The organism is Neorhizobium sp. IRS_2294 (assembly GCF_050500145.1).
GTDB lineage: Bacteria > Pseudomonadota > Alphaproteobacteria > Rhizobiales > Rhizobiaceae > Neorhizobium > Neorhizobium soli.
This window is the reverse complement of record NZ_CP191440.1, coordinates 809,309-866,979: the sequence shown is the minus strand read 5'-3', so window position 1 is coordinate 866,979 and position 57,671 is coordinate 809,309. Positions and strand designations below refer to the sequence as shown.

Below are 57,671 nucleotides of genomic sequence, written 5' to 3'. Positions count from 1 at the left end.
CCTCCGTCCTCCGATAGTTGTCCGGAAGTACCTGCCGTCCAATCGGCGGTTCGGCACGCGAAGTGCATTCTGTGCGCTGACAGAGCTGGCACGCAATGCCGATAGGCGTCGGCTTATGTGTCTGAGGATGCTCGGACGCGTAGACAAGCCGGTCTGCATATCGAGCCTCACAGACGATCGCGATCGCTCGGTCGACGCTCGGAAAGCCGTGGCTGCCACCGCCCGAGTGCACGGTTCGAGCTATCGAGAAGAACCTTTGGCCATCAGGCAGCTCCATCCATTGTGTCACGACCCGCCTTGGAGAGGTAAATACCTGATGGACCGTCCACAACGGACAGCCGCCGCCGTGTCGTGCAAAGGGAAAGGCGCCGCTGTTCAGTCTCTTGGAGACGTTTCCGGCAACGTCGACCTTAATGAAGAAGAAGGGAACTCTCTCGTGTCCGGGCTTCTGGAGCGTCGTGAGCCGGTGCGCAGTCTGCTCGAAGCTCGTCCCGAAGAAACGGGCTAATGAGTCTATATCGTATCGGCGAGCCTCCACAGCTTTGGCAAAGGCAGCATACGGCATGAGGATTGCCCCCGCGCAATAGGCAGCGATGGCTCGATGAGCAAGCCGCTCCGAATTCTGCGATTCGAAATTCCCTTCGGCAACGGTGCTTGCAATCTCGTTCTCAAACTCAAGGTAGGCGAGCTGCTGCGCCATCTGGAAATTCTGGCTTGAATGATCCAGAGCTTCGTTGAGCAGCAGTTCTTTGCGATGCCAGTCAAGTCGCCGGAGGGATCCTGACATCACCTCTGTGGGAAGCCTTCGGACTTTAAACCCGTGCTCGTTCTGGAGGAAGGCTGGCAAACCGCCGCCTTGGCTTACCCGGCCCGCCAGCTTTTCCGACAGCGTGTCCAAAATCGGGAAGAAGTTCTTTCGGGCGGCTAGAAAGCTTCTGACGGCGGCGATGGAATCCCCTTCAAACGGGCGTCCGTCGTTTGTCGTGTGTTGGCGCCGGTCGGCTAAAGCGAACTGCTCCTCTTTGTATGCCGTGTAAAGTCGCAGCAGCGCTTCAGCAAACCCGGGAAAGCTGTGTGCGATATCCGCGATATCGACCGCATTCAAATCGATGTCAGTGAAGATCGCGTCTCGTGCTGCAAGCCGTAACTGCGCGACAAGATCCTGGCCTGAGTCAGCGGTAAATTCGCTAAAATCGATCTTATACGCCTTGGCGAGGCGCAGCAGTATTTCAGCTGTCACCGGGCGCTGATTGCGTTCCATCAGCGCGACATAGGATGGCGAGATGTCGAGGTCGCTCGCCATCTCTACCTGCTTCAGGCCCAAGTCCCGGCGAAGTCTTCGCAAGCGCGGCCCAAGGTAAACACGATTATCCATACAAGCATTACAGCATTACGAAGAACTTCTGTAAAGTTTGACAGCTTGACTTCAGTGTGGCTCGCCATGGCCTTACCGACTGTTATCGTCCCATGGACAGAAACATTGGAGGGTCTCATGTCGTATCAAAAACTACTCGAAGAAGCCGAGCACCTGATAGGTGGGAATGAATGCTGGACTGGAATGACACCCGAGGCCGTTGCGAGGATGAGGCTTCAGAACCGGTTCAAGACCGGCCTCGACATCGCCAAATACACCGCCAAGGTCATGCGGCGAGACATGGACGCGTATGATAACGACCCGTCCAAGTACACGCAGTCGCTCGGGTGCTGGCATGGGTTCATCGGTCAGCAGAAGATCATATCGATCAAAAAGCATTTTAAAAGCACGGAGCGGCGCTACCTTTACCTCTCCGGCTGGATGGTCGCCGCATTGCGCTCGGAATTCGGGCCTCTGCCAGACCAGTCGATGCACGAGAAGACGACCGTACCGGCATTGATCAACGAGCTTTACACGTTCCTGCGGCAAGCCGATGCTCGTGAACTTGGTGACCTATTCCGGCAAATCGACAAAGCCCGGGAGGCAGGCGATGCTGTCAAGGAACGGCAGCTTACCTCCGCGATCGATGATTTCCAAACGCACGTCGTCCCGGTCATAGCCGATATTGATGCCGGGTTCGGCAATGCCGAAGCGACCTACCTGCTCGCCAAGAAAATGATCGAGGCAGGGGCCTGCGCTCTTCAGATCGAAAACCAGGTCTCCGACGAGAAGCAGTGTGGCCATCAGGATGGTAAAGTTACCGTCCCTCATGAAGACTTTGTCGCGAAGATCCGTGCGTTGCGCTACGCCTTTCTCGAGATGGGAGTGGACGACGGCGTCATCGTGGCTCGCACGGATTCACTGGGTGCGGGGTTGACCAAACAGATCGCCTTTTCGGTCTCCGAAGGCGATATCGGCGACCAGTACAATTCGTTTCTGGATTGCGAAGAGGTCGGCGCGGGCCAGCGATCGAACGGTGACGTCCTGCTGACCCGTGGCGACAAGGTTCTTCGTCCGAAGCGCCTCCGCTCGAACCTCTACCAGTTCCGACCCGGCACGGGTGCCGATCGTTGCGTGCTCGATTGCATCAATGCGCTTCAGAACGGCGCGGACCTTCTCTGGATCGAGACCGAGAAACCGCACATCGAGCAGATCGCCGGGATGGTCGACCGCATCCGCGATGTCGTTCCGAACGCGAAGCTCGTCTATAACAACTCGCCTTCCTTCAACTGGACGCTGAACTTTCGGCAGCAGGTCTTTGACGCGTGGGTCGAGCAGGGTAGGGACGTTTCGGAGTATGACCGTGCGAAGCTCATGAGCGTCGACTACGACGGTACGGAACTCGGCAAAGAAGCTGATGAGCGCATCCGGACATTTCAGCGTGACGCGGCAAAGCGAGCAGGCATCTTCCATCATCTGATCACGCTGCCGACCTACCACACTGCGGCGCTTTCGACCGACAATCTTGCGAAGGATTACTTCGGCGATCAGGGAATGCTTGGCTACGTCGCCGGCGTTCAGCGGCAGGAAATTCGCCAGGGGATCGCAGCGGTGAAGCACCAGAATATGGCCGGTTCGGATCTGGGCGACGATCACAAGGAATATTTTGGTGGCGATGCGGCGCTGAAGGCGGCTGGAGAGCACAATACGATGAACCAGTTTGCAGCTTGAGCTGCAGGATCATACGCCTCGAAGGAGCGATGCTCCCTCGAGGTACACCTTCAACGGAGGAGCTGAAATGTCGACAAATACTGAGACCAAGACGTCACAACCCGAACGATCGAGAGCCGTCTTCTCAAACCAGGACTTCGAACTCATCCGGGTCGCGATCAGTCACTATTTGCAGGAAATCAAGGAGCAGCCGGAGGCGGTAAAATACTCGAACCTGTACCACCGGCTCGGTCGCGTTGTTTGAACCCTCAAAGCAGTACCGGTGATAGAGACCATCGGTGCTGCGCTCAATGCTGGTGCTTGGGGGCCGATTGCTGTGGAGCTGTAGGAATGCAACCAAAATGTCCTAACTCTTTTCCGATACCTATGTCTCTAAGGAGTTTCAGCGATAGGAAATCATACCTTTTTGTCCCAAAAGTCACTGCAAAATGACCCAAACTTAAAAGCATACTTGAATCAAAGGAGTGAGGGATCTCAAACCAAGCAAGTGACGTCTCGGAAAATATGGAACTGAGACGCGCTGTGTCGCAGGAAAGCCTGTAGTCACCTCTGGTCTACAGGCGCCGAGCGTCCTTAGAGAATCTGTTGTCGCGGCTTGGGAGCATCGTTGGGCATACTCGGCGCAAGCTGGTGGATATCACCCACAACGGTTCAGCACCGATGGCCGAGGACGGCGTCGAACAGATCAGAGACTGTGTCGCATCGAGGCCGAACTGCGCGCCCTTCATCCGCAGGCTCGTCTTGATGGACTGCAGGAGCGATCAGCGCTCCTGGTCGCCGACATGCATACCTGGCTTGTGAAGCACCGCGCACGGGTATCAACCAAGCCCCCTCGGCGAGGCTATGGCCCACATCGCCAAATACTGGGATTGACTGAAGCTAGCCCTGACGAACGGCGGCATCGAGATCTACAACAATAGCGTCGAACGAACCATCCGGCCGATTGCTCTCAATAGAAAGAATGCGCTTTTTGCCGGACATGATGCCGGGGCGGAGAACTGGGCGACCATCGCCTCGCTCATCGAGACCTGCGAGCCCAATGCCGTCGATCCGCTGGCTTATCTGACCGCCACGCTCACTGCCATCGTCAACGGCCACAAGCAGAGCCGTATTGATAAGTTGCTGCCATGAGGCTAGAGGGATCAGTCATGCGCTTCGAAGACTTCAGTCGGCACTTAGCCGGCGTTGGGTCACAATGTGCGGCTCCTATGGTGCGATGACAGCGGGCGGAGCCGGGGCGATGACGACATACTGAAAGGCGTAGATTATCGCTTTTTCGGTAATGGCGTGCGTCGCCCAGTCGACGACTAGAGTCTTCCGCTCAAATCGCTCCATCCGATGAGCGGCGTATCCAAGCCGCTATCATGCTGGATTGGGCGGCAGAACCCATCGTCGGTGAAGCCTACTGCCGGGTCGACAAAAGATGCGAGATCATTTCTGGTTAAGGATCAGGCGTCAAAGCGGATGTTACCTGGCGTCGCCGGGGACAGTCGAGTCTGCAGATTTGACTATTCAGTGAATAGCCCCGAGATTTGTAGACGCCTTCTTTCCTAATTTTGAGGCATGAAGATCACCATGAGCAAATCGAATTTCAGTGAAGAGTTTAAGCGCGACGCAGTGTGTCAGATCACGGAACGGGTCTATCCGGTTGCGGAGGTTTCGCAGCGGCAGGGTGTGAGCCCGCACTCGCTTTATGAGTGGAAGAAGAAGTTCTCCTTAGTGTGTGCCAACCAGGGTAACGACCAGTCCGAAGAGATCAGGCAGCTTAAAAAAGAACTGGCGCGGGTCACGGAAGAGCGCGACATATTAAAAAAAGTGACCGCGTATTTCGCCAGGGATGTACCCCTCTCGACGATGTAAACATCGTCTGCCGGGCAATGAGTGAAGTACGCGTTCGTTGCCCAGCATCAACAGCGGTTCTGGGTGCGAATGATGTGTCGCCTGTTCCGCATCCATCCCAGCGGGTTTTATGCCTGGCTTCGGGTTCCCTTGAGCTGAGGACAAGCGGCAGATCAATCTGCTCCAGACGGCTTGGGAAGAGAGCGGCAAGGTCTACGGGTATCGCAAGCTTCATGACGACCTGCTCGATCACGGCGAGACATGCTGCCCCAACCGGGTTGCGCGTCTGACGCGGATTGCCGGGATAAAGGCTCAGATCGGCTACAAGCGCCGTCCCGGAGTTTATGGCGGCAGGCCTTCCATTGTCATCGACAACACTCTGGACCGTCAATTCGACGTTGCTGGTCCGGACAAGGCGTGGGTCACGGACATCACCTACATCCGGACCAACGAAGGCTTCACCTATCTCGCGGTGGTGATCGATCTCTATTCCCGCCCTGTTATCGGCTGGTCGATGCAGAGCCGTCAGACAACGGATGTCGTGCTGCAGGCGTTGCTGATGGCTGTCTGGAGGCGAAAGCCAAAGGAAAAGGTTCTGGTGCATTCGGATCAGGGATCACAATTCACCAGTATGGACTGGGCAGCGTTCCTGAAGCACCACAATCTGGTTCATTCGATGAGCCGACGGGGCAACTGCCATGACAATGCCGTCGCTGAGAGCTTCTTCAATCTGTTGAAGCGGGAGCGGATACGCCGAAAGGTCTATCGCTCAAGAGACGAAGCCAAGCAGGACGTGTTCGACTATATCGAGATGTTCTACAACCCGAAGCGCAAACATGTCAGAAACGGGATGCTGTCGCCCGTCGAGTTCGAAAAGCAGCAGAAAACGTAACCGGAGGGTGTCTACGAAACTCGGGGCTATTCATTCGAATGTGCTATACGAATGGATAGTAGCAACGGACGATGTTTGTGCCGCATGCTCCGCGACTTCATTGATACGGGGCATGCGTTTATCGCCTTGGTGATCAGCTCGTGCGGTAGCGTGCTAACCAGTGGGCGTAGGGTGCCGGCAGAGTTGCCCAAGCAGGATCTTCCACGCCGAGCGTTTTTGCTGCGGCATAAGGCCAATGCGGATTGGCAAGCAGCGGCCGGGCAAGCATCACGAGATCCGTCTTGCCGCTCTGGACGAGTGCATCGGCCTGCTCGGGATCGCTGATGAACCAACTCGTCGCCGTCGGAAGACCGGTTTCGCTATGGACGCGCGCGGCTGTCTCGGCCAGGAAATTTGGACCCCATGGGATCTGCGCCGTCGGTGTGGAGAACCCGACGCTGACATCGATGGCATCGAGACCCGCATCCTTGAAGCGGCTGACCAGAGCAATCGATTCCTTGAGCGTTTCTTCGTCGCGTCCGTCAAACTCGATGACGCCGAAACGGGCTGTCAGCGGTCGGTCCTCGGGCCAGACTTTTCGGACCGCTGCGAGTGTCTCCAGTAGGAAGCGGCCGCGGTTTTCTGCGCTTCCGCCATATTCGTCTTCTCTCTGGTTGGAATGGATGGAGAAGAAGCTCTGCGCGAGATAGCCGTGCGCAAAGTGAAGCATCAGCCATTCAAATCCAGCGTCGCGTGCGCGTTCGGCGGCGTCAACAAAATCCTGCTGTACGCGCAGTATGTCTGCCTTCGTCATCTCGGTCGGAACCTTACCGAGGTCCCCACCAAAGGCGATTGCCGACGGCGCTATCGTCTCCCAACCACGTGCGTCTCCATCGACAATATGGTCATCACCTTCCCAAGGACGATTTGCACTGGCCTTACGGCCCGCATGGGCAATCTGGATACCCGGCGTAGCCCCGGCAGCTTTGATGGCCTGAACTATCGGGCGAAGTGCATCTGCCTGCGCGTCGTTCCAGATTCCAAGGTCGCCAGGGGTGATGCGTCCTTCTTTCGAAACAGCGGTCGCCTCGAGGACAACCAGTCCTGCGCCACCGCGCGCCAGGCCGGCATAGTGAGGAAGGTGCCAATCGGAAACCACGCCATCCGTCGCCATATATTGACACATGGGCGAGGCCGCGATGCGATTGCGCAGAGTGATGCCCTTAAGGCTGAAAGGATCAAAAAGCTTTGGCATTGATGTTCTCCAGTGGAATTTCGGGCTGGTCTATCGCTTCGTTAGTTCGAATACAATAGAACAATAGCAATATGGTTGGTTTGATGCTAGAGGACGTCCTATGAGAGTCATGAAACATCCGGCCATGCATGAGATCAGCATCGAACAAGTGTTCTACGCGCTGAGTGATCCGGTGCGTCTTGAGATCGTGCAGAAACTTTGCCGCACGGAAGAAGCCAGCTGCAGTGCGCTCGATGGCGGCAGACCCAAGTCGAGCGTATCTCACCACTTTCGGGTGTTACGGGAAGCAGGCCTTGTCTGGACGCGCAATGAAGGGGTGTCGCATATGAATGCGCTTCGGCGACGTGAGCTCGACGAACGGTTTCCAGGGCTGCTCGCTGTCGTCGAGGCAGCGATTTTCGCCAGGGCAGGGGCGAACGCTGCATAAAGTCATGAGGCGATCGAACATACACCGAGCGCGGGTGGACCGGTCTAGCTAATCAGACGCGCAGCTCGTCCCGTTCGTCTGGTCGCGCTGTTGTAATAGCTGGATGCCTGCTGGACAGATCGATGCCGCGACTGCTCCATAGCTTCAGGCAGCGGAATGCCGCGATTGGCGGCTTCCGTCAGATATCCTGATCGCAGCCCGTGTGCCGAAAACTCCCCAGGCTCGAGCCCGGCCATTTCAGCCCGCTGCTTGACGATCGCATTGACCGCGCTGGGCTCGAGCGGCCGCTTGGAGAGATTGCCCCAGCGATCGACTTTTCGGAATATGCTACCCTTGTCGATCCTGGCTGCCGCAAGCCAGGCATTCAGGGCATTGACGGGTCGGCCGGTGAGATAAACGACCTCGTCATGCTCGGCGCCAGATGTCTTCGTGCGGCCGAGATGGATCGAAAGCGAGGGGAGGGGAGAGCCTTCTGGAACGTCGATCAATGGCTCGACCGTCAACTGTTCGACGCGCATGGCGGCAATCTCGCTGCGGCGCCGACCGCCCGAGGCGAAAGCGACCATCAGGATTGCCCGATCACGGATGTCTCGCAAGCTCTCGGTGCTACAGGTTGCCAGCATCTTGCCAAGAATATCGCCGGTGACAGCCTTGTTGCTCTTTCGACGACGTTGTCGCGGAGTCGCCCGCACAGCGAGCCGTATCGCGGACTTTAGGGCAGGGGAGGCGAAGACGCCTGGAGTTGCATTGACGCCCCGCTGTCTAGCCAAATGGGGCTCTGGAGATGACAACCAGCGGGTAGAAATAACTAGTGCCGAGGCGTTCGAGTTTGTAAATCGCCAGCAGGGTCAGTCTCTATATGAAAAATCCTCTCGTTCCGCGGTGAGGTTCACGTTGTAGAACCGATCGCGTCTGACCTTATCGCCCCACTTTGCCAGCATGAAAGCCGCTTCGGCGCGATAGCGCTCTGCCTTTTCTGATGATGTATCGAGGCCACGGCTGATGCTTTCAAGATGAATGAGCGTAGCGTGAGGAGTGTAGAGATTGCGGTAGCCAGCCGCGTCGAGTTTAAGGCACAGGTCGACGTCGTTGAAAGCCACTTTCAAGTTGTTCTCATCCATGCCGCCTACCTGGCAATACTTCGCTTTTTCGACCATCAAGCAGGCCGCGGTGACGGCGGACAGCGATTGGGTCGCCGCAATCCGTCCCATGTAGCCTGGATCATCGCCACCGCGAAACTTGTGGGGATGCGCGGCCACCAGACCGATACCACAGATGATGCCCGCATGCTGGATGTGTCCAGTGTCGTAGAGAAGCTTGGCTCCGACAGCGCCGATTTCAGGACGGCTGGCTTGAGAAACCATTTCTCGAAGCCAGCCGCCATCAGTCACAATGATATCGTTATTGATCAGGGCGAGCATGCTGCCCTGTGCGTTTTCGACGGCGCTGTTGTTGAGTCTGGAGAAATTGAATGGCCCCGGCGCCGCTAGGATGCGAATGTTGTGTCTGCTGCGCAGAGTATCAAAGTAAGCAAGGGTCTCTTGTTCCACACTGCCATTGTCCACGATGACGATCTCGAAAGCGGGATAGTCGGTGTGGTCCAAAATGGAGTCGATGCAGGCTCGCAGCAAATCGGCGTAGTCGCGCGTGGGAATAATCAACGTCACCAGCGGCGCAGGATCGGGAACTGGCCAGATGACCCGGCAAAGGTTTCCAGGCAGGGTTGAAGTGTTTGCTCGTCGGCCCTGCCTACGGAGACTGTCCTCAACCGCCTGACGCCGGGCCTCCGTCATTGGATAGGGCAGCAAGGGACTGCCACTCGTCTTTGCTGGACTTCCTCGGTGGTAGAGCACACGCGGAATATGCGTGATCTCGTCCGGGGACAGCACTTCGGCCGCTCGCAGCACGAGCTCTTGCGTATCGAGGTTCGCGAGGTTGCCGAAAGAAGGGCAGCAACTTTGTGCAAGACCGGTCTCGAACGCAACCGCTCGTCCCACGTAGTTCGTTGCGTAGAAATAATCCGGATCCCAGTCCGGCTTGAAAAGCGGAGAATGCCGACGCTGGTTCTCGATTGCGTCTTCATCGCTGTAGATTAGCTTCGACATGGGCTTGGCGATATGGTGCTCGACAAGCTTATAGAGCGCGCTTGGGGCCAGTATGTCTCCTGCCGACAGGAAAATTACAAAGCGCCCGTCGCAAGCATTGAGTAGGGACTGCGCGGTCTTATCCTCTTCGGCAAAGGTAGTGATAAACCTTGTGTCGTTCTCTTGAAGGCTCGTGATCGCATCCTTTCTATTTTGCGGAACATCTCGAGCCAAAACGACATGCAGTTGCCAGTTCTCGTAGATCTGGCGCTTCAGCGATCTGAGTGTCTCTTCTCCGCGCTCGGCCGTCTCTGAACTGATTGAAACGACGGCCGAGATCATCGGGCGTGTTCGCCAGCGATCGACCGCCCGCCTGAACCGCGCGAGGTCCTCATCGCTTACGGTATCGTGCTTGGCGATCCAGGTTTCGTAGGCGTCGCGTCCGGGATAAGACAGTATTTTTGCCAGATCGTGGGCGAACCGGTTTGAGGAGCGGTGTGTCCTGAGGTCCGTCAAAGCAGCGCGCGCCGCATCACGGTCTATCCTGCGAGCATGCCTAAAGCTGCTTGCCATACCAATCTGTCGAAGCGAGAATGCGTTGACAACAAAGCTTCCTTCGGTGCTCGCTGGATCGAGACGAAGGCGTAACACCGCGTCTTCAAGCAAGCCGACTGCACGAAACTTTCCATTGCCCTGGGGTCGCAGGTTGAATGTAGAAAATCTCGACCATTCCGCACGATGTTCGACGTACAGAACCGGGGTAAAAACCATCGCCGTTCCCGACACCTCAAGCTCGATCGAAAACCAGCCGGGACGAAGTTGCTCACCTTCCACGATGACCGAAAACTGCGGTTCTTTCGTTGTCGCGACGAACTTGTTTTCGCGGATGACGAGGTGAGCCTTCGGATTGAGGCGAGCCTGCAAGGACCGTTCCTTCGCGAGCCTCAGTATCTCAACCATGGACAAACCGAACGGCGTGGCTTCGCCATCCCGTTGGCCGTTGCGCTCATTGATCTCCGCAATCCGGATCTCCTCACGGCCTTGCAGCCTGGAAAAACCAGCAAGGCACGTAGCGGTCTCCATGCCCTCATTCCGTGTACCGAGGTTAGTCGGCGCATTCGGTCCTGCCTGCATTAGAGAAACGCGCAGGCCAGCGATCTCCTGCTCGACAGGTGGTGACAGCGGCAGGGCGCTTAGGGCTTCAAAGGTAGCAAGTGCGTTGGCCAACTGACCTAGGCGCTTGAAAAGATGAGCAAGGTGGAGGCGGGCATCGGGGTAAGTTCCGTCGCAGTGGATGGCGAACTCGTAGGCTCGGATCGCCGCCTCGAACAGCTCTGCCTCCTTTAGCATGTGCGCGTACTGGACCCAGCCTTCCGCCGATGGTGTGCCGTGTTCGAGTGCTTCGCCATAGAGCGTGGCCGCAGCCAGCCATTGTCTATTGTCACGCAAACGATCGGCACGAGCAGTCATTTCCGTAAGTGCAGCCTGGTGCAAACTCATTAACGTCATCCATCCCAGAACATTGCATGCCAATCGGAGGTCGACACAACATCGCAATTTGGTTGAGTCAATTCAACAGTTTCGGTTGTCGTAATCTCGGTTGCCCATCCCACTGACGGCGGTGAGGCCATCGTTTATCAGCACGGCACTACAGCTACGTCAGAGCTGGCTCGGTTTGTCTGAACAGTTTCGGGCGTTTCGCTAAGTGGATTTCCACCTCGATTATGCCGCCACCATCATTGGTGCCAGCGCGTTGAAGTAGGCCTGATCCGGCGTCCTCCGGTCAAGGGATGAATGTGGGCGTCGGCTATTGTAAAAGGTCAGATAGCGGCGGATGCCAGCGCGGGCCTCGGACACTGTTTTATAGGCGTGGAGGTAGACTTCCTCGTATTTGATCGAACGCCAGAGCCGCTCGACGAAGACGTTGTCCCGCCACGCACCCTTGCCATCCATCGAGATGGCAATCTCAGCCTTTTTCAGCACCGCCGTGAAGTCGACGGAGGTAAACTGCGAGCCCTGATCGGTGTTGAAGATGTCCGGCTTTCCGTAGCGGGCAAGCGCTTCCTCGACCGCTTCGATACAGAAGGCTGCTTCCATCGTGATCGACAGCCGCCACGACAAAACCCTCCGACTGAACCAGTCGACGACCGCGCAAAGATAGACGAAGCCCCGCGCCATGGGGATGTAGGTCAGGTCCATCGCCCAGACCTGGTTGGGGCGGGTGACCGCCAGCTTGCGGAGGAGATACGGATAGATTTTGTGACCGGGAGCCGGTTTCGAAGTGTTCGGGCGACGGTAGATCGCCTCGATGCCCATCTTCTTCATCAGCGTGGCGACGTGCAGCCGCCCAGTCTCCAGCCCTTCTCCCCTCAAGAGCCCTTGCAACATCCGACTTCCGGCAAATGGGTAGTCGAGATGCAACTCGTCGATCCGGCGCATCAGAGCCAGATCGCCGTCAGACACCGGACGCGGCGAATAATAGACGCTGCCACGGCTGAAGCCGAGAAGCTTCGCCTGGCGCACGACGGATAGCTTATGCTCGCGGTCGATCATTTCTTTCCGCTCAGCAATCCCGCCTTGCCGAGCGCTCCGGCTAAAAAATCATTCTCCAGCGTCAGCTCCCCGATCTTGGCGTGCAGCGTTTTGACATCGACGGTTGGACCCGCCGGTTCCGCCTTCGCTTCATCGCCGAAAACGCCTGTCGCTCCCTCAAGGAGCTGGTCTTTCCACTGCTTGATCTGGTTGGCGTGCACGTCGAACTGCTGGGACAGTTCCACCAGCGTCTGCTCGCCTCGAATGGCGGCGAGCGCCACTTTTGCCTTGAAAGCCGGGCTATGGTTCCGGCGCGGTCGTCTCGTCATGGTATCTCCTGTTCCTGGCATCTAAGCCGAAGTCAGGCAGAAATTCCACTTATCCCCGCTGTGCAGATTTCCCGAGCCACCTCTTATTGTGCTACAACAGTAGTCAATGAATTCAAGCGTGAGATGCGCAATAACAACGCCCATAAAGCACCCGCTGCGGTACCTCTACATTCTGTAAAGAGCATACAAGCTACGTTAGGCGCCAGCCGTGAGCGGAGGCATCGCTTCCAATTGTACCGCACGTTAGTTTGAGTCATGGATGCTTGTACACGAGCACCTTCGAGAGTGTACGCGTCCACCGAAAGGCTTGAAGACGAAATTCCTCCTTAGGGATGTTAGATACTCAGGTGGTAGCCTCGAACATAGGTTCAGCTACGGTTGACTTCCTCGCGCATAATTTTGGCGATATCGCTGGCCGTCTCATCCTTCATCTGCGCCGACGGCATCGCAATCGAGATCGCAGCAATTGCTCCCAAGTCAGGCCTTTCGATCAGACAAGCAACGCCAGCCGCTTCTGGATAGGTAAGACTTATGTCGTAGCTAAAGCCCTGCCGTTGGACGTTTTCTACCATGGCAGTGACACTCTGTGAATCCGTCCCCCGCTCCACATATCGGCCGGCATTGTGTTCAATCACCGTATTGCGAGTTGCCTCATCAAGTGCGGACAAAATGCAGAGACTACCAGGTCCTACACCGAGCGGGATACGACCTCCAACGCCTCCTGAAAGAGTACGAATGATGGCATTGCCCTCATGCATGTCGATGCATAAAGCTTCGAAACCCGCGCGGGTCATAAGGTAAGTAGAATGACCTGTGCGGGCGGCGACAGCCATAACGACGGGACGAAAGCGCGCGACCAGATCGTTTACTGTGCTTGGTTTGTTTGCCAGCCCGTATATTGCCGGTCCCAAGCGATAATGCCCGCGTTTCGCAGTCGTCTCTACAAAGCCGCGGATTGAGAGGGCGACGAGTGCCCGACGGGTTGCCGACTTGGCGTCACCCAGTTGAGCGGCGATCGTTTGAAGGGCCAATCCTTCCGTGCCGGCATTGCCGAGATGTACGAGTATCTCGCCAGCCCGCTCGACATTACTGGAACCTTCGCTCGCCATGTCTATCTCCTGTGTCCGCACTCAATGCCGGCTATATTCGCGCAATTACTGATACCAAGGTAGGCCGCTTCTCAAAGGCGTCCCACCGACAAGAATATTCCGATATTCGGAACAGATAAATATTGCAATACCAATTATTGGCTTTCTAATTGACGTGATCTCTGTCTCGAATAAGCTTCCTGCAGGCAATTGCAAGAAGGGAAACGCAATGGCGGACGTGGTTGTCATAGGAGCAGGCATCAGCGGTGCAAGCACTGCTTACGAACTAGCAGTACAAGGCCACGACGTGGTTCTAGTCGACCGCTATGGCCCGGCTGCGATGGCGTCGGGCTGGACCATGGCGGGTGTCCGGCAGTCAGGTCGTCATCCGGCGGAGTTGCCACTCGCTCGAGCAGCGGTGGATATGTGGGCCAGCCTTCATGAGCGTTTGGACGGCGAAACTCATTATCGGCGCGGCGGCAACCTTCGCTGCGCCCGCACGCCGAAAGAGGTTGAGGCGATCCACACGATCGTTGCTTCGCAATCTTCGGCTGGCTTGGATATCCGGTTTCTCGACAGAGAAGAAGTGCGCAGCTTCGCACCCTATCTATCCAAAGAGATACTTGCGGCTTCCTTCTGCGCGACGGACGGGCAGGCGGATGCAGTCGCCACCGTCAATGCATTCGTAAACGCAGCCGAACGGGCAGGGGCCAAGCTAAGGTTCGGGGAACGCGTGCTCGAGATTGCGGTATCGCGCGGCCATGTGCGTGGGGTCGTCACAGACAAGGGCACTATCCCTGCATCCAGGGTTGTTCTGGCTGGCGGTGTATACGGCAACGAACTGTTGGAGCCGCTTGGTCATCACGTACCATTTCAGACGATGAGCGCGACAATGATACGGACCTCTCCGGTTGAACCGAAATTCGCGCAGGTAATCGGCGTCGCCAATGGCGACACCACCGGACGTCAGGAGGTCGGAGGGCATATCCGGCTGGGAGGTGGTCACGAGGTCTGGGACGGCGAGATGGACCACAACCCTCTGCCTTCGGTCAGCCCAACGCTGCAGAGCGTTCAGGAGATCCTGCAGCGGTTCACAGCGCTCGTGCCGTTTTCCGCCGAACTTAAGATTGACCGGATGTGGTGTGGGCTTATCGACCAGTCGGTAGACGCCATCCCCGTCATTCAACAACTAGAAGAGCCTGCGGGGCTTGTTATTGCAATGGGCTTTTCAGGTCACGGTTTTTGCCTTGGTCCCGTCACCGGCAAGATCCTCAGCGCGCTTGCGGTCGGCAACACTTCGCCATATCCGATCGAGCCATTTCGGATCGACCGTTTCCCCGAAGGTGCGAAGGCGGGTGCTGTGGAATTGCACGGATGACTTCGTTGCGCCGTAAGATAGACATGCGGCACCGTTTCGCTCAGGTGAAGTCCTCATTGAGCTCCGCCACGAAATGGTCCCGGCCAACCTCGCGGAAGGCCTGCGATTTCGGCTCGTAACCGAGTGATCGGATCGGGCTGCGCAGTTCGGTGACCTGCGCCTTTCTCTTCAACCGGCGTTCCTTTGAAGGATCCGCGACCGGTACTGCTGACAGAAGGCGCTGCGTGTAAGGGTGCTGCGGGTTCTCGATGACTGACGCGCGCGGCCCGATCTCAACTATACGGCCAAGGTACATGACCGCAACTCGGTGGCTGATACGTTCGACAACGGCCATATCGTGGCTGATAAACAGGTAGGAAAGGCCAAGGCTCTCCTGCAGATCGATCATGAGATCAGTCACTTGCGCCTTTATCGAGACATCAAGGGCCGACACCGCTTCGTCGGCAATAATCATGCGTGGGGACAAAGCCAAGGCCCGAGCGATACAAATGCGCTGTCGCTGCCCGCCGGAAAATTCGTGAGGGAAGCGGCTTCCGCGGTTCGGGTCCAATCCGACTCGGTGCATTAGGTCGGCAACCCGATCATTGACTTCGCTACCGGATGCCAGCCCGTGCACTGCGATCGGCTCGGCGATGGCGGAGCGAACCGTCTGCCGTGGATCGAGAGATCCGAATGGATCCTGGAAGATCATCTGGATGCGTTGTCGCAGCTTCTGGAGCGCTGGTCCTTGCGTCGCCAGCACGTTCTCGCCTTCAAATATGACTTTTCCTGCGCTTGGCTCGACCAACCGGAGAATGCTTTTGCCGGTCGTGGATTTCCCACATCCGGACTCACCGACAAGTGCAAGCGTTTCGCCTTTCGAAATGGCAAAACTGACATCGTCTACGGCATGAACTGCGCCCGATACGCGACCTAGTGTACCGCCGCGCACCGCAAATCGCGTCACCAGATTTTCTACGGTCAGAAGCGGTCCGCCGTCGTTATCGCCTTCCACTTCAATCGAAGCAGGCGCGGGTTTTCGATTGTCGGGCTTCAGGATTTCGGCGAAACGACGAGGTGTACTGCTGCCGCGCATATCGCCCAGCCGTGGCACTGCAGCGATCAAGGTTCGGGTATAGTCATGCGAAGGGCGATTGAAGATCTCTTCGACTGGTCCGCTTTCAAGCAGATCGCCATGGCGCATGACCGCCACGCGGTTAGCGATCTCGGCCACCACACCCATGTCGTGGGTAATGAACAGGATAGCTGTGCCAGTCTCCTGTTGCAGGTCGCGAAGGAGGTCAAGGATCTGCGCCTGGATCGTCACGTCCAGTGCAGTGGTCGGTTCATCGGCGATCAGCAGTTTGGGGCGACAGGCGAGGGCCATGGCAATCATGATGCGCTGGCGCATGCCACCGCTGAACGTGTGGGGAAACTCCTGGAAACGGCGTCTGGCATCAGGGATGCGGACCCGGTCGAACAGTCTCAGCGCCTCGGCCTCGGCCTCGCTGCGGCTCATGCCCTTGTGATAGCGTAAAGCCTCGGCCACCTGAAAGCCTGTCTTCAGCACCGGGTTGAGACTGGTCATCGGCTCCTGGAAGATCATGCCGGCCAGCCGCCCACGCGCTTTGCGCAGATCCGTCTTGGAGAGCGACAGCATGTCGATACCGTCGAGATGAAGGCTGCCGGAGCCTATCACAGCATTCTGGGGCAAAAGTTGCATGATCGAAAGGGCAGTTACGCTCTTTCCGGAACCAGATTCGCCGACCAGAGCCACCGTTTCTCCGGCTTTTGCGTGAAGCGACAGGCCTTTGACCACGTCGTTCTTACCGAAGCGAACGACCAGATTGTTGATATCAAGAACCAGAGGCGTGATCTCACTCATGTCTCTGACCCCAGTTTTGGATCGATCGCGTCGCGGAGGCCGTCACCAATTAGGTTGAGTGCAAGGACGAGGACAAGCACAGCAAGGCTCGGAATAATCGCCAGCGAATAGCTGTCGAGCATGGTCTCGAACCCTTCGCGAACCATGCCGCCCCAGGTCGGGGTTGGCGGCGCGATGCCCAGACCGATGAAAGCGAGCGAGGCCTCTGTCCGAACTGCCGTCGCCATCCAAAGTGATGCCATGACAAGAATGTCGGAAAGGATATTCGGAAGGATATGGCGAAACATGATGCGCAGATTTGAAAAGCCGAGTGCCTTGCCCGCCTGAACAAATTCTCGTTCGCGCATCGCAATCACCGGCGCCCGGGCGATGCGCGCAAACTGCGGCACAGCAGTAAACGCGATGGCGATGATAATGTTGGTGACAGTTGCTCCCAGCATGGCGACCAAAATGAGACCGAGGATAAGGGCAGGGAAAGCCAGGACGACGTCCATTGCCTGCATTACGATTATATCGGTTCTGCCGCCGACATACCCTGCAATAAGACCGATCAGTGTGCCGACGATGACGGCAAGCACAATTGAGAAAAAGCCGATCACGAGTGAATACTGCGCTCCGACCAGCAGCCGCGAGAAAGTATCGCGGCCGTAATTGTCGGTTCCGAGCCAGTGTTCCCATGAAGGGGGTTGCAGCCTGGCTATGATGTCCTGCTCGAGAGGGTCATGGGTTGCAATCCAGGGCGCCAGGAGTGCCAGTAGGACGATGGCTAGAAATAGAAGCGTGCCGACCCAGGTTGTCACGTTCGATGAAAAAGCCCGCTTGAGCGTTCGTCCAGTCAAACCTGCCAAGGCTGCGAACTCGGATACGGGCTTCGTCCGCGATGATGGCGGAAGTGCAGATGGTGGTGTCGTATTCATCGATATTGCACCCTCGGATCGATAAGACCATAGACGAGGTCGGTTGCAAGGTTCACGAGCACGACGATCAAAGTGTAAACGACCATCATTCCCTGGAGCATCGCATAGTCACGTTGCGACAAGGCGCCGACGATCAGCTTTCCCAGACCTGGTCGGTTGAAGACGATCTCAGTCAGAACTGAGTTTCCGATCAGAATACCGAGATACAGCCCGACAACGGTGACGACCGGGATCAGGCAGTTTCTAAGCGCATGCCGCCAGACGACAATATAGTCGGGAACGCCCTTGGCCTGGGCAGTGCGGACGTAGTCCTGGCTCAAGACTTCGAGCATCGCCGAGCGGGTGACGCGCGTGACGTAGGCAGCCATGATGAGCGCAAGGTTGATTGCCGGTAGCGCCAGCTCCTGCATGCGTCCAACGAAGGTCGTGGCGCGACCGCCGCTGATCACCGGAAACCATCTCAGGATGATGGCAAAAACGATCAGCAACAGAATGCCGGAGACGAACGCCGGCGCGGAAAGCCCAAGCAAGGAAACCATGCGGGTAAGATAGTCGGGAATGCGATTGCGGTTGACGGCGGCCAATATGCCCGCCGGCAGCCCTAGAGCAACACCGAGTACCAGGGCTGCAACTGTCAGCTCGATCGTATATGGCAGGACGCGTAACACTTCCTGCAGGACCGGGCGGCCAGTCATCATCGAGTTGCCGAGATCGCCCCGCAGCGCTCCACTCATGAAGGTGAGATACTGCGTGGTAATTGGCTGATCGAGGCCGAGCTTCTGACGGAGGGTCGCAATGCTCGCGGCACTCGCCTGGTCGCCCAGCATCACTTGCGCCGGGTCTCCGGGCAGCACCCTGATCACAAAAAAGACCAAGGTGAGCACGCAAACGAGAGTTACGATGGCAAAGCCGAGGCGTCTGAGAACGAAACCGGTCAAGGGCTTACTGTTCCAGAACGGTTGTTTCGTCGATAGGTGGAGATAAGCTTAGGGACCCCTCGACAGGATAGGCGAACTTCAGCTTGTTGGTCCATGCCCACGGCTGACCCATCTCATAGAGCGGTACCGAGCACACGGCCTCAACGATTTTTTGCTGTGCACTTTCCCACAGAGCTTTTTGCTTTTCGGCATCCGGTTCGCTGCGAGCAGCGGCAATTTCCTGGTCGGCAGCGCTGCAGTGTGAGAAGTTGACGATCGCACCAGGTGTTCCGACAATTGCCTTGGATTCGTAGAACTGGGTCAGAAAGCTGTCGGCGATCGGCAGGCGCGCTGCACCGTAATAGACGACCTGAGACACATCCTGCCGGATCTGTGCGTGGAAGGTCGGGTGATCGACCAGCTGAAACTCGAGGTTAATACCGGATTTTTTCAGCTGAGCCTGAATCACTTCCATCGTCGTCAGCATGGCAGGCAGGGTCGTCTGCACGGACTTGATGGTAATCCCGTTGGGATAGCCCGCTTCCGTCAAAAGCTTCTTGGCAAGCACCGGATCATATTTTGCAAGCTCGATGCTCTTGTAGCCTAGATATCCAGAAGGAACGACGGAGCTTGCGGCCTTGGTGAGGGAAGCGCCGCGGAAGCCGACAATGGCATCTCGGTCGATCGCATGCGCAATCGCCTGACGGACGCGGATATCGTCCAGCGGCTTGCTAGACATGTTCAGGTGGACCGCATGGAGCTCTGGCACGCCGAGAACATCAACCGTTGTGTCAGGCAGTGTGGCGACGCGTTTCAGCCAGCTGTCTTCGAACTTGCCGTTGACCAGATCGATTTCGCCGGACTGGAAGGCCAGATCGCGACTGGCGTCGGATGCCATGTACCTGAATACAATTTCCTTTATCTTCGGTGCGCCGCGAAAATATTTCTCGTTGGCCTGAAGGCGGACAAACTGCTGCGGCTGATATTCGACAACCTGAAACGGACCAGTGCCGACAGGTGTCCTTGCAAATTCGGCGCCCAGCGCCTCGACCGCCTTTTTGCAAACGATGTTTCCACCGTGATAAGGCACGAGGAGGCCCAGGAGGCTGGGGACTGTCGTCTTAAGCTTGATGCGAACGGTTTGGGGATCGACAGCCTCGATCGTCTCGAAGGCAGCATAGTCGCCAAAGAAGCTGGACGTGTCCTTTGTGGATGCTCGCTTCAGCGAAAAAACGACGTCATCGGCGGTCAGCTGGCCATAGTCACCCTGACAGGAAACGCCCTGTCGCAACTTGAAGGTCCACTCTTTCTTGTCGTCGGAAGAGGTCCAGCTTTCTGCCAGATCAGGCTCGATCATGCCGAGGTTATATTGGCCTGGCTTGATGCGTACGAGGCCGTTGAACAGCCAATTGGTGACGTTAACGTCAAGCGTTGCGGTTGCGCGGTATGGATCAAGGCTCGCCATGTCGCTGCCAGGCACTGCGACACGCAACGTCTGCGCTGCTGCCGTTTGCGAGCCAAGGGCAATAGCCCCGAAAGCAAACACGGATGCTAGAACTTTGGTTCTTGTAGTTCCCCTTGTCATCGTCATGCCATTCCCCATTGTTTTGCTTCGATGGAATTAAAGGCAGTCGGCGGCTCTTCGGCCGCTATCCGTGTAGTGTTGCAGGCTCCTGCGCATTGCGCAGCGTATCGAAACGCCGGATGTGGAACGGTTCGATCGGCAGACGCGAAGGCCTGCCTTGTACGAGGTCGCAGATGATCTTGCCTGTCACAGGACCGAGGCAGAAGCCGTGCCCTGAAAAGCCCATGGCGACTACTAGTCCCTCAACATCCAGCGTGTTGTCGATGACCGGAAGCGCATCGGGTGTCATGTCGATGAGGCCAGCCCAATAGTCTTCCACCTGCGCTTCTGCAAAGGCTGGAACGACGTCACCGAAGAGTTCGACGACCTCGGCCATGCTGCGACCCGTCGGCAGGACGCGGGGTCTGACGCCGCCGTCCTGAAGCCGTTGTTCGATCAATCCACCATGCCAGTCCTGCAGACCACTGGTGACCCTGAAGCGACCATTATATTCCTGCCGCCCGGCACAATCGGCATTGGCAACACCGATCACCTGCTGCAGCACGGAATCGACCGGCGAAGAACGCAGCACGGTAACCATGGGTATCTGCAGCGGTACTTCGTAGCCCAACGGCTTCAACACCTCGTTGCCGAAAATCCCGGCCGCTACCACGACCTTGGACGTCGCGATTCGGCCCTGATCGGTGACGACCGCCGATACTGCGCCATTTTCTATTTCAATCTTAAGGACTCGCTCCCCAAAGCGAGTTTTTACGCCAAGCCGTTCAGCGGCGCGCACGAAAGACAGAACGGTCGAGGAAGGATCGGCACTTCCATCGGTTGGGCAGTGAGACGCAACCAGAACTCTCTCTGAAACGGCGGGTGCGACCTCGCGCACATCTTTAGTAGAGGATAGGAAATGCAGTTCCAGCCCTTCAGCACTCTGCTCACGCACAAGATCTTCGATGATCTTTGCTTCTTCAGGTGTACGTGCGAGACGAAGATTACCCCCACGACGATAGTGGGTATCTCCGTCCAGTTCCTCAGCGAGCGTTGCCCAGGTCGCGACCGCAGATTTGGCAAGCGGCAGTTCCGCGGGATGACGCCCGGACTGACGCACGCCGGCAAGAGTCCAGCCGGATGCCATGGAAGCGGGACCGAAACGATCAATCAGGACAACGTCAAGCCCTTCCTTCGCCATCTCATAGGCGCTCGCAGATCCACTGATTCCTGCACCGATAACGACCACATCAGCCATTGAAAAAAATCCTTGACTATAAGGGTTGCGACAAAATCAGACGGTCACTGACTTCACGATGTCGGGCGTTGCCTGGTCGCGGATGAACGCAACAAGGGCCAGTTCGACCTTCATTTCCGGATGCGGCATGGCGCCGATATGAATCGTATGTGCCGGATCGCTCCCGCGGATGCGGTCTGCGATTACACCAAGCACGATTTCAAGGTCTTCCGGCGAGGCGACGCTGATATCGAAGCGGACTGTGTCATTGAGGCTGGCGTCAACACCCGCAAGCGCACCGGCAAGATTGTCCAGCGCCTGGTTAGCCTGCTCTGCGGTATCAGGGGACATTTCGCGGGTTTGATAATTGCGGCCCGCGGTATTCGACGAGTAGATCCATCGATCGACTTTGACCAGACGGGAGAAGCAGAAGAGCTCTTCAAACTTGCTGCCGCTCTTAACCCTTACGACTTCAGACATCAGCTCAATCCCTCTCGAAATCGTTCCTGCTTGCAGAAAAGCGGGATTAATATCGATTGTCAAATGAATACCGATAAACGTCTCGAGGGAATTTCAAGTGCCGATTATCGGTACAAGATTATCGAAGACCGGGGGAGTAAGCAAATTAACTCGGAGCCGGGAAGTAATCGATAGTCGCAACTAAACTCAGCAGCTTCCGTATTTAGCAACGGATAGTACGGCCTTACTCCGGGCAGTAGCGGCGACCGGCGCGCTTGCGCGTTAGCCGCTCACAGCATGCGGGCTGCACGCCCGCTACGCCGCGTAGCGTTGTTGTAGTAGCTAGACGCCTGCTGGACGGATCGATGCCGCGACTGCTCCATCGCTTCGGGCAGCGGAATGCCGCGATTGGCGGCTTCCGTCAGATATCCTGATCGCAGCCCATGTGCGGAAAACTCCCCAGGATCGAGCCCGGCCATTTCAGCCCGCTGCTTGACGATCGCATTGACCGCGCTGGGCTCGAGCGGCCGCTTGGAGAGATTGCCCCAGCGATCGACTTTTCGGAATATGCTACCCTTGTCGATCCTGGCTGCCGCAAGCCAGGCATTCAGCGCATTGACGGGTCGGCCGGTGAGATAAACGACCTCATCATGATCGGCGCCAGATGTCTTCGTGCGGCCAAGATGGATCGAAAGCGAGGGGAGGGGAGAGCCATCGGTAAGATCGATCGATGGCTCGACGGTCAACTGTTCGACGCGCATAGCGGCAATCTCGCTGCGGCGCCGACCGCCCGAGGCGAAAGCGACCATCAGGATTGCTCGATCACGGATGTCGCGCAAGCTCTCGGTGTTGCAGGTTGCCAGCATCTTGCCAAGGACATCGCCGGTAACAGCCTTGTTGCTCTTTCGACGACGTTGTCGCGGAGTCGCCCGCACAGCGAGCCGTATCGCGGACTTTAGGGCAGGGGAGGCGAAAACGCCGGTTAGTCCGCGCCACTTCGTGAGCGTCGACCACGTGGCGAGGCGCCGGCGCACGGTATCGGGTGCATGCGGGCCTGCCGACTTTAGAAAACCTTGGCTTCGGAGGTTCTGCTCCACCTCTGCCGGCATCCCGTGATCCGGATCGGTTTCGCGCTTCTGCGGGTCCCACAGATGATGTGCGACGAATTTTAGGAGCAGGGCTTCGGGCGCCGGCCAGGGCAGAGATTTGCCAATCGCCGCCAGCGACCAGGCCTGCAGATAGGCAAGATCAGACGTGAGGGCTCGAAGGGTATTTTCGCCCATTCCCTCGTTGACCAGATGGCGCAGCGTTGCGACATCCTGATCGGTGAGCAACTCTGCAAGTTCATCGCGCCGCTCCAGAGGCAGCACTGCTGCAATCGTGTCCAACTCTTGGGCGCGGCGATCGACCGGGTCTGAGCCAGTGTTTGTCATGCCATCGACGACGCGGGATGCAGTTTGAGATCAGTGTGGCCGAAGTCATGCCCCTTGAACAGGAGCGGCGCCTTGGCAACAGCGGCAACAGCGTACGAGAAACAGTCGCCCATATTGAGCGCAGCTGGATGACGACCCCGGCCAAAACGCTCGAAAGCCTCTTCTGCTGCCCGGTAGTGTTTCTCATCGAAAGCGACAGTCGTGACATTCGCAGTTTCGGCAAGTCGCCCGATCATTTTGGCGGCACTGACGAATCCTTTACCCGACAGGACCATCCGTGCCTCAAGCAAGGTCGGCCAACCGATGGTGACCGGCTCACGTCCCATCAGTGGTCTGAACACATCTGCTTCCGGCTCTTTCATCGATATCGCGATAATAACAGACGTATCGACGGCAATCATATCGGCAGACCGTTCTCATCGTAGAAGTCATCGTGATTGGACGTCGTGCCGGGTGCGATATTGCGAAGATCCTCGGCTGCCAGATCCCATACGGCGTCCATGGGATAGCGGATGTTGTCAGCGCGCAGCTCCTGGTCGTAACGCTCGAGTGCCAGTTCGACGAGCCGGTTGATCGGCTGGCCCGTGCGGCGGGAGAGGGCATGGGCCAGATCTCGGGCCTTGCTGCTGCGAATGGAGAGCTGCGGTTCGGACATGGTGTGCCTCGTGAATTCGTGGCTTCAATATAGAGATTGCATGCGAGATGGCAAGAAATTTCCCGCGGATGGCTAACCCACGATAAGAGGTGCTTATCGGTGGTTAGCGCATCAATATTCGGTCGTACCATGTGAAGAACAACAACATTGATACAGCGTTCCTCTAAGAATTTCTTTACGGTGATTTCAATGGCTTACGATCTCGCAAAAATCAACATGACAGCCCTGATGGGGGGAGGCGGGGCTGATTTAGTGGCCATGCCGGCAGATTTTGCAAGCTCGATTGCCATCGGCTCGCTGAGTGAGCAGAGTCAGACCTTTTCAAGCGCGTGCCGCTACCAAATAGGGGAGGGGCGGAATAGGAAGTACGCAAAATAGCAACGTCGGGATGGCTCCACTCAGTGAAGGACAGGTTCATCCCTTCACCCCTATGTCGCTCGCCACTGGCAGAGTTCTACCTTCACAAAAATGTAATAAATGGTAGTTTCGCCGGCTAAGCACAGGAACGACGGAACCGACATGAGCAGGCAGAGCATATTCGAAAAGAAAATTCGCAATACGCGGCTGTTCGCAACCCCGAGGGAAGTCAGAATTCACCGGCTGGCCGAGGCGTCCCAGTCGGTGTCCAGCCCGTTTACCGCACGTCTGCTGCGCCACCGAACCGGCCCGCTGAGGACCATTCTCGATATCGAATTCCTGAACGGACGCCCGGCGCGACGGTTGCGAGACCTCGGTGACATCGGTGCCTTCATTGCAGGTGTCGAAGCCCAGACGAGGCGTCATCTGTTTTCCAACGGTGGCGTCATCGACGGCGAGCTGGATTTCTACAAGTCCGGAGCATGCGTCGGTCGGCGTTACAATATTAGGGCGATAGCCTCCAGCTATAGAAAGAATCACACCGAACCTTTCGCCGGTTTCGACGCGCTGATGGAACATTGTGCCGTCACGCTCGATGTCGAGGACCAGGAATTGGCGGAAGCCGGCCAGATCGTCTGCCATCTCGACCATCTGCTGCAAAACTTCATCTACATCGACGAAAAACTGTATCTAATCGACTGGGGCGAAGGTTACATCGGCCGCCCCGGCTTTGATGCCGGCTGCTTCATGATGGTGATGATGCGGGCTTATGACATCCCGGTGTTCAGACGGGAGGCATCGGCGTTTCTGAGATCCTACTGCCTGCACGCCAGCGCCGTTTGCAACGAGGACCCGGTCCCGGGCATGCGCCGCATTTTCCTACCCAGAATGCTGTCCTACCTTCTGCGAATTGATACGGTGAAACGCTTCGAAGAACGCCAGGGCCTGGACGCATGGCGCGAAAAAATCCGACATCTCGGCGACTTCATCTTCAAGCGGACATGGACGGATCTGTCACCGCCGGAGTAGAGTCAGGTCACTCGCGGCGGATGAGACCTCCGCTTCGGCTACGCCCTTCACGACCGGATCATCCCCTGCCGCGCCGGCGATCATCTCGACGTAGCCGATTCGGCATAGAGATCTTCCCGCAACAAAGAGCGACGTCCGAAAGCATTTCGCCCGCGCACAAATCAATTGATGAAGCGGCTATGTGCCCTGCTGGACGCCGGGCAGCTCCAAGGGCGTCCTACTAACCAGTTCGGCCAACTCGATGACAGATTGCTTGCACTAACGGTTGATCTGGTCTCCCGAGAGAGCGTCGGATATCCAACCAACTTCTCGGCTATGTAGCCCGAATGGAGCGATCGCCTGTCTCTTCGGGTTGTGCAGCTCGTAATTGCATTGCTTCCGGTACGTTGGCCGGAATCGCTTTCGGCGTTCTCACTAACCAGGCCAAGTCCCACCCAGAGAGCAGGGTCGAGGCGGATTGAGATCCACTACGGCGACATGTGGCTGCGACGTTGACCGCTGTCGCGAAAATCAGGCAGACCGTGTCAGAAGTCTGCGGATATCTCATTATATCAAGCGGAATGCATCGGTAGCGACGATTTCGGCTTGGCGAAGGTCATCTCACATCCTGACAGCTGCGATCAGGCCGGGAACGCCGACGAGGGTGATGGCCCTGCGAATGTTGTACGCGAGTGCCGTCAGTCTCAACTCGCCGCGGACGTTTTCCAACCTGCGCATCAGGAAAGCTCCCATGTACATCCACTGTTTGATCGTACCGAACGGATGCTCGACACTTTCTCGACGCAGGTCCAGCACTCCGGGTCTGGCGGCGAGGCGCGCTGCCATCCGATCCAGAACCGCCTCGTTCTCGACACGGCCGACCCGTCGATACCCGTGGGTGAAATGCGCCTTCAGAGCGCGGGACCGGCAGGCTTCCCGGTTGCAGTATTCGACAAGCTTCAAATCGCGCGTTTTCTTCTCATATCGTGACGAGAGGTGTTGTCCGGCCGGGCAGACGTAGACATCATGCTCGGCATCATAGCGGAACTTGTCCTTCGGAAAGAAACCTTCGCGAACCGCGGCGCCACGGAGGGGCTTTGTGACATAGGTGGTGATGCCCGCCTTCTTGCAGGCCTCAATGTCCTCGACCTTTAAGTAGACGCGATCGGCGACCACCTCGATCTGCTCGACGCCGAGATTGTCCATCGCCGCCTCCGTCGTCTGTGTCAGCAAGCACATGTCAACCACCTGGCTGCTGACCTCCTGTTCGGCGATCAGCTTGTGCTTCACGTCGACGGCAAGCTGGATGTTGTAACCGACTCCAACCTTGGTCGTGCGCGCCATGGCCCGGCTATCGGATCAGTAAGCGATATCTGGTCTTCGCCTGTGCTATCCAACTCATCGAGCAGCGCCTTATGGCAGTCGCTCTTTCCCTTGATCGCGGGCGATCTTCTCGGCGAGGTTTTCGGCTCGTGGCACGCCGCCGGTGGTATTCTCTTCCTGTGCATCGCCGTCATCGAGCCGCTTCGTGTACTCGGTCAGCCGTTCGCCGCCTCGCGGATGAACTTTGTCAGCGCCGCCCGCGTGAAGTTGCGGTCCTTATTGTTGACAGCTTTGATGCGCGTGCCATCGACCGCCCGCAGTTCGCCTCCGAACAGGTCAAGTTGACGGCACAGAATGACGAATTCCCGGAATACCTGCCGAAAGGCGGCATGGTTCACCCGGCGAGAGTTGGCGATCGTCTTGTGATCTAGCGTAAAGTGCCGCAGCAGCTAGGTCACTTCGATATTGCGGTGCGTCTCGGCTTCCAGCCGACGGCTCGACCTCACCCGTTTCAAATATCCATATAGGTAGAGCTTCAGAAGATCGGCCGGGTCATAACCGGGACGACCTGTCAGATTGGGCTCGACACGTATGAAACCGGACGACTGCAAATCCAGTCCATCGATAAAACCATCGATGAACCGAACCGGGTTGTCCGGGCCAACGTAATCGTCCATCACTTCAGGCGGAAGCAGCATTTGCGACCGGTCTGTTCCTGATAAATGTGCCATGGCGAATTTTGTCACAGGCGATCATGACGAGGAATCTTCAACTGCTGACAGGTTGTTTTTCAATTTGCTCCATAGTCAAATGGCAACAATGCTTCTCAAGGGACGAGGACAATGCATGGTCGGAGAGTTAGGAGAACGGTAGCCACCGAGCGAGCATTACAAATGCTGCTGCTCATCTTTCCGCTTGGCCTGATGCCGCAGGATGCGCGGCTAATAGCGAGTTTTCAGCATCTCGGTTTCGCCATCGCAGTTTTTGTCCTAAACCTCTTCGTCTGCGGCTTCGGCTTCAAGACGGAGCGTTTTCCCGTTTATTGGATTGCTATACTGTAGCCTACGGCGCTCATTGGCCAGATCGCATAACCCCAATTGCAGCTCGTAGTCGCAAGGTCGGCAAGATCGGAGCGGACCATCTCGCGAATCTACTGAGATGATTTAGAAGGCCCGCCGTTCCGAAACAACCCTCAGGGCCTTTAGATGCTTGATGGCATCAGGCTTTGCGGCATGCCCTACCTTTTTGCGGGAAGCTCGCGAGGAGCAGCAACGTCCAACTAATTCTCTGCTACCAATTTCTTCAGCTTCAAATTCTTATCTCTCCAAGCGTGTTAAGCTGCCTTGCCCTCAATCGGTCCATGCTGCCGTATTTGTCCTTCCAGTTGTAAAACGTCGCTCCGCTACCGCTCTTGCGGTCCATGTCGGCGGCCTTTGCGCTAGCCCTCAGCACACCCAGCACCCCGTTATCTGCTCTTGCGTAATCTCTGCATCTTCATTTGTCCGTCCTTTGAAAGGCCGACTTCAATGAATGCTGGAGAAAACTCGAAATGGCAGGTCAGTGGCTACTGGAGCTGAAATGAAGGCGTTCTGTATAGGCTTACCCGGCGCGATATAGCGCAATCCAATTTTGACCCGGTCCGACCCATTGTAGGATCGCGTTGCTCGTGACTCTACCGTTGTCGCTGACAATACCCAGGTCAGCCGCGCCCGAACTCGTCGACGATACGGATGATGTCGTCTTCGCCGAGATAAGATCCCGTCTGAATTTCGATCATTTCAAGCATAATCTTGCCGGGGTTGGCCAGGCGATGGACTTCACCTTGTGGAATGTAGACGCTCTCGTTCTCGCGAACCGTCTGCACGGTGTCACCGATCGTCACCTCGGCCGTGCCCTTGACGCAGATCCAGTGCTCCGAGCGGTGGTGATGCTTTTGGAGAGAGAGCTTCTTGCCTGGCGTCACAAACAGCCGTTTCACCTGGAACCGATCGCCGTTGAGGATCGAGGTATAGCCACCCCAGGGGCGGTAGGAGGTTGGATGTGTTTCGGTGAGAGCCGAAGTCGCCTTGGCGGCGGCGAGTTGCTTGACGATGTTGCCGACGTTCTGACTGTCGTTGAGGCGGCCGACATAGACAGCGTCCTCGCTGGCGATGACGGCAATGCCATCCAGACCCTGCACGGCCATATGACCGTGGCGCGACAGGACGAGCGAGTTCTTCGTGTTGATCAGCGTCGCGTTGCCGAGCGCGACATTGCCATCGGCATCCTGCTCGCCCAGCTTCCAGACCGCATCCCAGCTGCCCATGTCTGACCAAGTGAAGGACGCCGGCACGACAGCAGCGTTTGCTGTCTTTTCCATGATCGCATAGTCGACCGAGATGTTCGGGCTGGCCGAAAACGATGCCTCGTCGAGGCGCAAGAAATCGAGGTCACCGGATGCCTTTGCAACGGCAGCGCTTGCAGCTTCAGCAACAGCGGGCGCAAAGCGGGCGAACTCGCTGAGAACCACGCCGGCCTGGAACATGAAGATGCCGGAGTTCCAGACAAAACCACCGCTCGCCAGCATCTTTTCAGCGTCCGGCAGGGCAGGCTTTTCGACGAAGCGCTTTACTGTGTTCGCACCGCTTGAGAGCTGGTCACCGATCTCGATATAGCCATAGCCGGTCGAAGGCTCGGTCGGTGTAATGCCGAAGGTGACAAGCTTGCCGCTTGCTGCCGTCTTGCGTGCGGTCTGAATGGCATCGAAATAGGCCTTGCCCGCTTCGATTTCGTGGTCGGAGGCCAGCACCTGCAAAATCGCATCATCGCCGAACTTCTCGGCGACGAAGGCAGCGGCTGCGGCAACGGCCGGTGCCGTGTTGCGTGCGGAAGGCTCCAGCATGATCGCCGTGAGTGGCAGGCCAAGCTCACGTGCCTGTTCGGCGGCAAGGAAGCGGAAATCTTCGTTGGTGATGACGATTGCAGGCTCATAGAGCGTCTCGTCCGCAACACGCGCAAGCGTGGACTGAAACAGCGTCTGGTCGCCGACGAACTGTATAAACTGCTTTGGTGCAGAAGACCGTGACAACGGCCACAGCCGCGTGCCCTTGCCGCCTGCCATGATTACGGGAATGATCTTGCCAACCATAGTCTCAGTCTCCACTGACGCTTTTGCTTTTGAGATTTGTCATCGGTTACGTTCTGCCGCCCAATGCCGAATGAGATCAAGCCCTTGATCCAACAATTCCGAGGCGGCCCGTTCATCCGGCGCTTCGACGTAGCAGCGCATTTCCGGAGCATTGCCAGAAGGACGAAGATGAATGATCCGCCCGTCTTCGAGTGTCGCGCGAAGCCCGTCGATGTCGCTTTTCACAGCGACCGAGCCGATCGGTGCGAGGAAAGCAGCAAGGTTGTCGTCGGCTGCGCGCAGATGCGCCATCAGTGCCGCACTCGTTTCAACGGGGAAGTTTTCCAACCGGTCCGCCGCTGCAAAAGCAAGCGGATGATCGGCAACAACACGCGACAGCGGCTGCTTGGCTTTCGCCACAAGCGAAAGCGTCGCGAGCGCGGGAAGGAAACTGTCGCGAGTCGGCAGCGCCTTCAATGTGCCTCCGGCTACTGTGAAATCGGAGCCGGTCAACGTGCCGCCATTTGCCTCAAAGCCAACGATCGCCGTTTCACCGGCGTCGGCAGCGGATTGCATGGCCGCAATCACGAAGGGAGAGCCGACCTTCGTCCTGACAACCCTGTAATCGCCGGCAGATTCTATCCGTGAATTGGACGTGACCGGCGTGGCGACCACCTTGGCATGAAGGAAGTTTGCCGTGATGAGGCCCAGCAGATCGCCTCTGAGCGGCTGCCCCTTTTCGTCTGCGACGAGCGGGCGGTCGCCGTCACCATCCGCGGACACGATCGCGTCGAGATGATATTGTGGGGCCCAACCCTGCAGCAGCGCAATCGTCTCGGCAGAGACGGCTTCCGTATCGACGGGAATGAAACGCTCAGAGCGTCCGAGCGGCACGACCTGCGCCCCCAGCTTTTCAAGAACCTGAACGAAGAGATCGCGCGCGACTGTGGAATGCTGATAGACGCCGACACGCAATCCGGCCAATGCATCCGGAGCAAGCAGCATGACGTTCCGTTCGACGAAAAGTGCTTCGGCCTCCACGTGCTGATCCGAAGCTTCGCCCGGAGTGGCGTCGATCTCTTCATCTGCCATGGCGCCGGCGATCGCCGTGATCCGGATCTCGTCGTGTTTGTCGATCTCACCATCGGCACGGTAGAATTTGATGCCGTTGCGATCATCCGGGATATGCGATCCTGTGATCATCAGGCAGGCAGCCGAGAGCTTCATACCGTATAGTGCAAGCGCGGGTGTGGGAACGGCACCGCAGTCGATCGCGCAGAGTCCTGCTCGCTGCAGGGCGCCGATACATGTTGCCGATATACCGGGGCTCGAAGCGCGAAAGTCACGACCAACCAAGACCGGATCACCCGGTTTCGCAAGCCCGGCCTCAAGAAGATGGCGCGCAAACGCCGTCGCATAGAGCGCCGAGGCTCTCCCCTCGAGGTCAACGACAAGACCGCGAAGGCCGCTTGTTCCAAATTTCATGATGCGTCTGTTTCGATTGGATGGATCAATGGTTGCGGGAGCCAATACCATAAAAATATGGGAGGTAGCTATAGATGCCCGCTTGTTAAAAGCGAGAGTATATAATTAAATATAGTTAACGCTGATGGAGTGCGAAATCCCGTGGTTCATTCAATACTGATCAATTTCTAAAGTATAGTCTATCTCGTGTGCCGTATGTTTTCGAGCGCTAACCAATATCGAAAATCTAGGATTAGGAGAGATCGTGCAAGATCGTCAAGAAAATTTGCTCCAAAAAGATTTAAGCTGTCGATCCATTCTAGTTTTGCACTGGTCAGCATTCGCGTTGGTGCTTTTGAATTTTGGCGCCGTGCAAATTTCCACTCTCGCGATCTACGGATTAGCAAGTGCTCTCCTGCTTTGTATCGCCGTCTTCGTCCGAGGGATCCCCAAGGCAGGGGAGCCGGCAGTGAAAGCGGCTATCGTATTGGCTCTGGTCGCCTTCGCATGGGTAATGTTCCAGACTACTCCGCTGCCTGAAGCAATCTTTAGTCAACCGTCGTGGAGAGACCTGGCCAAGTTTCAGCTCGATGCTTCCCCGGTGATATCCTTGACGCCTGCGGATGACTGGGCATCTTTGCTTCGTTTCCTCGTGCCGGTTGAGGTCTTTCTGCTCGGGATTATTTTGTGCGACAGCGACGAACGAGCTATCGCCACCCTCAAAGGCCTGGCGATAGCAGGAGCCGTTGTCGCTCTTCTCTCCATCGCCCAATTCCTGATCGCGCCCAATACACTCCTCTTCATCGCAAAGACGGCTTACCTCGACAGCCTAACCGGCTTCTTTGTCAATCGGAACACCGCCGCAACCTATTTCGGGATTGTCGCCATCCTGAACTATGGAATCCTTTCGTCTCACCTGCGGTGTGTTGGGGTCCGGCGAATTCTCACGTCGCTGGATCAAGGCAGGGGTCTTCCATTCGATCAACGAAAGGCAGTTCGAGGAGTACTAAGCTTTGCGATACTGTTTATGGTATCGGTCACGGCTCTTGTGCTGACGAAGTCCCGGGCCGGGGTTGCGGCAAGTTTTGCCGCGCTTCTGTTGATGACCCTGTTGTTCGTGTTCAGATCTTCGCAGAACAAGCATCCTGTCCCTGCGCTTCGGAGTACCGGCCTTAGATCCATTCGCGTTGGCGCATTTCTGATAGCGATTGCTTTAACCGGCCTATTCGCAGCAGGCTTCCTGTCGTTTTCTGGCAGAGCTTTGCTCCGAGCAGAAGTGCAGGGCGCAAGCGACGGCCGCTTTTGCATCATGCCGGGATTGGGCTCGGGGGTATCCGATCATTTTCCGTTCGGGACCGGACTGGCAAGTTTCGAAACCGCTTTTACAGCGTATCGCGATCCGGACTGCGGCGTCTATACGGTTTGGAATCGTGCCCACGATGTCTATCTCGAAGCAGTCTTCGCGTTGGGCGTCGCCGGCATATTCATCATCGCGTTTGGACTGGCCTTTGTCTTATCGTGCCTCGTCAGAGGAATGGCAGCGAGGCGTCGCCTTCGTTATGTCCCGGAATCCGGCTTCGCGGTGGTGTTGCTGCTTCTCGTTCACTCCGCCTTCGACTTCTCAATCCAGATCTCCGGCCTCGCCATTTTCGTGGCTGCGACCTTGGCGCCGATCGTCGTTGTCTGCGTTGCCGATCTAAAAGGTGGGTCGAAAAACAGGCGAAATCGAACGATCCAAACAAGTGTGGCGGGGCAATTGCCGTCGGCGGCCAGCCTGCGAGATAAACAGTTGCCTGCTGCTTGAGATATGCAGTTTATCCAAAGCATCTACATTAGTAAGATAGATTCTATTGTACTATTTTATAGCTTAGGCACAAATAATATATATGATTATAAATTAAATCTGTGATTTATCAGCAACAAAGCTTCGTTTCGTTCTGGAGTCATTTGTTACTTTCCAATCTAAACTAGAAATAAATAATCTCGTGTGCAAGTTTCGCTTCGGGCTTCTAAGGGGACACACGTGAAAATCAAAACCGCATCGACTTTTGTTCTTGTGGCGACGTCATTCCTGTCGGGATGCACGGCGCTGCCAAACTCTGGACCAGATTCTCGGCAGGTGGAGGCGCAGGCAACTGCAAAGGTTACATCAGCCAAAAAGGCACAGGCCGTCGGGATCGACTATGCTCTGGTCGACATTAGTAAATCTGTGCTTGCTTATGTAGAGGATACCAAGGCGACATCCCTTAAAGGGGGGTTCGGCGGCGGTCGTGGCGGAGCCCCGAGCTTGCCGCTCGGCGTTGGTGACGTCGTTCAGGTCTCCGTCTTTGAATCCCAGTCCGGCGGCCTGTTTATTCCCAACGACGCCGGGAGTCGTCCTGGTAACTACGTGTCGCTACCGAACCAGACAATCGATCGGGAGGGTACGATCAGCGTCCCTTACGCCGGTCGTATCCCGGCCGCCGGGCGTCCGGTGGAGGACGTCCAGCGACAAGTTGAGGATGCACTCGCCAACCGCGCGATTGAGCCGCAGGTGTTGATCACGAAGGTCAGCAGCCGATCTGCTCAGGTCGCGGTTCTGGGCGACGTACGCTCGCCTGCGAAGATAGAGTTGACGGAAGCTGGTGAGCGCGTGCTTGACGTCGTTTCAGAAGCCGGCGGCCTGAGCTCGCCCGGCATCGAAACCTATATTACGCTGCAAAGACGCGGAAAATCGGCGACTGTCCTTTACGATTATCTGGTCGCCACGCCGTCTGAAAACATCTATGTCGCACCTGGCGACACCATTCTGGTCGATCGTGAACGTCGAACCTACCTTGCATTTGGCGCCTCGGGTCTCAATGGCAGGTTTGACTTCGAGGAATCGAAGCTGACCCTTGGTGAAGCACTGGGGAAGGCGGGCGGATTGCTGGACTCGCGTGCAAATCCGGCGCAGGTAATGCTCTACCGCACAGTCAAGAAAGACTTCCTGGCTAAGCTGGGCGTAGATACCAGTCGGTTCAGCGGCGAAATGGTTCCCGTCATCTTCAGAGCCAATATGAGAGATCCTTCGGCTCTCTTCGCTGTCCAGAAGTTCCCGATGCAGGATAAGGACACGATCTATGTGTCCAACTCCGACTCCGTCGAAACGCTGAAGTTCCTCAACATCCTGAATTCTGTGACGTCGACTGTCGCTGGTGTTCCGTCGGATGCCATCGCCACCCGCGATGCTGTTCGAGAACTCGCCCCGTGAGTTTTGGCCTCAAATTCACAAGTTAACAGTAATTTAATCTCTCTATTGATGATTTTTTACTTCTGTGCGATGGATTGATTAGTTTAGTAATCTTCGGGAGACAGTCATGCATAAGGTTTTTATAAGTAATATTGCAGGTATCGCGCTTGTAACTGCTCTAGTTTCAGGTATTGCTGACCTTTCTTCGGCTCATGCACAGTCGGCTTTGCCAACGGCGGGATGCTTCGTCGCGCCGGCCCGGATGTCTGATGCCGAGATCAGCGCGTTTCTCGCAGCTCCAGAAAGTCTGTTGTCGCAGTTCTCGTCTGGCGGACTTCCACTGTCCAATCAGGCTCGTTCGCTCGCCGGATCCAGCGCCGACGCACTGTCCCCGCTGATTGCCATCGCTGCAAAGGCTAATGCCGGTCAGGCTGCCGCGATCGGCGCGGGGCTTGCTCGTGCCGCAAGGGCCTGCGCTACCGTCAATCCCGAATATGCCTCCCGTATCCAGGACGCTATCGCGGACAGCGGCAATCGCGCCCTCGAGACAGCGTTTCTCGCGGCCAACAGCGAAACGCAGACTGCGTCTCTTGGCGGCGGCCTCAGCGGTGGCGGCTCGGCAACCGGTGGCGCTGGCGCGATTGGCGGCGGCGGCACGCCGGGTGGCGGCAGCAATGGTGGCGCGGGAACGACTGCGTCGACCGGCTCGGGCTCGTCCAGCTTCTCTTCCGGCGGCGGTAGCGGATATTACGCGAGCGAAGACGGCGGCTCGACGACGATCGTCGAAGGCAGTTCGACCACGGCGTCGTTCTGAGGCGGCTACTGTCTGGCATTTCATTGAGCGAGGTTTTTCTTGCAGATTCATAACAAGAGTTTCTCTGGTGGCCTGCAAGGCGACGATGTCGATTTAGAGCGCTCCGTTCAAGGAATTGATTTCGACGCTGTTTTAGCGATCGCCAGACGACAATGGATGATCGTAGCGGCCGCAGTGGCGGCCGCTATTGTCCTAGGATTGGCGTATATATTCACGGCAGTTCCTCTTTATACGTCCAACGTCAGCGTCTTGATCGACCAAGGCAATAGAGAAGTCGTTCAGCAGCTTTCGACAATTGGTGGCGTGGTCGACGACGAGGGTTCCGTTCTCAGTCAAGTTGAACTCCTGAAATCGGACACGATTGCAATGTCCGTCGTGGATAAGCTCGACCTTACGAATGATGCGGCGTTTGCGAGTGCCGGAGGGTCTGTCATTGGAACGATGGTCGGAACGCTCCGGTCGCTGGCAAATGTCTCTTCTTGGTTCGTTGTTGAACCCGAAACCAGCGATCAGGTGGAGGCGAAACGCCGCGCCGCTGCGAACACGCTCCTTTGGAACATGGAGATCAGCCGCGTTGGTCGCACTTATGTTTTGAGCATCAGCTACACCTCTCCATCGTCTTCTCTCGCTGCGAAGATCGCCAACGCGATCGGAGAGGCCTATCTGGTTGACAAGCTTAATTCGAAATATGAGGCAACCAGGCGCGCAAGCGGCTGGCTGCAGGATCGCATAGCCGAACTGCGCCAGAAGGCTTTGGACTCGGATCTTGCCGTCCAGAAGTTCCGCAGTTCCAACGGCCTCGTTGCTGCCGGCTCGGTTCTGGTTGCTGACCAGCAGTTGTCCGAACTCAACAGCGCATTGATCGTCGCGCAGTCCGATACCGCAAAAGCTGAGGCGCGCCTGCAGCGGATCGCGCAGATCATCGCTTCGGGCCAAGGAGACGCGATCGTTACGGATGTTCTCGACAGTTCCATTTCCAACGAACTGCGCCAGAAATATCTTGATGCCTCCAAGCGGGAAGCGCAGATATCCGATCGTCTCGGAGTCAATCATATTCAAGCGATCAGGCTGCGCAGCGAAATGACGGAATACAACCGTCTGATGTTCGAAGAGGTCAATCGTATCGCCGAAAGCTACAAGAGCGATCTCAACGTTGCCAAGGCCCGGGAAAAGAGCCTGACGGATTCGGTCGCGCAGGCCACAGGCATCAGCGCCACCGCGAGCGAGACCCAGGTACAGCTGAGAGAACTCGAGCGGGAAGCTGACACCTACAAGAACATGTACCAGACCTTCCTGCAGCGGTATCAGGAGGCCATACAGCAACAGTCCTTCCCGGTCACAGAAGCACGTATCATCACGCGAGCAGCTGCACCCGACAGTCCGAGCCATCCCCGCAAGCCATTGGTGCTGGCACTGTTCGTGATTATCGGTGCCGCGGTCGGGAGTGGCCTTGGCGCGTTTCGCGAGTTCCGGGACCGTTTCTTCAGAACCGGCGAACAGGTTCGCGACGTTCTCAATCTGGAATTTCTGGGCATTGCGCCAATAGTGGCTCCGGCAAAGGCCGTCGATGCTCCGGATAGCTCTGACGGTCGTGGCATCGGCCAGGTTCGAAAGACCCATGCCGTTTCGAATTACGTCATCGATCACCCACTCTCCGCCTTCGCGGAAACGCTTCGAAGCGCCAAGATTGCTGCAGACCTCGCGCTTACCGGCAAGAGTTGCAAGATCATCGGCGTCGTTTCGTCATTGCCTGGAGAAGGCAAGTCAACGATTGCGGTGAATTTTGCCGAGTTGCTGGCGGGGCAAGGAAACAGAACCGTCCTGATCGACGGCGATTTGCGCAACCCGGGCGCGACGCGGGCGATCGGGAGACATGCGGAATCCGGCCTTCTTGAAGTGCTCATCGACAACAGGGATCCGCAGTCGCTTTTCCTCCGAAACGATCGGACTAAACTTGCGTTTTTGCCTGCAGTTGTCCGTCACCGCATTCCGCATTCGTCCGAACTACTATCGTCCGCGCGCATGCGCCAGGTGCTCGCAGACATCAGCAATACCGCAGACTATATCATCATCGATCTGCCGCCTCTCGGCCCGGTCGTCGATGCCCGCGCCATTGCAGGCCGAATTGACGGGTTCATCTTCGTCACCGAATGGGGCAAGACAGCACGCCGGGTCGTTCGTCAGGTTCTCGCTTCCGATCCCTATGTCCGCGACAAGTGTCTTGGTGTCGTGCTCAACAAGGTCGACCAGGAACGGATGAAGCTCTACCGAGCCTATGGCTCCAGCGAATATTATTACTCGCGATACTCCCAGTACTACCAGGAAGGCTGAGAATGACGCGGCGTGGTCGCAGACCGCTTCTCATCGGAGCGGTCGTCCTGCTCTGCATGGGAAGCCTGGCGATCTCGGTAACACAGATCTCACGTTACGCCCGGTTCGGGACCATGCGACACATCGCGGCCCAGATTGAACGCGACAGACCGGTCTCGCGGGAGTTGCTCGAAGGAACTCTACCGCAGATGAGACTGCTTCTCAGAGACGATGTTTGCCAAAGCGAGTTCGTCAAAGCAGCTGTAACGGTTGCGCTCGTCCGGCTGGATACGCAAAGCCCGGATGTCGATTACGACAACTGGTCGAGCGCGCTTGGGGAGGCAGAGAACGTGGTGCGCTTTGCGGTTCACTGCCTCCCGAGTGATGGAAACTTCTGGGTCCGGTATGCGATGGTCAGGCAAGCGGTCGGGGAACAGCCAGAGGAAATCGCAAAGCTCGTCACGCTGTCGCAGCTTTACGCCCCCGCAGAAGAAAACACGATTGCGGCGCGGTTCCGCTTGTACAATCGCCTGACGCAGCCGAGCCTTACCCTCGCGGCAGCACCGCTGAAAGCGGATCTTGCGGTGGTATGCTCCTTGAAAGGCGCTGCCCTGCGGCGGCGTTTGCCTTTGGCGAACCCAGTCCTTGCCCATGAGGTCCTATCTTACGCGCAAGATTGTCATCTCGGTCGATCGTCGAGCGACAAAACGGGGAGATAGGTTCGTCCATCCGGACCGGGCGGCAGATCGTTCGAGGACGGTCGGTCGCGACCAGTTCTCGAAGGAACAAGTGAACCCGGTTCGCCTCTGCCCTGTTTTTCCTTCCGAGAGCGGAGGACCATTCCGCATGATCCCGGCTCACTCTTGCGGGTAGAGACACGGAACCCGTCGGCGATCGGATCCATTCATTCTGCGAGGGCGCTCCTCAGATGCTCCGTCGCCGGCCTATTGCCACACGGTCAAACACGGCTTCCGTCATCCAGTTTCCCGAGAAATGCAGAAGCGCTGTTGCGATAGGCCTGCTGCGTTCCTGCCGACATCCGTCGCCATGACGCATACATCTGCGCCAAACGGTGGTTGCCCGACAGTGACTCGGCATTACGGGCGAGGAAATCCCAGTACAAGGCATTGAAGGGACAGGCTTTCTCGCCAGTTTTCCGCGACACGTCATACCGGCAGCTTTCGCAGTAATTGGACATACGAGAAATATACGCGCCGCCTGCGGCGTATGGCTTGGAGGCCATAAACCCACCGTCGGCGAATTGACTCATTCCGATCACATTGGGCAGTTCAACCCATTCGTAGGCGTCGGCATAGACTTCCAGATACCAGCGATGGACCGCGTAGGGATCAAGACCTGCCAGCATCGAGAAATTTCCGACCACCATCAGACGCTGGATATGATGCGCGTAGGCATGGGTAATCGTGTGTTTGATCACTGTGGACATGCAGGCCATGTCCGTTTCACCGCTCCAGAAAAAGTCCGGCAGGGGACGGGATGCGGCGAAGAAATTGCTTGTCTCGTATCCCGGCATTTTCAGCCAATAGATGCCGCGGATATATTCGCGCCAGCCGATGATTTGGCGGATGAAAGCCTCAACCGCATTCAGCGGCGCGTGTCCTTCGAAATACGCGCGCTCCGCAGCCCGGCATAGTGCGAGCGGATCGAGCAGTCCAACATTGATGTAGAAGGAGAGAAGCGCGTGGTTCAGGAACGGCTCTTCGGCCAGCATCGCGTCCTGCGTTTCGCCGAAATTCGGTAGGAAATCGCGGATGAATCCATCGGCTGCCTTCTCCGCATCGGTGCGGGTCACTGCAAACGAGAAATTCTCCGTCGAACCCATATTGTTCGGGAACGTGCGCTCGACGAGCGCAAGAACCTCCTGCGTTGCTGCGTCGGGCGGAAAGACATGATGCTTCGGGCGAAACAGGTCGGCTTTGGCAGGTTTGCGATTTTCACTGTCGAAATTCCACCGGCCGCCTTCGGGATGGTCACCGTTCATCAAGAGGCCGGTCTTGCGCCGCATGTCCCGATAGAAATACTCCATCGTCAGAGCCTTGCGGTCCTTGGCCCAGGCTTTGAACTCCGTCGTCGAACAGATAAACCGCGTGTCCTGCCGCACCTCTACCGGCAGATTTACCAGATCTTGCCAGTCTTCCATGGCGGAAAGAACGCGCCACTCGGCAGCTTCGGTGACGATGATCGATCGGGGTGACGTCTCTGCAATCGCGCGCAAAAGCTCGGTCGTGAAGGAGCCTGAATTGTCGCGGTCATCAAGCCGCACGTACCGGACGCAGAAGCCTTTCGCACGCAGCTCATCGGCAAAATGGCGCATTGCGGAAAAGATGAAGGCGAGTTTCAGTTTGTGATGCTCGACATAGGTCGCCTCCTCCACCACCTCGCACATCAGGACCATATCCTGCGTGGGATCGGCACCCTCAAGGCTCGATACCGACAAGGATAGCTGATCGCCAAGAATGAAAATGAGGTTGCGGGTTGGATTCACGGCTCCTTTGATCCTCTCCTATGGTGACGGATACCGTGCCTTTCCGCCAAACCCCTGCAAGAGCAGAGGTCGGGATCGAAGAGGGAGCATGTCGATCTTGTCTATCCGGTGAATGCCGACGGGGTCGAAGCGTTGCATTGCTATACGCGAAAATCACAGGCCAATGATGACGGCGCGAGTGTACGCGCCGCCGCCTCCCATTTCGCTCGTCGATTGTCCATTCTCTGATCGGACCGCGAGCTGTGCGCAGACAGGCTTGCCCGTCGGTCCAGCCCCGAGTTCGAACGCTCCTCACGCCGCCCCGCTTTATTCGCGAAGGCTACTGGTCCAGCACCTTCCGTATTTTATCGGCAAGCTGATCGAGGCTGAAGGGTTTTTGCAAGAGGTGCGTTCCCCCCTCCAGCACGCCGTTATGGACAACGGCGTTGCGGGTGTAGCCAGTCGTATAGAGAATATTCAATTCCGGCATCAGAACCTTGGCGGCGTCGGCCAATTCTCGGCCTGTCATCCCCGGCATCACGACATCTGTAAACAACAAGGTCGGCTTGAGACCTGCCCTGATCAAGGTGAGCGCCTGCTCGCCCGATGCGGCTTCGACGACGGTATATCCCAGTTCCCGAAGCGCCTCGGTGGAGAAAACGCGCACGCGCTGGTCGTCCTCTACGACAAGGATCGTCTCGGAAACGCTGCCCCGGCCCGGCTGCTTGACGACGCCCTGGATGTTTACGGGGGCTTCAACCTCACCGTGATGCCGCGGCAGGTAGATCTTGATAGATGACCCGACGCCCTCTTCCGAATAAATTTTGACGTGCCCGCTCGACTGCCTGACGAAGCCGAAGATCTGGCTTAGTCCCAGACCCGATCCCTTGCCGACCTCCTTGGTGGTGAAAAACGGATCGAAAGCCTTCGCCATAACCTCGGGCGTCATCCCCGTTCCGGTATCCGATACGGCAATCATGACATATTGCCCGGCTGCCACTGCATTGTCCTGCGCGTATTCGTCGGAAAGATACGAGTTTGCGGTTTCGACCGTCAGGTTGCCGCCGCGGGGCATGGCATCGCGGCCATTCACGGCGAGGTTGAGAATGGCGTTTTCCAGCTGACTGCTGTCGGCATAGACTTTCCACAGTCCGGCCGCCAAGACGGTTTCCACGGAAACATGCTCCCCGAGCGTGCGGGTCAGCAATTCCGACATTCCGGCAATCATGCGATTGGGGTCGATCACCTCCGGCTGAAGCGGTTGCCGTCGCGAGAAAGCGAGCAGGCGGTGCGTCAGTGACGCAGCTCTCGTTGCGCCATCCTTTGCGGCCTCGATGTAGCGGCCGACATCGACCTCACCTCGCGCCAACCGCTTTTCGAGCAGGCTGATCGAACCCAGTATGACGGCAAGCATATTGTTGAAGTCATGCGCGATGCCGCCCGTGAGCTGGCCAACGGCTTCCATTTTCTGCGCCTGGCGCAACTGGTCCTGCGCGTCGACCAGCTTCGCGGTTCTTTCTTCCACTTCACGCGCCAGTTCCTCGCGGGACTTCGACAGAATATCGCGTGCATCAACGATGTCCTGGATATCGGTGCATGTCCCGAACCAGCGGCTGATTTCGCCATCCTCCTTCCGCACAGGCTGCGCGCGGCCGAGAACCCATCGATAGTTACCGCTACGATGTCGGAGGCGGTACTCGATGTGGTAGGGCTCTCCTGTGACGAGGCTGCGACGCCAGGTGGACCAGGCGCGATCCTGATCGTCAGGGTGGAAAACGCCGTTCCATTCCTCGCCGTCTGTCGAGCCTTGCGGGACGCCCGTGAAGTCGTACCAACGCTGGTTGTAATAATCGTGGTGGCCGTCGGGTTGCGTGGCCCAGATCATCTGGTCGATCGAATTGGTGATCGCACGGAAGCGTTCCTCGCTCTCCCGCAGCGCGATTTCGACAACGCGGCGATCGGTGATGTCAAATGACACACCCGGAAACCGCAATGGTGTACCGTCCGGCGCAAGCGTGACGCGGCCTTGGGCAGTCACCCACCGGACGGAACCATCCGCGTCGACGAGCCGGTATTCCTGCGAAAATATAGTGCCCGTCTTCAGCGCTTCGTCGATCGCGGATTGAAGGGCCGGCAGATCATCGGGATGAACCAGACGGAAAAAAGCACCGATCGGAGCGCCGCTGGCGGCAACGCTCCGCTCAACGCCGTAGATCTTGGCAAATCGCGCGTCGGCCACCACGCTGTCGTTCGGGATGTCCCAGTCCCACGTCCCGACAGTTTCTGAGGCGCCGAGTGCGTATTCCAGTCGCTCTTCGCTCGCCCGCAACGCCCGTTGCGCAGAGAGGCGGGCGGTCGTCTCGGTACCTTGGTTGAAAACCCCGACGACACGACCTTCCGCCGAAAAGATCGGTGCGAAGCTGTAGTCCCAATGCGTATGCTGAACGCGTCCGCCGCGAAGCATCGGCAGCATTTGATCGGCCACACGAAAACCCTTGCCCGTCTCGACGACGGCCATGAGTTGCGGTTTTATGATATCCCAGATGTCCGCCCAGACGGTCGACGCGGGGCGACCCAATGCCCACGGGTGTTTTTCTCCAGCGATCGGCGACCACGCATCGTTATAAAGGAGACGCATTTCGTCTCCCCAGTAGATGGCAGTTGGCAGATCGGTATGGAGGCACAAGGCCAGCGTGGTCTGCAGCTCTATCGGCCAGTCCTCGATAGGTCCTAAGCTGGTTGTGCCCCAATCGACCGCGCGAATCCGCGAAGCCATTTCGCCTTCTATCTCTGAAAGGATCTGCATCACGTCAGAGGCTCACTGGCTGTTCGGCACATGAAGGCTACGCTCATTTCAGTTTAATGGCTTCAGTCTGGAGATCGGGTCTAACAGAAAACGGGAGGGGTGGGGAGACGGTGTTTGACGCGTGGAGGATAGTGGCCACAGTCTGTGTTCAACCTCTAAGGCGAAGCGTTGTTTCCGCAGAATATTCCCGAGAAGCCGGTCTTCTCGCGCAACTGCTGTCTCCGGCAAAACCAGAGGCGGCGTCTTGGCGGACCGGTATGAGTCAGCGAGCCCTCGGTACGGCGCAAGAGGTCACCGAATTAACCACACCGCCAAAAGACCAACAGCGACGACTGTTGTTGCGGCACCGTAGCCGTAAAACGATTCAAGCAATTTGCGGTGCATGGGTTTCGTATCTCCATCCCGTGCGTCGGACGGGGCCCCGGTCATTGTCATTTATGCAAAGGTCTCAGTCGAATTCGTCGCCTCAAGCAATCCCTCGCGTCGTAACGGTAAACGCGGAGTCATCCCTTGGTCTCTCTGCATAACGCCGTTTGCGCAAAATGGTTCCATAAGAGCATGTCAAAGCATACACTCTCTGATGGTCTGGAGAAGTACGCCCGGCCCATGGGGTTTGGGGATAAAGCGTTCTGCAAACGTAAGCTCGGATTGTTGAAGCGTCCAGTTTCCCGACGTGAGGATGATCCGGATCGGGGGCCATCTATCGCGCACCATCCGAGCGAGTTCCACGCCTTCACCCTCGGCAAACAGGTCGATATCCGTCAGGAGAAGTTGGATATCGAAGTTGCTCTCCAGGATGTCTATGGCTTGGGCTGCATCGACCGCGGCAAAAACCTCGTACCCGGCATCCTGCAACTCCTCCACCAATATAAATCGGAGGACGGGCTCATCTTCAACGACGAGAATAACTCCGGCTTGGCTCATTTCGGACCTCGGCATCACATTCTCTGTACGTTACCGTACAATTGAACATTTTGGCGAGGCATCAGTTCCGACTTTTACACAGGGCGTTGTCTGAATCTGAGCCGAACTCTCATTCACATCCTCTACGGCTTGATGATCGGGCGGACGAGAAGTCGCGACAAGACGTTTCGGCCGCGTGTATAAGGCGCGAGATCGACGTCGCTAACCAGCCTTGCCCCGCCTTCCCGGCGCTCGAGCGTGATCTTCCGGCTGTGAAACTGTTCAAGCTCTACGCGGTGTGCCACGCTCAGGATTGTGGCGTTGGGCAGCTCGTCGATCATCATCTCCATGATTTTGTCCTGCGTCTTTTCGTCGAGAGCGGAGGTCGCTTCATCAAGGACAATGATGTCAGGGTCGTTGAGGAGAAGCCGGGCAAACGCCAACCTCTGCTTCTCTCCTCCTGACAGCGTGTGGTCCCATGGCGCTTCGTCCTCGATCCTGTCGCGCAGGTGCCCGAGCCCGACTTTGTCGAGGGCAACATGAATTTCTTCTGCCGACCACGTGTCTGCCGGTTTCGGGTAGGCGACGGCGCGACGCAGAGTGCCCGAGGGGATATATGGTTTCTGGGGCAGCATGAACAGTTCCTGGCCCTTGCGGAAGTTGACACTTCCTTCTCCCCATGGCCACAGCCCCGCAATGGCTCGCACCAGCGTACTCTTGCCGGATCCGGATTCACCCGCCACGAGGACGCGTTCGCCGGGCCCGATCTCCACCTGCGTTTCCTTGACAACGGCAGTGCCGTCGCCAAGCGAGACGGAGACCTCGTTCAGGCTGAGCATGGTGTCACCCTCAGTTTCGCCATGCTTGATCCGTCCGACAGTTTCGTTCTGTTCGGCCTGTTCCAAACCATCAAGCGAAACCATCAGCGAGGCTACGCGACGGGCGCAGGCATTCCAGTCGGCGAGACGGGGATAGTTGTCGACCAGCCATCCAAACGCACCTTGAACGATTGTGAATGCCGACGCCGCCTGCATGACCTGACCCAGTGACATGCTGCCATCGAGGAACTTTGGCGCACAGAGCAAGACCGGAACGACCGGTGCAATGAGCATCGATCCGTGTGAGACCAAGGACGTGCGCATATATTGCCACGCAAGCAGCCGCCACTGCTGACGGACATTTGCGAAGGTCCGATCGAGATCGTTGCGCTCTTCCTCTTCGCCGCCCAGCAGCGCAATGCTCTCGCCGTTTTCGCGCACGCGCGTCAGCGTGTAGCGGAACTCCGCTTCGACCTGGTTCTTATTCTCGGACACTTTCACAAAGTTCCGGCCGATGACCGCGATCGAACTCGATGTGATGATGGCATAGACGACCGCCGCAATCACGAGGAAGCCGGGTATGGTGACGTAATTTCCGGCGATCGGAATCGTCAGCGCGCCACCGATCGTCCACAGGACGACGATGAAGGTCGACGCCGACACGAAAGCCGAAATCACCCCTGACGTGAAATCCACGGGCGATTCCGTCGCGATCCGCATATCCTCGGAAATGCGGGCTTCCGGGTTCTGGTGATCGCCGCCGATCAGGTTCAGCTGGTAGTAGCGTCCATTCGTAAGCCACCGAGAGATCAATGATTTCGTGAGCCACGAGCGCCAGCGGCGCTGCATCAGCATGCGCAGATAGACCTGCGAACTGACGAGCGCGACGCTTCCAAGCACGAGCGGCGGAAACAGAAGGCCTAGAGAATAGACCTGATCGGCATTCCGCTGCTCGATCGCATCGAACAGTCCGCGGTTCCAGACGTTGATACCATACTGGAAAGCCACGTTGACACCGATGAGCGCGAGAAGCGTTATCGAGCATACCCAGGCGATCTTGTCGCCATCGCGACCCCAGTAGCCGCGAGCGCTGACCCAGAAACGTTTGAGAAGATAGGCGCGCCGTGCCTGTTCTGCCTGTTCCGGGGTAAGGGTGGCGGCTGTTGCGCCTGGCTTGGTCGAGGTGGTTTCTGACATTGACACTCCGGTCGAGATCGTCCGCTGGGCAGCGCACTTAGAAACTGTAGAAAGATTGACGGAAACGGAAAGCAGGTGGGGTAGGTGTGGCCTATGCCTGCGGATCGAATGGCGCTGCTAAAGCGACAAGCTGCGCTGCGGCCATCGCTCTCGTTTCAAACATGATTTGCTTTGCTGGAGTGCCAAAGTGGCGTTGTACGAAAACGCTATGTTCAATCATCGTTTCTCCTCCCCTGATACCCGCAGGTGGCGCAGAAACGTAGTTTGGAACATTAAGGTTCCTGCCGCCGGAAAGACGATAGACACTAGGATTTTTGAGAGGTGTGGGGACTAGGTTTCCAGTCGCCCGTAGGCCTGCCCGTTGAGCGAGCGTCGACGGGGTATGGCCACGGAAAAGGACACGTGAATCTTGTGTCAACATCTGTCAGTCGGGGAGGAGGGCGTGACCGGACATTATCCGGTCACGGAAAAGGTTCAGCGGGCGTTGTACTTCCCGTCTACCTCGTTGATCGCCTGGACATTTCCGGCCGAGCGACCGTTCTCGTCAAAAGTCTGCGCCAGAAAGGCGTCCGCAATCGCCTTGGCCAGTTCGGTGCCGATCACGCGGGCACCCATGGTAATGATCTGGGCGTTGTTGGAGAGGGCGGCGCGTTCAGCCGAATAGGTATCGTGTGTCAGTGCGGCGCGGATGCCGGGGACCTTGTTGGCCGAGATGCAGACACCGATGCCGGTTCCGCAAACCAGGATGGCCTTGTCATAGGTGCCGTCGATGACACCGGAGGCGACCCGGTCGGAAAGCGTCGCGTAGAACGCATCGGGACCGGCATCGGTACGCGATACTTCGTGCACGTCGAAACGGTCCTTCAGATGATCAGCGAGAACCTTTGCCAGGCCTTCGCCGGCGCTGTCTCCTGCAATTGCAAGCTTCATGGTCATGTCTCCTCAGAGTTTGGCGGCACATTTTGCCAGGATGTCGAGATAGCCCTCGGCATTCCAGGCGGAACGGCCAATGAAGAGCCCGTCGATATGAGGGCTCGAAATCAGTTCTTCGCAATTGCCGGGATTGACCGACCCGCCATAGAGGCAGGGGATGCGGCGTCCAAGGATGGACTGCGCCACATCGATGATCTCGGCATGGCGGGCGGATGCGTAATCTGCGGTGGCGGGAATGCCATTCTCGCCGATCGCCCAGACCGGTTCGTAGGCGAGCAGGATCTCGGCATTCTTCTGGTCGCCCGACAGTTTGGAAAGGGCACCGCGAACCTCATCCGCAAGGACCTGCTGTGCGTTGCCGCTGTCGCGATCGGCGAGCGTCTCTCCGATGCAGATCAGCGGGATGAGCCCGTGGCGAACCGCTGCTTCGGTTTTTAGCCCGACGTTTTCATTCGTCTCGCCGAAATGCTCGCGCCGCTCGGAATGGCCGAGCTCGACGAGGTCGAGATTGCAGTCCTTCAGCATCAGCGGCGAGATTTCGCCGGTCCAGGCACCCTGATCGGCCCAGTGCATGTTCTGCGCGCCGACTTTGACGGAGGTTCCGGCAAGGGCAGCCTTGACCTCGCGCGTGGCGGTAAATGGCGGAATGACGAAGCGCTGGATGCGTGAATCCCTGTCTTCATCGGCTGCCTTCACGGCGGCCGCGAACTCCAGAGCTTCGGCAAGCGTCTTGTTCATCTTCCAGCTGGTGCCGATCCAGAAGCTTGGCGATGTGGTCATCGATGTGATCCTCCCGACGATGCGATGGTCAGTGTGACGCCCGTGTCTTCGATGTCTCGAAGCAGTTGGGCCTCAGGCTGATTGTTGGTGATGACGGCGGCGAATTGATCGAGACTGGCGAGGACATGCAGCGCCGTGTGGCCAATCCGCTCGTGGTTGACGAGCAGGTAAGCGCGCGCCGACGATGCCATCATCGCCCGTTTAACCCGGATCACGGCGTCGTCCATGTGATAGGCCTGCCCCGATGCGACGGCCGGGGTTGAGATGAACGCAACGTCGGCTCGCAGCCGCGATAAAGCCTCTTCCGTGACCACGCCGAAGAATGCGTTGAACTTGGGCGAATAGACGCCGCCGAGGGCGATCAGCGTGATGCCGGTCTCGGTTTTCAGCCGCTCCATGACGGCCGCGTTGTTGGTGATAACCGTCAGCGGACGTTTGTCGGCCAGTGCCTCGCCGAGCACGGCCGCCATCGATCCGTCATTGACCATGACGGTCATGCCGGGTTCGACCAGATCGACAGCTGCCTTGCTGATGGCGTGCTTGGCGGCATGATCCTGACGTTCGCGGATCCGAAAATCGCTCTCGAACTGGGTACCTGCGTCGATCGTTGCGCCGCCGCGCACTTTGCGAAGCACCCCTGCCTGCTCAAGCTCGTCCAGATCACGGTGAACGGTCATCTTGGAGATGGCAAAAAGCTCCGCCAGATCGTCGAGATCGACGGTTCGCTTTTCGATCAGCAGATTGATGATCCGTTGGTGTCGTTCTTCGCGCTTCATCCGAGACCGTCCGCGGGGGATGAAACGGATATAACACCTATATTGTTATAATCAACATTATGGATGTGATTTTGTGGCAGCCATGTTGGCTCTGGAGATTTCGACTTGCGCTATATCGCGTCTTTGACGCGCTGCCACGCATTGAGCAAATGAAGCCCCAATACCTTGGACAAGGTTTCTCCGTCCCGCGCTTCGAGCGCGACGATCATCTCCTCATGCTCGGCCATGGCCGCCGACCACTTGTCCGGACCCTCGTGGCCGATGAACCGGATTCTCTTCAAGCGCGACTGCAGTTGCGCTTGAACGCTGCTAAGTGCCTGGTTGTCCGCGATCCAACAGATTTCGGTATGGATGGCCTGGTTGAGCTTGTAGTAGCGCAGGCGATCCTTCACGTCGTAGCAGGCCCGCATCTCGTCATGCAGTTGCCTGACCCGGGCGATATCGTCATCCGTCGCGGTCTCGCAGGCAAGGCTTCCGGCAAGCTCCTCCAGGTTCTTCAGAACGATGAGCATGTCGTGCACATCCTTGCCGCTGAACCTTTTGACGATCGCGCCGCGGCTTGGAATGAGTTCGACGAGCCCTTCGCTGGCAAGGTACTTGATCGCTTCCCGCAGCGGCGTGCGCGAAACGCCCAGCTGTTCGCCGAGCTGGCTTTCGTGCATCCGCGAACCGGGGGCAAGCTCTCCCTCGATGATCATGTCGCGCAACCGAGTGACGAGCGTGTCGTGCAAGGCCGTCCGCCGGATGGGGCCGGATGGCGAGACAGGCGATTCGGGCAGTGTATCACTCATTTTGAAAGCTCGATTTCTGGACCGCCGTGATGATCAAAGCGTCTCGCCAGGATTATACCAGAACCCGAACGGCACCAAACGTAAAAATGCTGCATACAAAATGCAAAAGACTTGTCCTGCGATTCCGGATGGCTTAGAAACGTCCTCACCGAGGTAGGAGAATTGACCCATGGATATCACCCAGCATCACGATAGCCGTCCCACCATTGCGCTTGCGATGGGAGACCCGGCCGGTATCAGCCCCGAACTGACCGCACAGCTTCTGGCTTTGGATGACATCAGAGAGCAGGCCTATATCGTTGTGATCGGCGACCGCCGCATTCTCGACAAGGGCGCGCAGGAAGCAGGCGTTCAGCCAGATCTGATCTCGGCTTCGCTCGATGGTCTGTCGGGTCTCGATCGCTCGAAGCACGCATTCGTCGATCTGGGCCATCTGGCTCCGGAAGAGGTAGAGCGCGGCGAAGCGACGCTGGCTGGCGGCACGTTCGCCACGCGCAACTTCCGCACCGCTCTTGAGCTCGCCCATGCCGGAAAGGCCGATGCGGTTTGCTTCACGCCGTTCAACAAGAAGGCGATGCGCTTTGCCTATCCGGGCTACGATGACGAAATCCGTTTCGTCTCGGACGTTCTGTCGTTCACCGGCAAGATCCGCGAGTTCAACGTTCTCGAAAAGATCTGGAACGCACGTGTCAGCTCGCACATCCCGCTCAAGGAAGTGGCTGCCAACCTGTCCGTGGACCGGCTTCTGTCGGAACTCGAACTGACTGTTTCTTGCCTGAAGGCCGCCGGTATCGATGAGCCGCGCGTCGCGGTCGCCGGTCTCAACCCGCATGCGGGCGATGGCGGCAGCTTCGGAATGGAAGAAATCGAGATTATTGAACCCGCCGTTGCCGAAGCAAAGGCGCGCGGTTACGGCGTCGAGGGTCCGTTCCCGGCCGATACCGTGTTTCTTCGCGCCATGAAGGAAGGCTACCACGCCGTCCTCACCATGTATCATGACCAAGGTCAGATCGCCATGAAGCTGATTGGCTTCGACAAGGGCGTGACGATGATGGGTGGCCTGCCATTCCCGCTTTGCACGCCGGCTCATGGCACGGCCTATGACATCGCAGGCAAGGGAATAGCCGATATCGGCGCGACCCGTGAAGCGATCCTGCTTGCGACCCGTATGGCAAAGCGCCAGCGCCAGGCAGCCCAGGCCGCCTGATCACTTGATCATAAATGACCGGCCGTGAATGGCCGGTCATCTCAGCCCGAGAGGACGCGGGCTTGGCGCATGTCGGTCGGCTTGAACGCCGGCTGCCAACTGTCAGAGTGTGCGGCTTCCCTGCGCCATCAAGAGCGCGGTGGCGTCGCGGTTGGAGGACGACAATGACAAGTTCAGCTCCCAAGTGGACGCGTGAGACCTGGCCGATCGCGGCCGCAATGATTCAATACCCCAATATGTTGCCGGACGGTCGTTCGGTTCAGGATCAGACCGTCGAGGAATGGGCCAAGACTGTCGGCGAAGTCGCAGATGCAGGCTTTACCGAACTCGATCCCACGGACAGCTGGCTCCGTGTCGCCGATCTTTCGGCTGATCGCCGTCGTGCGTTCTGCGAGGTCGTGAAAGATGCAGGCATGACCATCCCGGCGATATCGACATCGCGGCGCAGCGTCATCGACGAGAAACACGGCGACGATTACCTCGCCTACAGCCACCGCGTCATCGAGACTGCCGCCGAGATCGGCGCGCAGAGCGTTTCCTTCGGCTTTTTCGAACCGCTGACGGACAAGCAGAAAAGCGCGTTGTGGTTCTGGACCGAACAGGGTGCCAAAAACCCCGATGATCCCGCGACGTGGAACAAGGCGGTGGCCCGCGTTGCCGAACTCGGCAGGCACGCCGCAGAAGTCGGGATCGAGGTTTCCCTCGAAATGTACGAGGACACGTATCTCGGAACGGCGGACAGTTCTGTCCGCTTCGTCGAGGAAGTCGATCTGGCCAATGTCGGCATCAACGCCGATCTCGGCAATCTCATCCGTCTCCATCGGCCGGTCGAGCACTGGCTACAGATGATGACGAAAGTCGCGCCTTTCGCCAAATACTGGCACGTCAAGAACTACATGCGGATCGAGGACGAGCATGCGGGCCTGATCGCCAGCCACCCGGTTCCGCTCGAATCCGGCTTGATCAACTATCGCACAGCAATCAAGCTTGCGCTGGAACACGGCTTCAACAGCCCGTTCCTGTGCGAGCATTATGGTGGCGACGGCCTTTCCGTCAGCGCGACCAACCGCGACTATCTCCGGCGCATTCTGCCGCGTAATTGAGGACCGCTTAAATGACGACGATCTTTGATGCCCCAGACGAATTCGCCTCGACTGCGCTTGCCGGCTTTTGTCAGATCTATCCCAACCACGTACGCCTCATCACCAACGGTGTCGTGCGAGCCACCAAAGTGCCTGATGGCAAGGTGTCGGTGGTTGTCGGCGGCGGCTCGGGTCATTATCCGGCTTTCGCGGGCTATGTCGGCCAGGGTATGGCCGATGCAGCGGTTGCAGGTGACGTGTTTGCGTCTCCATCGACGGCAGCGGTTGCACGTGTCTGCCGCCATGCCGACAATGGCGGCGGCATCATTCTCGGCTTCGGCAATTATGCAGGCGACGTGCTGAATTTCGGGGTCGCTGCAGAGCGTCTTCGTGCCGAAGGCATCGATGTGCGCATCATTGCCGTGACCGATGACGTTGCGAGTGCGTCGGCTGACGAACACGCCAAGCGCCGCGGCATCGCCGGCGACTTCATGGTCTTCAAGATAGCGGGAGCGGCGGCGGAAGCGGGGCTTTCGCTTGACGAGGTGGAGCGTATCGCCCGGCATGCCAATGAACGCACGGTTTCGTTCGGCGTCGCCTTTGCAGGCTGCACCCTTCCAGGTGCAAAGCAGCCGTTGTTCACGGTCCCGAAAGGCCGGATGGCTCTCGGCCTCGGCATTCACGGCGAACCTGGCATTAGCGAGCAGGATATCGCGAGCGCGACGGATCTTGCAGATGTGCTCACGGACAAACTGCTGGCCGAAAGGCCGCAGGGCTGCACGCGCGTCGCGGCCATTCTCAACGGTCTCGGTTCGACAAAATACGAAGAACTCTTCGTGCTGTGGACCGCCGTCCAGAAGAAACTTACCGGGTCCGATCTTCAGATCGTCCTGCCGGAAGCCGGTGAGTTCGTCACCAGCCTCGACATGCAGGGTTGCTCGCTGACGCTGACTTGGCTCGATGAAGAGCTTGAGCGCTATTGGGCGGCACCCTGCGATGCGCCGGCATTTCGTCGCGGACGGCCTGAAGTCGCTGAATTGCGCACCGATGTCATCACCGATGAGGAAGCTGCTCCGGTCATCCCGGCGGCATCCGAAGCGTCGCGAAAGTCGGCCGCCTGCATCTCGGATCTGTTTGCCAGGATTGCCGCCATGCTCACGGACAAGGAATCCGAGCTTGGCCGCATCGATGCGATCGCCGGCGACGGCGACCATGGGCAGGGGATGCAGCGCGGTTCCGATGCCGCGGCCAAGGCGATGGCCGCTGCCGTATCGGCTGGCGCCGGCGCCCAGACGACGCTTGCGTTGGGCGGCGATGCCTGGGCTGACCGGGCCGGCGGCACATCCGGCGCGATCTGGGGATTGTTGCTGCGGTCGTGGAGCAGCGCGCTGAGCGACAACGACGTGCCTGATGAAGCAGCGATTGCCGAAGGCGCGCGCAGGGCGCTCGATGCCGTCACCAGTCTCGGCCGCGCCCGGATCGGCGACAAGACGCTCGTGGACTCGCTTATTCCGTTCGTCGAGACGCTGACGGAGAAGACCGCGGCCGGCAAGTCACTGCCGGAAGCCTTCAAGGCTGCGGCTGACGCTTCGAGCGCGGCCGCCGAAGCAACAGCCGCACTCACGCCGCGGCTCGGGCGTGCGCGTCCGCTTGCGGAAAAGAGCATTGGCCATCCGGATGCCGGCGCTGTATCGCTGGCGATGGTGGCGCAGCTTGCTGCCGGTTTTATCGCCGACCGCGGCTAACCCTGAAAAGGTCTGTTCGGTTTCAGCCGAACAGACCGACACAGGCGAGCCACAGGCCGGATGCCAGGGTAATGCCATCCATCACCAGACCGAACGTGCGCTCCGACATGCTGAGGACATACCGTTTGGCAAAGAACGTTCCGGCCATCAGTGACGAACCAATCACGAGACCGCTGGTCACGAGATCATGGTTCAGCGCACCTGCCTGATAGAACGTGAAAACCTTTGCGGCCTGCACGAAAATCGAGGCCGCCGCTTCCGTCGACAGGAAGGCGCCCTTGGTCAGCCCGAAGGCCATAAAGGCTGGAATGCTGAGTGGGCCGGTGGATAGGAACATCCCGGTCAGAAACCCGATAACGGCACCGGCGATTGCCATTCCACTCAGCCCGATGGTCATGTTGCGGTGGCGAATGTATCGCCGGAACGGGACAAGTAGCATGATGAAGAGGCCGAGCAAAGTGCCGCTGACGGCTGCCGGCAGATGGACCAGGCTGACAGCGCCCAAGGACGCTGACGGCATGCCGGGGAGCGCATAAGCGAGAACGGCCCGCCAATTGACATGCCTGTGCCAAGCCATCACACGCGCGGCATTCGCCATCAGCCCGGCGATCGCCATGACGGGAATGGCGCAAGCGGGATCAAACATCGGAACAAGAACGGGCAGGAGAATGAGGCTGGCGCCGGTGCCGATCACCCCGCTCAGGCAACCGGCGACGAAACCTATGGCGCAGACGAGGATATAGGAGAGCAAGGCTTATCCTCGACGCAAGTTCGGCCACAGGGCCTTTGAGAGCGCGCGGCCAGCGTTCGCGCCGGCCGCGCATTGCCTTGGGAGGCTTAGAAGAATGCCTTGTCCTGCTCGCGCCGCAGTTCGAGCAATGCCGAGGTCTCATCGAGTTCGACATCGCCGCAAAGGATCGGCTGGCCCGCCCTGACCGCTCTCTTTAGGGTGCGATTGGCTGCCAGGTAGAAGGGAACGGCCCTGTCATCCGAGAGCGGGCCGGCCGGGATCATCCGCGCAGAAACGTTGACGATCGAGTGATGGTGGCCGCTTGCCGTCAGAATTGTTCCGGCTTCGATATCTGCATCCGCATGCGCGACGAGGTCGATCACCGGCCGCGGCTCGGCAGCACCACTGGAGACGCCGCGCAGGCCGACTTCCAGAATGCTCGTTGCAGCCTCGACGCCCAGAAGATGGCGTGGAATGTAGAGCATGGCGACATCGGCCTTGCGGCTCACGACATGGCCTTTTTCCGCCAGCATCTGCCAGGTCTCCGCGTCGTCGCAACGCACCGTCACGAAGACGCCGCCGGCAAAGCTCAGTTCGCCGGGAAGCCGTAGGCAGTGGAAGACGTCGAGCACCTTCGGCGTGCCGAGCAATCCGCCGCTCGAACGCTCGGAAAAGAAATCGGCAACTTCGGTGATCCGCGCGATCGGAACATGCAGGTCGGCCCGGTCGACCACGAAGCCCGTGGCATTGGCAACCAGCGTCATTTCACACAAGTCCGGAACTGCCCGCTGCGGAAACTCCGCTGCGATTTCCGATCGTCTTGCTGCGATGGTCGACAGGTCCAGTGTTGCCGGTTCGATCCAGTCGCCAAAATCAGGTGCAGACGCAGTCTTGCCGTTGGAGCTCAATGTCTTCTGTTTTGGGTCGTAGACGAAATCGTATTCGCTGGCCTTGCCGGCGGCGATGATATCCAATCCGAGCACTTCTGCCCAGGTGACCAGACCCATCAACAGGCTCGGCTGATCGCCATCGACGGGGGTGACGATCACATTGTTGTTGCGGGCGCGGAGAGCAAGGCCGGGACCGACGACACTATCGACTTCCTTGGAGACGAGCGCGACATGCTTGCCGGCATCGATCGCAAGCCGGCAATGCTTCGCGCCGGCTTCCGGATGACCGGTGGCTTCGACAACCACGGAGATCGGAAGGTCGAGGACGACGGAAAGGTCACCCGCCGCAATATAATGGCCGTTCTCCCAGGCCGTCTTCGCCTCGCTCGCGGTTGCGCATTGGGCAATCCTGGAAGGATCGATCCCAAGACCCCGCAGAACGTCTGTCGCGGTTTGCGCCTTCAGATCGACGGCAACGCGGGTGCTGATCAGTGGCGTCTTCAAACTCTGCGCGATGAAGCTGCGGCCGAAGCCGCCGGTGCCGACGATGCAGCATTCCACCGGCACGGACTCTGTGCCGAAATAGGTGTGATAGTTCATGGTGTTCCCCTCCTAAACCGAAACGAAAAAGGCGTGGGCGCGGCTTATGCCGCCGCGTCCACGTTCTTGTGGCTTCTGAGGTACTTGATGAACTTCAGGCTCTGCGGAATGATGAGAAGCGCGAGTGCCACTGTCATGATCGAGCCGACCAGATAGTTCGAGAAGAAGATCCCGAGCGATCCGTCGGAGGCGATCATCGACTGGTGGAACGAGCTTTCCGCCTTGCTGCCGAGAACCATGGCGAGAACCAATGGTGCCAGCGGAAATTCCAGCTTGTTAAAGACGAAACCGACGACGCCGAAGATCAGTACGAGCCAGAGGTCGGAGGTCGAATTCGCCACCGTATAGGCGCCAACGAAGCAGATCGCCACGATCATCGGACCAATGATTGCAAACGGGATGCGAAGCAGCGCTGCAAAGAACGGAACGGTCAACAGGACCAGAATGACACCGACGAAGTTGGAGATATACATGCTGGCGATCAGGCCCCAGACGAAGTCTGGCTGCGTGGTGAAAAGCATCGGTCCCGGCGTCAGGCCCCAGATCATCAGGCCGCCCATCATCACGGCTGCGGTTGCAGAGCTTGGAACGCCAAGGGCAAGCATCGGCAGCATGGCGCAGGTGCCAGCCGAATGGTCGGCGGTTTCCGGTGCAACGATACCTTCCGGACGGCCGGTGCCAAACTTTTCGCCCGGCTTCGACCACTGGCGTGCGAGACCATAGCTCATGAACGATGCTGCGGTCGGGCCGCCGGGCGTGATGCCCATCCAGATCCCGACGGCAGACGAACGCACGATCGTGGTGAAGTATTTCGGCAGCTCCAGCAGGGTCTTGAAGACGTCGCGCGGATCGATACGGGACGCGACTCCGCGGAATTTCAGCCCGTCCTGGACGGTTGCCAGAAGTTCGCCGATCCCGAACAGACCGATGACGACCACCAGGAAGCTGACGCCGCTGAGGAGAGCTTCGATGCCGAATGTCAGGCGAAGCGATCCGGTGACGGTATCCATGCCGACAGTGGATAGAAGAAGGCCGAGGCTGAGCGAGACGGCCGTCTTGATCGGCGAAGCGCTGCCCATCCCCACAAAGGCGCAGAAAGCGAGGAAATAGACGGCAAAATATTCAGCCGCGCCGAAACGAAGCGCGAAGCGGGCCGCCCAGGTGGACAGAAGCGTGATGACGACGATACCTACGAAGGCGCCGATGCCGGCCGACATGAAGGCAAGCGTGAGAGCGCGGGTCGATTGCCCGGATCGCGCCATCGGATAACCATCGAAAGTGGTCGCCACCGAACTCGGCTCGCCGGGAATGTTGAAGAGGATTGAGGTCGTCGAGCCGCCGAACAGCGCGCCCCAATACATCGACGCCAGAAGGATGATCGCCGAGACCGGGTCCATTGTGAAGGTCAGCGGAATGAGCAGCGATACGCCGTTCGGAGCCCCGAGGCCGGGGAGGACGCCGACGATCAGCCCGAGAAGGACGCCGACGATCATCAGGGTGATGTGCATCGGCGTAAGTGCCGTCGCAAAGCCACCCATAAGCAGTTCAAAATTTTCCATGATCAAGCTCCGGGTGCTTAGTAAATGCCGAGCATTTCTTCGATCGGGCCCTTATGCAGCGGCACCTGGAACGCTTTTTCGAAGACGAAATAAAGCGCGATGGAGAAGACAACACCGATCAGGATCGCGATCCACGGCTTGTAGCCGCCGTTGCGCCAGGCAACGTAGAAGAGATACAGCGCCGTCCCGATATAGGTGCCGAGAAAGACCGTCACGATGACGAAGACGATCATCGGCAGAAGGAAGGAAAGAACCCTTCGCGTCTGTTCCGGCTCAAGGAACGTCTCGCGCATCTCCTCGCTGCCCATTTTCAACCTGAAAATGGCCTGGGCCGCGCTGGCAAAAGCCGCAACGATCAGGATGATGCCGACGTAAAACGGAAAGTAGCCCGGCATGGGGCCGGATTCACTCCAGCTGACGCCGAGTTCCAGGGCACCTGTTGCACCCAGCGCGCCGACGGCGGCAAGCGTGATGGCGGTGACGATCTCGACATGGAGTCGCTTGATACGCATGATTGATTTCCCTCGATCGAAAGATCCGGCACGAACATGCCGGACCTAAAATCGTATTGGCGTCAGGATTTTACTTAACCAGCCAACCTTCGGCTTCGAAGACGCCGACGGCGTTCTTCTCGCTGGTAACAATGAAGTCCTGCAGCTTCTGGCCAGACATGAAATCGCCGGTCTGCGAGGTCTTGCGGATATAGTCGGCCCATTCCGGGGTCTCGCTGACCTTTTTCAGAACGTCGCTGTAGTAGGCGACCGCATCATCAGGCGTTCCTGCCGCGGTCCAGACCGTGCGGGGCATCTTGTAGGACGGAATGTTGACGCCGCTCGAGGCGC

At 57.9% G+C, this 57,671-nt stretch carries 48 protein-coding genes and 3 pseudogenes (2 of these 51 running past the window's edge); 16 read left to right on the top strand and 35 right to left on the bottom strand.

Features of this window, described 5'->3' with window-relative positions; all coding sequences use genetic code 11:
• Window positions 1-1,375 carry the 5' portion of a helix-turn-helix domain-containing protein gene (locus tag ACQY1K_RS21190; protein WP_430259258.1) on the bottom strand. Its footprint begins 26 nt before the window's first position, so the window shows 1,375 of its 1,401 coding nt (coding positions 1-1,375); its start codon is at window positions 1,373-1,375; its stop codon lies off the left edge, out of view.
• Window positions 1,376-1,492: 117 nt separating this feature from the next.
• Between ACQY1K_RS21190 and ACQY1K_RS21185 the strand changes: the two genes are divergently transcribed.
• The 4 genes and pseudogenes from ACQY1K_RS21185 (at window position 1,493) to ACQY1K_RS21170 (ending at window position 5,816) form a co-directional block, all read left to right on the top strand.
• Window positions 1,493-3,085 carry an isocitrate lyase gene (locus ACQY1K_RS21185; protein ID WP_430259256.1) on the top strand — a complete coding sequence of 531 codons (1,593 nt, stop codon included), beginning with the start codon at window positions 1,493-1,495 and terminating at the stop codon, window positions 3,083-3,085.
• A gap of 67 nt (window positions 3,086-3,152) precedes the next feature.
• Window positions 3,153-3,329, top strand: coding sequence for a hypothetical protein (locus ACQY1K_RS21180; RefSeq protein WP_174197375.1), 177 nt, complete (start codon window positions 3,153-3,155; stop codon window positions 3,327-3,329).
• A gap of 368 nt (window positions 3,330-3,697) precedes the next feature.
• A pseudogene (locus ACQY1K_RS21175) lies at window positions 3,698-4,216 on the top strand (IS66 family transposase); the annotation flags it as partial.
• Window positions 4,217-4,660: 444 nt separating this feature from the next.
• A pseudogene (locus tag ACQY1K_RS21170) lies at window positions 4,661-5,816 on the top strand (IS3 family transposase).
• A 133-nt stretch (window positions 5,817-5,949) separates the two neighbouring features.
• Here the strand turns inward: ACQY1K_RS21170 and ACQY1K_RS21165 are convergent.
• Window positions 5,950-7,050 (bottom strand): NADH:flavin oxidoreductase/NADH oxidase, encoded by a 1,101-nt coding sequence (locus tag ACQY1K_RS21165; protein WP_430259254.1) that lies wholly within the window; start codon window positions 7,048-7,050, stop codon window positions 5,950-5,952.
• A gap of 109 nt (window positions 7,051-7,159) precedes the next feature.
• Between ACQY1K_RS21165 and ACQY1K_RS21160 the strand changes: the two genes are divergently transcribed.
• Window positions 7,160-7,477, top strand: coding sequence for an ArsR/SmtB family transcription factor (locus ACQY1K_RS21160; protein WP_430259252.1), 318 nt, complete (start codon window positions 7,160-7,162; stop codon window positions 7,475-7,477).
• A 44-nt stretch (window positions 7,478-7,521) separates the two neighbouring features.
• On the opposite strand, the pseudogene ACQY1K_RS21155 reads toward ACQY1K_RS21160, so the two are convergent.
• The 4 genes and pseudogenes from ACQY1K_RS21155 to ACQY1K_RS21140 form a co-directional block, all read right to left on the bottom strand.
• Window positions 7,522-8,214, bottom strand: a pseudogene (locus ACQY1K_RS21155) (site-specific integrase); the annotation flags it as partial.
• Window positions 8,215-8,325: 111 nt separating this feature from the next.
• Entirely contained in the window at window positions 8,326-11,061 is a 2,736-nt protein-coding gene (locus tag ACQY1K_RS21150) for a glycosyltransferase (protein ID WP_430259250.1), read from the bottom strand.
• A gap of 222 nt (window positions 11,062-11,283) precedes the next feature.
• Window positions 11,284-12,422, bottom strand: a protein-coding gene (locus ACQY1K_RS21145) for an IS3 family transposase (RefSeq protein WP_430257338.1) whose coding sequence is annotated in 2 segments (ribosomal slippage) — window positions 11,284-12,155 and window positions 12,155-12,422 — 1,140 coding nt in all. Because the reading frame shifts where the segments join, the coding sequence is not laid out codon by codon here.
• Window positions 12,423-12,790: 368 nt separating this feature from the next.
• Complete coding sequence (locus ACQY1K_RS21140; RefSeq protein ID WP_430259248.1) at window positions 12,791-13,531, bottom strand: IclR family transcriptional regulator; 741 nt, start codon at window positions 13,529-13,531, stop codon at window positions 12,791-12,793.
• 208 nt (window positions 13,532-13,739) lie between these two features.
• Here ACQY1K_RS21140 and ACQY1K_RS21135 point away from each other — a divergent pair, with 208 nt between their 5' ends.
• Window positions 13,740-14,888 carry an NAD(P)/FAD-dependent oxidoreductase gene (locus ACQY1K_RS21135; protein ID WP_430259246.1) on the top strand — a complete coding sequence of 383 codons (1,149 nt, stop codon included), beginning with the start codon at window positions 13,740-13,742 and terminating at the stop codon, window positions 14,886-14,888.
• 40 nt (window positions 14,889-14,928) lie between these two features.
• Here ACQY1K_RS21135 and ACQY1K_RS21130 read toward each other — a convergent pair whose 3' ends face one another.
• The 9 genes from ACQY1K_RS21130 to ACQY1K_RS21090 form a co-directional block, all read right to left on the bottom strand.
• Window positions 14,929-16,752: an ABC transporter ATP-binding protein gene (locus ACQY1K_RS21130; RefSeq protein WP_430259244.1), complete on the bottom strand. Its 1,824-nt coding sequence runs from the start codon at window positions 16,750-16,752 to the stop codon at window positions 14,929-14,931.
• A complete protein-coding gene (locus tag ACQY1K_RS21125) occupies window positions 16,749-17,669 on the bottom strand; it encodes an ABC transporter permease (protein WP_430252107.1) in 921 nt (306 codons plus the stop codon). The genes ACQY1K_RS21130 and ACQY1K_RS21125 overlap by 4 nt, the downstream gene beginning before the upstream one ends.
• On the bottom strand, window positions 17,666-18,607 hold the full coding sequence (locus ACQY1K_RS21120) for an ABC transporter permease (RefSeq protein ID WP_430259242.1): 942 nt from the start codon (window positions 18,605-18,607) through the stop codon (window positions 17,666-17,668). Before ACQY1K_RS21120 ends, ACQY1K_RS21125 begins: the two co-directional genes overlap by 4 nt.
• A gap of 4 nt (window positions 18,608-18,611) precedes the next feature.
• A complete protein-coding gene (locus ACQY1K_RS21115; protein ID WP_430259240.1) occupies window positions 18,612-20,078 on the bottom strand; it encodes an ABC transporter substrate-binding protein in 1,467 nt (488 codons plus the stop codon).
• Window positions 20,079-20,235: 157 nt separating this feature from the next.
• A complete protein-coding gene (locus ACQY1K_RS21110; protein ID WP_430259238.1) occupies window positions 20,236-21,408 on the bottom strand; it encodes an NAD(P)/FAD-dependent oxidoreductase in 1,173 nt (390 codons plus the stop codon).
• 36 nt (window positions 21,409-21,444) lie between these two features.
• Window positions 21,445-21,930 (bottom strand): Rid family hydrolase, encoded by a 486-nt coding sequence (locus ACQY1K_RS21105; protein ID WP_430259236.1) that lies wholly within the window; start codon window positions 21,928-21,930, stop codon window positions 21,445-21,447.
• A 206-nt stretch (window positions 21,931-22,136) separates the two neighbouring features.
• Window positions 22,137-23,279, bottom strand: coding sequence for a site-specific integrase (locus ACQY1K_RS21100; RefSeq protein ID WP_430259234.1), 1,143 nt, complete (start codon window positions 23,277-23,279; stop codon window positions 22,137-22,139).
• Complete coding sequence (locus tag ACQY1K_RS21095) at window positions 23,276-23,680, bottom strand: type II toxin-antitoxin system VapC family toxin (RefSeq protein WP_430259232.1); 405 nt, start codon at window positions 23,678-23,680, stop codon at window positions 23,276-23,278. The genes ACQY1K_RS21100 and ACQY1K_RS21095 overlap by 4 nt, the downstream gene beginning before the upstream one ends.
• On the bottom strand, window positions 23,677-23,934 hold the full coding sequence (locus ACQY1K_RS21090) for a type II toxin-antitoxin system VapB family antitoxin (protein ID WP_158481325.1): 258 nt from the start codon (window positions 23,932-23,934) through the stop codon (window positions 23,677-23,679). Before ACQY1K_RS21090 ends, ACQY1K_RS21095 begins: the two co-directional genes overlap by 4 nt.
• A gap of 189 nt (window positions 23,935-24,123) precedes the next feature.
• On the opposite strand from ACQY1K_RS21090, the gene ACQY1K_RS21085 reads away from it, so the two are divergent.
• Together ACQY1K_RS21085 and ACQY1K_RS21080 are read left to right on the top strand one after the other, a co-directional pair.
• Window positions 24,124-24,312, top strand: coding sequence for a hypothetical protein (locus ACQY1K_RS21085; RefSeq protein WP_430259230.1), 189 nt, complete (start codon window positions 24,124-24,126; stop codon window positions 24,310-24,312).
• A gap of 141 nt (window positions 24,313-24,453) precedes the next feature.
• Window positions 24,454-25,320: a phosphotransferase gene (locus ACQY1K_RS21080; protein WP_430259228.1), complete on the top strand. Its 867-nt coding sequence runs from the start codon at window positions 24,454-24,456 to the stop codon at window positions 25,318-25,320.
• Between the two features lie 600 nt (window positions 25,321-25,920).
• On the opposite strand, the gene ACQY1K_RS21075 is transcribed toward ACQY1K_RS21080, so the two are convergent.
• The 3 genes from ACQY1K_RS21075 to ACQY1K_RS21065 form a co-directional block, all read right to left on the bottom strand.
• Window positions 25,921-26,643, bottom strand: a complete 723-nt coding sequence (locus tag ACQY1K_RS21075) for a transposase (protein ID WP_430259226.1) — start codon at window positions 26,641-26,643, stop codon at window positions 25,921-25,923.
• A gap of 194 nt (window positions 26,644-26,837) precedes the next feature.
• Complete coding sequence (locus tag ACQY1K_RS21070) at window positions 26,838-27,020, bottom strand: hypothetical protein (protein WP_430259224.1); 183 nt, start codon at window positions 27,018-27,020, stop codon at window positions 26,838-26,840.
• A 51-nt stretch (window positions 27,021-27,071) separates the two neighbouring features.
• A complete protein-coding gene (locus ACQY1K_RS21065; protein WP_430259222.1) occupies window positions 27,072-27,320 on the bottom strand; it encodes a transposase in 249 nt (82 codons plus the stop codon).
• A gap of 195 nt (window positions 27,321-27,515) precedes the next feature.
• Here ACQY1K_RS21065 and ACQY1K_RS21060 point away from each other — a divergent pair, with 195 nt between their 5' ends.
• Window positions 27,516-27,683 carry a hypothetical protein gene (locus tag ACQY1K_RS21060; protein WP_430259220.1) on the top strand — a complete coding sequence of 56 codons (168 nt, stop codon included), beginning with the start codon at window positions 27,516-27,518 and terminating at the stop codon, window positions 27,681-27,683.
• 638 nt (window positions 27,684-28,321) lie between these two features.
• Here the strand turns inward: ACQY1K_RS21060 and ACQY1K_RS21055 are convergent.
• Together ACQY1K_RS21055 and ACQY1K_RS21050 are read right to left on the bottom strand one after the other, a co-directional pair.
• The gene (locus tag ACQY1K_RS21055; protein ID WP_430259218.1) at window positions 28,322-29,749 is read right to left on the bottom strand and encodes a mannose-1-phosphate guanylyltransferase/mannose-6-phosphate isomerase; all 1,428 of its coding nucleotides are present in this window, start codon (window positions 29,747-29,749) and stop codon (window positions 28,322-28,324) included.
• Between the two features lie 39 nt (window positions 29,750-29,788).
• Window positions 29,789-31,213, bottom strand: coding sequence for a phosphomannomutase (locus ACQY1K_RS21050; protein ID WP_430259216.1), 1,425 nt, complete (start codon window positions 31,211-31,213; stop codon window positions 29,789-29,791).
• Between the two features lie 244 nt (window positions 31,214-31,457).
• On the opposite strand from ACQY1K_RS21050, the gene ACQY1K_RS21045 reads away from it, so the two are divergent.
• The 4 genes from ACQY1K_RS21045 (at window position 31,458) to ACQY1K_RS21030 (ending at window position 37,548) form a co-directional block, all read left to right on the top strand.
• A complete protein-coding gene (locus tag ACQY1K_RS21045) occupies window positions 31,458-32,996 on the top strand; it encodes an O-antigen ligase family protein (RefSeq protein WP_430259214.1) in 1,539 nt (512 codons plus the stop codon).
• 225 nt (window positions 32,997-33,221) lie between these two features.
• Window positions 33,222-34,424 carry a polysaccharide biosynthesis/export family protein gene (locus ACQY1K_RS21040; RefSeq protein ID WP_174197882.1) on the top strand — a complete coding sequence of 401 codons (1,203 nt, stop codon included), beginning with the start codon at window positions 33,222-33,224 and terminating at the stop codon, window positions 34,422-34,424.
• A 241-nt stretch (window positions 34,425-34,665) separates the two neighbouring features.
• Window positions 34,666-35,217: a hypothetical protein gene (locus tag ACQY1K_RS21035; protein WP_062458645.1), complete on the top strand. Its 552-nt coding sequence runs from the start codon at window positions 34,666-34,668 to the stop codon at window positions 35,215-35,217.
• A gap of 72 nt (window positions 35,218-35,289) precedes the next feature.
• Window positions 35,290-37,548 (top strand): polysaccharide biosynthesis tyrosine autokinase, encoded by a 2,259-nt coding sequence (locus ACQY1K_RS21030; protein WP_430260617.1) that lies wholly within the window; start codon window positions 35,290-35,292, stop codon window positions 37,546-37,548.
• A 179-nt stretch (window positions 37,549-37,727) separates the two neighbouring features.
• On the opposite strand, the gene ACQY1K_RS21025 is transcribed toward ACQY1K_RS21030, so the two are convergent.
• From ACQY1K_RS21025 to ACQY1K_RS20980, 10 genes are all read right to left on the bottom strand, one after another.
• On the bottom strand, window positions 37,728-38,180 hold the full coding sequence (locus ACQY1K_RS21025) for a hypothetical protein (RefSeq protein ID WP_430259212.1): 453 nt from the start codon (window positions 38,178-38,180) through the stop codon (window positions 37,728-37,730).
• Between the two features lie 305 nt (window positions 38,181-38,485).
• The gene (locus ACQY1K_RS21020; protein WP_430259210.1) at window positions 38,486-40,033 is read right to left on the bottom strand and encodes a cryptochrome/photolyase family protein; all 1,548 of its coding nucleotides are present in this window, start codon (window positions 40,031-40,033) and stop codon (window positions 38,486-38,488) included.
• Between the two features lie 319 nt (window positions 40,034-40,352).
• The gene (locus ACQY1K_RS21015; protein ID WP_430259208.1) at window positions 40,353-42,788 is read right to left on the bottom strand and encodes a PAS domain-containing protein; all 2,436 of its coding nucleotides are present in this window, start codon (window positions 42,786-42,788) and stop codon (window positions 40,353-40,355) included.
• 591 nt (window positions 42,789-43,379) lie between these two features.
• Entirely contained in the window at window positions 43,380-43,742 is a 363-nt protein-coding gene (locus ACQY1K_RS21010) for a response regulator (RefSeq protein WP_162237932.1), read from the bottom strand.
• Between the two features lie 122 nt (window positions 43,743-43,864).
• The gene (locus tag ACQY1K_RS21005) at window positions 43,865-45,736 is read right to left on the bottom strand and encodes an ABC transporter ATP-binding protein/permease (RefSeq protein ID WP_062458656.1); all 1,872 of its coding nucleotides are present in this window, start codon (window positions 45,734-45,736) and stop codon (window positions 43,865-43,867) included.
• A gap of 91 nt (window positions 45,737-45,827) precedes the next feature.
• A complete protein-coding gene (locus tag ACQY1K_RS21000) occupies window positions 45,828-45,956 on the bottom strand; it encodes a hypothetical protein (protein ID WP_274598295.1) in 129 nt (42 codons plus the stop codon).
• Between the two features lie 254 nt (window positions 45,957-46,210).
• Window positions 46,211-46,666, bottom strand: a complete 456-nt coding sequence (locus ACQY1K_RS20995; protein ID WP_062460374.1) for an RpiB/LacA/LacB family sugar-phosphate isomerase — start codon at window positions 46,664-46,666, stop codon at window positions 46,211-46,213.
• Between the two features lie 12 nt (window positions 46,667-46,678).
• Window positions 46,679-47,449, bottom strand: coding sequence for a triose-phosphate isomerase (locus tag ACQY1K_RS20990; RefSeq protein WP_430259205.1), 771 nt, complete (start codon window positions 47,447-47,449; stop codon window positions 46,679-46,681).
• A complete protein-coding gene (locus tag ACQY1K_RS20985; RefSeq protein ID WP_430259203.1) occupies window positions 47,446-48,225 on the bottom strand; it encodes a DeoR/GlpR family DNA-binding transcription regulator in 780 nt (259 codons plus the stop codon). Before ACQY1K_RS20985 ends, ACQY1K_RS20990 begins: the two co-directional genes overlap by 4 nt.
• Before the next feature lie 110 nt (window positions 48,226-48,335).
• The gene (locus ACQY1K_RS20980) at window positions 48,336-49,016 is read right to left on the bottom strand and encodes a GntR family transcriptional regulator (protein ID WP_430259201.1); all 681 of its coding nucleotides are present in this window, start codon (window positions 49,014-49,016) and stop codon (window positions 48,336-48,338) included.
• 169 nt (window positions 49,017-49,185) lie between these two features.
• Here ACQY1K_RS20980 and ACQY1K_RS20975 point away from each other — a divergent pair, with 169 nt between their 5' ends.
• From ACQY1K_RS20975 to ACQY1K_RS20965, 3 genes are all read left to right on the top strand, one after another.
• Entirely contained in the window at window positions 49,186-50,223 is a 1,038-nt protein-coding gene (locus ACQY1K_RS20975) for a 4-hydroxythreonine-4-phosphate dehydrogenase PdxA (RefSeq protein WP_325264393.1), read from the top strand.
• Window positions 50,224-50,387: 164 nt separating this feature from the next.
• Window positions 50,388-51,326 (top strand): sugar phosphate isomerase/epimerase family protein, encoded by a 939-nt coding sequence (locus ACQY1K_RS20970; protein ID WP_174197447.1) that lies wholly within the window; start codon window positions 50,388-50,390, stop codon window positions 51,324-51,326.
• An 11-nt stretch (window positions 51,327-51,337) separates the two neighbouring features.
• Entirely contained in the window at window positions 51,338-53,050 is a 1,713-nt protein-coding gene (locus ACQY1K_RS20965) for a dihydroxyacetone kinase family protein (protein ID WP_430259198.1), read from the top strand.
• Between the two features lie 22 nt (window positions 53,051-53,072).
• Here the strand turns inward: ACQY1K_RS20965 and ACQY1K_RS20960 are convergent, their stop codons facing one another.
• From ACQY1K_RS20960 to ACQY1K_RS20940, 5 genes are all read right to left on the bottom strand, one after another.
• Entirely contained in the window at window positions 53,073-53,801 is a 729-nt protein-coding gene (locus ACQY1K_RS20960) for a sulfite exporter TauE/SafE family protein (RefSeq protein WP_430259196.1), read from the bottom strand.
• A gap of 86 nt (window positions 53,802-53,887) precedes the next feature.
• Window positions 53,888-55,270, bottom strand: a complete 1,383-nt coding sequence (locus ACQY1K_RS20955; protein WP_430259194.1) for an NAD(P)H-dependent oxidoreductase — start codon at window positions 55,268-55,270, stop codon at window positions 53,888-53,890.
• A 44-nt stretch (window positions 55,271-55,314) separates the two neighbouring features.
• Window positions 55,315-56,829, bottom strand: coding sequence for a tripartite tricarboxylate transporter permease (locus tag ACQY1K_RS20950; protein ID WP_430259192.1), 1,515 nt, complete (start codon window positions 56,827-56,829; stop codon window positions 55,315-55,317).
• Between the two features lie 17 nt (window positions 56,830-56,846).
• The gene (locus ACQY1K_RS20945) at window positions 56,847-57,341 is read right to left on the bottom strand and encodes a tripartite tricarboxylate transporter TctB family protein (protein ID WP_062458685.1); all 495 of its coding nucleotides are present in this window, start codon (window positions 57,339-57,341) and stop codon (window positions 56,847-56,849) included.
• Window positions 57,342-57,411: 70 nt separating this feature from the next.
• Window positions 57,412-57,671: the final stretch of a Bug family tripartite tricarboxylate transporter substrate binding protein gene (locus ACQY1K_RS20940; protein ID WP_062576592.1), read on the bottom strand. The gene runs 730 nt beyond the window's last position; the window shows 260 of its 990 coding nt (coding positions 731-990); the start codon falls outside the window, past its right edge; the stop codon is at window positions 57,412-57,414.

What these genes read in the sequence shown, in the direction of transcription:
- ACQY1K_RS21185 (WP_430259256.1), top strand. Translation starts at nt 1,493, where the DNA reads ATGTCGTATCAAAAACTACTCGAAGAAGCCGAGCACCTGATAGGTGGG.
- ACQY1K_RS21180 (WP_174197375.1), top strand. Translation starts at nt 3,153, where the DNA reads ATGTCGACAAATACTGAGACCAAGACGTCACAACCCGAACGATCGAGA.
- ACQY1K_RS21165 (WP_430259254.1), bottom strand. Translation starts at nt 7,050, where the DNA reads ATGCCAAAGCTTTTTGATCCTTTCAGCCTTAAGGGCATCACTCTGCGC.
- ACQY1K_RS21160 (WP_430259252.1), top strand. Translation starts at nt 7,160, where the DNA reads ATGAAACATCCGGCCATGCATGAGATCAGCATCGAACAAGTGTTCTAC.
- ACQY1K_RS21150 (WP_430259250.1), bottom strand. Translation starts at nt 11,061, where the DNA reads ATGAGTTTGCACCAGGCTGCACTTACGGAAATGACTGCTCGTGCCGAT.
- ACQY1K_RS21140 (WP_430259248.1), bottom strand. Translation starts at nt 13,531, where the DNA reads ATGGCGAGCGAAGGTTCCAGTAATGTCGAGCGGGCTGGCGAGATACTC.
- ACQY1K_RS21135 (WP_430259246.1), top strand. Translation starts at nt 13,740, where the DNA reads ATGGCGGACGTGGTTGTCATAGGAGCAGGCATCAGCGGTGCAAGCACT.
- ACQY1K_RS21130 (WP_430259244.1), bottom strand. Translation starts at nt 16,752, where the DNA reads ATGAGTGAGATCACGCCTCTGGTTCTTGATATCAACAATCTGGTCGTT.
- ACQY1K_RS21125 (WP_430252107.1), bottom strand. Translation starts at nt 17,669, where the DNA reads ATGAATACGACACCACCATCTGCACTTCCGCCATCATCGCGGACGAAG.
- ACQY1K_RS21110 (WP_430259238.1), bottom strand. Translation starts at nt 21,408, where the DNA reads ATGGCTGATGTGGTCGTTATCGGTGCAGGAATCAGTGGATCTGCGAGC.
- ACQY1K_RS21100 (WP_430259234.1), bottom strand. Translation starts at nt 23,279, where the DNA reads ATGACAAACACTGGCTCAGACCCGGTCGATCGCCGCGCCCAAGAGTTG.
- ACQY1K_RS21095 (WP_430259232.1), bottom strand. Translation starts at nt 23,680, where the DNA reads ATGATTGCCGTCGATACGTCTGTTATTATCGCGATATCGATGAAAGAG.
- ACQY1K_RS21090 (WP_158481325.1), bottom strand. Translation starts at nt 23,934, where the DNA reads ATGTCCGAACCGCAGCTCTCCATTCGCAGCAGCAAGGCCCGAGATCTG.
- ACQY1K_RS21085 (WP_430259230.1), top strand. Translation starts at nt 24,124, where the DNA reads ATGGCTTACGATCTCGCAAAAATCAACATGACAGCCCTGATGGGGGGA.
- ACQY1K_RS21080 (WP_430259228.1), top strand. Translation starts at nt 24,454, where the DNA reads ATGAGCAGGCAGAGCATATTCGAAAAGAAAATTCGCAATACGCGGCTG.
- ACQY1K_RS21075 (WP_430259226.1), bottom strand. Translation starts at nt 26,643, where the DNA reads ATGGCGCGCACGACCAAGGTTGGAGTCGGTTACAACATCCAGCTTGCC.
- ACQY1K_RS21065 (WP_430259222.1), bottom strand. Translation starts at nt 27,320, where the DNA reads ATGCTGCTTCCGCCTGAAGTGATGGACGATTACGTTGGCCCGGACAAC.
- ACQY1K_RS21060 (WP_430259220.1), top strand. Translation starts at nt 27,516, where the DNA reads ATGCTGCTGCTCATCTTTCCGCTTGGCCTGATGCCGCAGGATGCGCGG.
- ACQY1K_RS21055 (WP_430259218.1), bottom strand. Translation starts at nt 29,749, where the DNA reads ATGGTTGGCAAGATCATTCCCGTAATCATGGCAGGCGGCAAGGGCACG.
- ACQY1K_RS21050 (WP_430259216.1), bottom strand. Translation starts at nt 31,213, where the DNA reads ATGAAATTTGGAACAAGCGGCCTTCGCGGTCTTGTCGTTGACCTCGAG.
- ACQY1K_RS21035 (WP_062458645.1), top strand. Translation starts at nt 34,666, where the DNA reads ATGTCTGATGCCGAGATCAGCGCGTTTCTCGCAGCTCCAGAAAGTCTG.
- ACQY1K_RS21025 (WP_430259212.1), bottom strand. Translation starts at nt 38,180, where the DNA reads ATGGGCAAGGACTGGGTTCGCCAAAGGCAAACGCCGCCGCAGGGCAGC.
- ACQY1K_RS21015 (WP_430259208.1), bottom strand. Translation starts at nt 42,788, where the DNA reads ATGGCTTCGCGGATTCGCGCGGTCGATTGGGGCACAACCAGCTTAGGA.
- ACQY1K_RS21010 (WP_162237932.1), bottom strand. Translation starts at nt 43,742, where the DNA reads ATGAGCCAAGCCGGAGTTATTCTCGTCGTTGAAGATGAGCCCGTCCTC.
- ACQY1K_RS21005 (WP_062458656.1), bottom strand. Translation starts at nt 45,736, where the DNA reads ATGTCAGAAACCACCTCGACCAAGCCAGGCGCAACAGCCGCCACCCTT.
- ACQY1K_RS21000 (WP_274598295.1), bottom strand. Translation starts at nt 45,956, where the DNA reads ATGATTGAACATAGCGTTTTCGTACAACGCCACTTTGGCACTCCAGCA.
- ACQY1K_RS20995 (WP_062460374.1), bottom strand. Translation starts at nt 46,666, where the DNA reads ATGAAGCTTGCAATTGCAGGAGACAGCGCCGGCGAAGGCCTGGCAAAG.
- ACQY1K_RS20990 (WP_430259205.1), bottom strand. Translation starts at nt 47,449, where the DNA reads ATGACCACATCGCCAAGCTTCTGGATCGGCACCAGCTGGAAGATGAAC.
- ACQY1K_RS20985 (WP_430259203.1), bottom strand. Translation starts at nt 48,225, where the DNA reads ATGAAGCGCGAAGAACGACACCAACGGATCATCAATCTGCTGATCGAA.
- ACQY1K_RS20980 (WP_430259201.1), bottom strand. Translation starts at nt 49,016, where the DNA reads ATGAGTGATACACTGCCCGAATCGCCTGTCTCGCCATCCGGCCCCATC.
- ACQY1K_RS20975 (WP_325264393.1), top strand. Translation starts at nt 49,186, where the DNA reads ATGGATATCACCCAGCATCACGATAGCCGTCCCACCATTGCGCTTGCG.
- ACQY1K_RS20970 (WP_174197447.1), top strand. Translation starts at nt 50,388, where the DNA reads ATGACAAGTTCAGCTCCCAAGTGGACGCGTGAGACCTGGCCGATCGCG.
- ACQY1K_RS20965 (WP_430259198.1), top strand. Translation starts at nt 51,338, where the DNA reads ATGACGACGATCTTTGATGCCCCAGACGAATTCGCCTCGACTGCGCTT.
- ACQY1K_RS20955 (WP_430259194.1), bottom strand. Translation starts at nt 55,270, where the DNA reads ATGAACTATCACACCTATTTCGGCACAGAGTCCGTGCCGGTGGAATGC.
- ACQY1K_RS20950 (WP_430259192.1), bottom strand. Translation starts at nt 56,829, where the DNA reads ATGGAAAATTTTGAACTGCTTATGGGTGGCTTTGCGACGGCACTTACG.
- ACQY1K_RS20945 (WP_062458685.1), bottom strand. Translation starts at nt 57,341, where the DNA reads ATGCGTATCAAGCGACTCCATGTCGAGATCGTCACCGCCATCACGCTT.